This window comes from uncultured Oceanisphaera sp. (genome assembly GCF_947495715.1).
GTDB lineage: Bacteria > Pseudomonadota > Gammaproteobacteria > Enterobacterales > Aeromonadaceae > Oceanimonas > Oceanimonas sediminis.
In genome coordinates this window covers 1-57671 of record NZ_CANLZU010000007.1, presented here as the reverse complement: position 1 = coordinate 57671, position 57671 = coordinate 1, and the positions used below count along the sequence as shown (strand labels likewise).

The 57671-nt window shown below is 57.4% G+C and carries 47 protein-coding genes (1 of these 47 running past the window's edge); 15 read left to right on the top strand and 32 right to left on the bottom strand.

Features of this window, described 5'->3' with window-relative positions; all coding sequences use genetic code 11:
- The 20 genes from Q0753_RS05945 to Q0753_RS05850 form a co-directional block, all read right to left on the bottom strand.
- Nucleotides 1-127: the 5' end (the start) of an iron-containing alcohol dehydrogenase gene (locus Q0753_RS05945; RefSeq protein ID WP_298718486.1), read on the bottom strand. The gene continues 1031 nt to the left of window position 1, outside the view; only the first 127 of its 1158 coding nucleotides appear in the window; the start codon lies at nucleotides 125-127; its stop codon lies beyond the left edge, outside the window.
- A gap of 96 nt (nucleotides 128-223) precedes the next feature.
- Nucleotides 224-808: a TetR/AcrR family transcriptional regulator gene (locus tag Q0753_RS05940; protein ID WP_298718484.1), complete on the bottom strand. Its 585-nt coding sequence runs from the start codon at nucleotides 806-808 to the stop codon at nucleotides 224-226.
- A gap of 327 nt (nucleotides 809-1135) precedes the next feature.
- Complete coding sequence (locus Q0753_RS05935) at nucleotides 1136-2455, bottom strand: type II toxin-antitoxin system HipA family toxin (RefSeq protein WP_298718482.1); 1320 nt, start codon at nucleotides 2453-2455, stop codon at nucleotides 1136-1138.
- A complete protein-coding gene (locus tag Q0753_RS05930; protein ID WP_204795820.1) occupies nucleotides 2455-2721 on the bottom strand; it encodes a helix-turn-helix domain-containing protein in 267 nt (88 codons plus the stop codon). Before Q0753_RS05930 ends, Q0753_RS05935 begins: the two co-directional genes overlap by 1 nt.
- Before the next feature lie 139 nt (nucleotides 2722-2860).
- Nucleotides 2861-4075 carry a DEAD/DEAH box helicase gene (locus tag Q0753_RS05925; protein WP_298718480.1) on the bottom strand — a complete coding sequence of 405 codons (1215 nt, stop codon included), beginning with the start codon at nucleotides 4073-4075 and terminating at the stop codon, nucleotides 2861-2863.
- 109 nt (nucleotides 4076-4184) lie between these two features.
- Nucleotides 4185-4820, bottom strand: coding sequence for a hypothetical protein (locus Q0753_RS05920; RefSeq protein WP_298718478.1), 636 nt, complete (start codon nucleotides 4818-4820; stop codon nucleotides 4185-4187).
- A gap of 285 nt (nucleotides 4821-5105) precedes the next feature.
- Nucleotides 5106-6230 (bottom strand): Fic family protein, encoded by a 1125-nt coding sequence (locus Q0753_RS05915; protein ID WP_298718476.1) that lies wholly within the window; start codon nucleotides 6228-6230, stop codon nucleotides 5106-5108.
- Nucleotides 6231-6624: 394 nt separating this feature from the next.
- Nucleotides 6625-7701, bottom strand: coding sequence for a macro domain-containing protein (locus Q0753_RS05910; RefSeq protein WP_298718474.1), 1077 nt, complete (start codon nucleotides 7699-7701; stop codon nucleotides 6625-6627).
- Nucleotides 7702-7727: 26 nt separating this feature from the next.
- Entirely contained in the window at nucleotides 7728-8372 is a 645-nt protein-coding gene (locus tag Q0753_RS05905; RefSeq protein WP_298718473.1) for a DUF4433 domain-containing protein, read from the bottom strand.
- Nucleotides 8373-8383: 11 nt separating this feature from the next.
- Nucleotides 8384-9745, bottom strand: a complete 1362-nt coding sequence (mnmE, locus tag Q0753_RS05900; protein WP_298718471.1) for a tRNA uridine-5-carboxymethylaminomethyl(34) synthesis GTPase MnmE — start codon at nucleotides 9743-9745, stop codon at nucleotides 8384-8386.
- 256 nt (nucleotides 9746-10001) lie between these two features.
- Entirely contained in the window at nucleotides 10002-11663 is a 1662-nt protein-coding gene (gene yidC, locus Q0753_RS05895) for a membrane protein insertase YidC (protein WP_298718469.1), read from the bottom strand.
- 3 nt (nucleotides 11664-11666) lie between these two features.
- Nucleotides 11667-11912, bottom strand: coding sequence for a membrane protein insertion efficiency factor YidD (yidD, locus tag Q0753_RS05890; RefSeq protein ID WP_181068175.1), 246 nt, complete (start codon nucleotides 11910-11912; stop codon nucleotides 11667-11669).
- Entirely contained in the window at nucleotides 11873-12235 is a 363-nt protein-coding gene (gene rnpA, locus Q0753_RS05885; protein ID WP_298718464.1) for a ribonuclease P protein component, read from the bottom strand. The genes yidD and rnpA overlap by 40 nt, the downstream gene beginning before the upstream one ends.
- Nucleotides 12235-12369, bottom strand: coding sequence for a 50S ribosomal protein L34 (gene rpmH, locus Q0753_RS05880; RefSeq protein WP_188630650.1), 135 nt, complete (start codon nucleotides 12367-12369; stop codon nucleotides 12235-12237). Before rpmH ends, rnpA begins: the two co-directional genes overlap by 1 nt.
- Before the next feature lie 276 nt (nucleotides 12370-12645).
- Complete coding sequence (locus tag Q0753_RS05875) at nucleotides 12646-13398, bottom strand: amino acid ABC transporter ATP-binding protein (protein WP_298718459.1); 753 nt, start codon at nucleotides 13396-13398, stop codon at nucleotides 12646-12648.
- A 7-nt stretch (nucleotides 13399-13405) separates the two neighbouring features.
- Complete coding sequence (locus Q0753_RS05870) at nucleotides 13406-14071, bottom strand: amino acid ABC transporter permease (protein ID WP_298718457.1); 666 nt, start codon at nucleotides 14069-14071, stop codon at nucleotides 13406-13408.
- Nucleotides 14072-14074: 3 nt separating this feature from the next.
- Nucleotides 14075-14833, bottom strand: a complete 759-nt coding sequence (locus Q0753_RS05865) for an amino acid ABC transporter substrate-binding protein (RefSeq protein ID WP_298718455.1) — start codon at nucleotides 14831-14833, stop codon at nucleotides 14075-14077.
- A gap of 191 nt (nucleotides 14834-15024) precedes the next feature.
- Nucleotides 15025-15945 carry a LysR substrate-binding domain-containing protein gene (locus Q0753_RS05860; RefSeq protein ID WP_298718453.1) on the bottom strand — a complete coding sequence of 307 codons (921 nt, stop codon included), beginning with the start codon at nucleotides 15943-15945 and terminating at the stop codon, nucleotides 15025-15027.
- A gap of 63 nt (nucleotides 15946-16008) precedes the next feature.
- Nucleotides 16009-18018, bottom strand: coding sequence for a CocE/NonD family hydrolase (locus Q0753_RS05855; RefSeq protein ID WP_298718451.1), 2010 nt, complete (start codon nucleotides 18016-18018; stop codon nucleotides 16009-16011).
- Nucleotides 18002-19603 carry a BCCT family transporter gene (locus Q0753_RS05850; protein WP_298718449.1) on the bottom strand — a complete coding sequence of 534 codons (1602 nt, stop codon included), beginning with the start codon at nucleotides 19601-19603 and terminating at the stop codon, nucleotides 18002-18004. Before Q0753_RS05850 ends, Q0753_RS05855 begins: the two co-directional genes overlap by 17 nt.
- A 654-nt stretch (nucleotides 19604-20257) precedes the next feature.
- On the opposite strand from Q0753_RS05850, the gene dnaA reads away from it, so the two are divergent.
- From dnaA to gyrB, 4 genes are read left to right on the top strand one after another with little or no spacing between them, the layout of a single operon-like run.
- The gene (gene dnaA, locus Q0753_RS05845; RefSeq protein ID WP_298718447.1) at nucleotides 20258-21652 is read left to right on the top strand and encodes a chromosomal replication initiator protein DnaA; all 1395 of its coding nucleotides are present in this window, start codon (nucleotides 20258-20260) and stop codon (nucleotides 21650-21652) included.
- Nucleotides 21653-21665: 13 nt separating this feature from the next.
- The gene (dnaN, locus tag Q0753_RS05840) at nucleotides 21666-22769 is read left to right on the top strand and encodes a DNA polymerase III subunit beta (protein WP_298718444.1); all 1104 of its coding nucleotides are present in this window, start codon (nucleotides 21666-21668) and stop codon (nucleotides 22767-22769) included.
- A 2-nt stretch (nucleotides 22770-22771) separates the two neighbouring features.
- Complete coding sequence (gene recF / locus Q0753_RS05835; RefSeq protein ID WP_298718442.1) at nucleotides 22772-23863, top strand: DNA replication/repair protein RecF; 1092 nt, start codon at nucleotides 22772-22774, stop codon at nucleotides 23861-23863.
- Between the two features lie 4 nt (nucleotides 23864-23867).
- On the top strand, nucleotides 23868-26285 hold the full coding sequence (gyrB, locus tag Q0753_RS05830) for a DNA topoisomerase (ATP-hydrolyzing) subunit B (protein ID WP_298718440.1): 2418 nt from the start codon (nucleotides 23868-23870) through the stop codon (nucleotides 26283-26285).
- A 173-nt stretch (nucleotides 26286-26458) separates the two neighbouring features.
- Here gyrB and Q0753_RS05825 read toward each other — a convergent pair whose 3' ends face one another.
- The 5 genes from Q0753_RS05825 to Q0753_RS05805 all read right to left on the bottom strand — a co-directional run bounded on the left by Q0753_RS05825 (nucleotide 26459) and on the right by Q0753_RS05805 (nucleotide 34676).
- Nucleotides 26459-27880: an aldehyde dehydrogenase family protein gene (locus Q0753_RS05825; protein ID WP_298718438.1), complete on the bottom strand. Its 1422-nt coding sequence runs from the start codon at nucleotides 27878-27880 to the stop codon at nucleotides 26459-26461.
- A 47-nt stretch (nucleotides 27881-27927) separates the two neighbouring features.
- Nucleotides 27928-29574 carry a BCCT family transporter gene (locus Q0753_RS05820; RefSeq protein WP_298718436.1) on the bottom strand — a complete coding sequence of 549 codons (1647 nt, stop codon included), beginning with the start codon at nucleotides 29572-29574 and terminating at the stop codon, nucleotides 27928-27930.
- Nucleotides 29575-29693: 119 nt separating this feature from the next.
- Complete coding sequence (locus tag Q0753_RS05815; protein ID WP_298718434.1) at nucleotides 29694-30659, bottom strand: NAD(P)-dependent oxidoreductase; 966 nt, start codon at nucleotides 30657-30659, stop codon at nucleotides 29694-29696.
- Between the two features lie 373 nt (nucleotides 30660-31032).
- A complete protein-coding gene (locus tag Q0753_RS05810) occupies nucleotides 31033-31950 on the bottom strand; it encodes a LysR substrate-binding domain-containing protein (RefSeq protein WP_298718432.1) in 918 nt (305 codons plus the stop codon).
- A 212-nt stretch (nucleotides 31951-32162) separates the two neighbouring features.
- Nucleotides 32163-34676, bottom strand: a complete 2514-nt coding sequence (locus Q0753_RS05805) for a CoA transferase (protein WP_298718430.1) — start codon at nucleotides 34674-34676, stop codon at nucleotides 32163-32165.
- Nucleotides 34677-35394: 718 nt separating this feature from the next.
- On the opposite strand from Q0753_RS05805, the gene Q0753_RS05800 reads away from it, so the two are divergent.
- The 6 genes from Q0753_RS05800 (at nucleotide 35395) to Q0753_RS05775 (ending at nucleotide 43741) form a co-directional block, all read left to right on the top strand.
- Entirely contained in the window at nucleotides 35395-36990 is a 1596-nt protein-coding gene (locus tag Q0753_RS05800) for a BCCT family transporter (RefSeq protein ID WP_298718428.1), read from the top strand.
- 86 nt (nucleotides 36991-37076) lie between these two features.
- The gene (locus Q0753_RS05795; protein ID WP_298718426.1) at nucleotides 37077-38234 is read left to right on the top strand and encodes an iron-containing alcohol dehydrogenase; all 1158 of its coding nucleotides are present in this window, start codon (nucleotides 37077-37079) and stop codon (nucleotides 38232-38234) included.
- Between the two features lie 67 nt (nucleotides 38235-38301).
- Nucleotides 38302-39798: a CoA-acylating methylmalonate-semialdehyde dehydrogenase gene (locus Q0753_RS05790; RefSeq protein ID WP_298718424.1), complete on the top strand. Its 1497-nt coding sequence runs from the start codon at nucleotides 38302-38304 to the stop codon at nucleotides 39796-39798.
- A 200-nt stretch (nucleotides 39799-39998) separates the two neighbouring features.
- The gene (gcvA, locus tag Q0753_RS05785) at nucleotides 39999-40901 is read left to right on the top strand and encodes a transcriptional regulator GcvA (protein ID WP_298718422.1); all 903 of its coding nucleotides are present in this window, start codon (nucleotides 39999-40001) and stop codon (nucleotides 40899-40901) included.
- An 83-nt stretch (nucleotides 40902-40984) separates the two neighbouring features.
- Complete coding sequence (gene ilvD / locus Q0753_RS05780) at nucleotides 40985-42673, top strand: dihydroxy-acid dehydratase (RefSeq protein ID WP_298718420.1); 1689 nt, start codon at nucleotides 40985-40987, stop codon at nucleotides 42671-42673.
- A gap of 642 nt (nucleotides 42674-43315) precedes the next feature.
- Complete coding sequence (locus Q0753_RS05775) at nucleotides 43316-43741, top strand: Hsp20 family protein (RefSeq protein ID WP_298718418.1); 426 nt, start codon at nucleotides 43316-43318, stop codon at nucleotides 43739-43741.
- An 88-nt stretch (nucleotides 43742-43829) separates the two neighbouring features.
- Here Q0753_RS05775 and Q0753_RS05770 read toward each other — a convergent pair whose 3' ends face one another.
- The 4 genes from Q0753_RS05770 to glyQ form a co-directional block, all read right to left on the bottom strand.
- Complete coding sequence (locus Q0753_RS05770; protein ID WP_298718416.1) at nucleotides 43830-45095, bottom strand: valine--pyruvate transaminase; 1266 nt, start codon at nucleotides 45093-45095, stop codon at nucleotides 43830-43832.
- A 161-nt stretch (nucleotides 45096-45256) separates the two neighbouring features.
- Entirely contained in the window at nucleotides 45257-45598 is a 342-nt protein-coding gene (locus Q0753_RS05765; RefSeq protein ID WP_298718414.1) for an antibiotic biosynthesis monooxygenase, read from the bottom strand.
- Between the two features lie 356 nt (nucleotides 45599-45954).
- The gene (gene glyS, locus Q0753_RS05760) at nucleotides 45955-48024 is read right to left on the bottom strand and encodes a glycine--tRNA ligase subunit beta (protein WP_298718412.1); all 2070 of its coding nucleotides are present in this window, start codon (nucleotides 48022-48024) and stop codon (nucleotides 45955-45957) included.
- A gap of 9 nt (nucleotides 48025-48033) precedes the next feature.
- Nucleotides 48034-48945: a glycine--tRNA ligase subunit alpha gene (gene glyQ / locus Q0753_RS05755; RefSeq protein ID WP_298718410.1), complete on the bottom strand. Its 912-nt coding sequence runs from the start codon at nucleotides 48943-48945 to the stop codon at nucleotides 48034-48036.
- Between the two features lie 133 nt (nucleotides 48946-49078).
- Here glyQ and Q0753_RS05750 point away from each other — a divergent pair, with 133 nt between their 5' ends.
- A complete protein-coding gene (locus tag Q0753_RS05750) occupies nucleotides 49079-49648 on the top strand; it encodes a DNA-3-methyladenine glycosylase I (protein WP_298718408.1) in 570 nt (189 codons plus the stop codon).
- Nucleotides 49649-49736: 88 nt separating this feature from the next.
- Complete coding sequence (locus Q0753_RS05745) at nucleotides 49737-50387, top strand: OmpA family lipoprotein (protein ID WP_298718407.1); 651 nt, start codon at nucleotides 49737-49739, stop codon at nucleotides 50385-50387.
- Nucleotides 50388-50524: 137 nt separating this feature from the next.
- Here Q0753_RS05745 and tusA read toward each other — a convergent pair whose 3' ends face one another.
- From tusA to fadB, 3 genes are all read right to left on the bottom strand, one after another.
- Nucleotides 50525-50770 carry a sulfurtransferase TusA gene (tusA, locus tag Q0753_RS05740; RefSeq protein ID WP_298718405.1) on the bottom strand — a complete coding sequence of 82 codons (246 nt, stop codon included), beginning with the start codon at nucleotides 50768-50770 and terminating at the stop codon, nucleotides 50525-50527.
- A gap of 152 nt (nucleotides 50771-50922) precedes the next feature.
- Nucleotides 50923-52098: an acetyl-CoA C-acyltransferase FadA gene (fadA, locus tag Q0753_RS05735; RefSeq protein WP_298718403.1), complete on the bottom strand. Its 1176-nt coding sequence runs from the start codon at nucleotides 52096-52098 to the stop codon at nucleotides 50923-50925.
- 287 nt (nucleotides 52099-52385) lie between these two features.
- Entirely contained in the window at nucleotides 52386-54530 is a 2145-nt protein-coding gene (gene fadB / locus Q0753_RS05730; protein ID WP_298718401.1) for a fatty acid oxidation complex subunit alpha FadB, read from the bottom strand.
- A 275-nt stretch (nucleotides 54531-54805) separates the two neighbouring features.
- Between fadB and Q0753_RS05725 the strand changes: the two genes are divergently transcribed.
- The 3 genes from Q0753_RS05725 to hemG all read left to right on the top strand — a co-directional run bounded on the left by Q0753_RS05725 (nucleotide 54806) and on the right by hemG (nucleotide 57519).
- Nucleotides 54806-55435, top strand: coding sequence for a YigZ family protein (locus tag Q0753_RS05725; protein WP_367179491.1), 630 nt, complete (start codon nucleotides 54806-54808; stop codon nucleotides 55433-55435).
- 92 nt (nucleotides 55436-55527) lie between these two features.
- A complete protein-coding gene (locus Q0753_RS05720) occupies nucleotides 55528-56985 on the top strand; it encodes a TrkH family potassium uptake protein (RefSeq protein WP_298718399.1) in 1458 nt (485 codons plus the stop codon).
- A 9-nt stretch (nucleotides 56986-56994) separates the two neighbouring features.
- Nucleotides 56995-57519: a menaquinone-dependent protoporphyrinogen IX dehydrogenase gene (gene hemG / locus Q0753_RS05715; protein WP_298718397.1), complete on the top strand. Its 525-nt coding sequence runs from the start codon at nucleotides 56995-56997 to the stop codon at nucleotides 57517-57519.
- The last annotated feature ends 152 nt before the right edge of the window (nucleotides 57520-57671 follow it).

Sequence of the window (57671 nt, the reverse complement as noted above, 5' to 3'; positions counted from 1 at the left end):
GACGGGCACTTTCGCCCCCAAACAGTACCAGTACGCGGGCGTTGGCCGGTACCAGCTGCGCCAGACTGGCGACTTTTCCGGCGCCAAATTCGATACGGGTCGGGTTGTAAAAGCTGAAGTCCTGCATGAGTTACCTTCGTTTTGTTTTGATGATAAGAATTAAATTAGACCGGTCGTCTAGTGTTCTGTGCTGAAAAAGCCCGTCACAATACGGGCCAGATCGTCAGTTTACCAGCAGCCGCCGGGTCATGCTCATCGCCATATCCAGATGTCGTTCATCACGATGCAGCTTGGTCAGCAGGCTGGCACCCAGCCACAGTTGATAGAGACTGGTGGCCAGCAGGGCCGGTGGTTGTGCCGGCAGGGAGCCATCGATGACGCCGGCGTCGATGCAGTCCTGAATGCGACCAATCACTCGATCGGTGCCGGTTTTCAGGGTCAGGCGCATCGGCTCCGACAGGTCGGCCACTTCTGCGCTGAGCTTGACCACCAGACAATCACTGCGGCCTTGCGGGCTGCAATAGCGACGCTGCCATTCACTCCAGTAGCCCATCAGTCGTTCCCGACTGTTCTGTCTCGGCTGGCTGAACAGGGCATCCAGTTCGGTCAGGTACTGGCTGAAGTAATTCTCCAGCAAAGCCTGGCCATACTGCTCCTTGGACTTGAAGTAGTGATAGAAGGAGCCCTTGGGCACGCCCGCTTGCTGTAACAGGGCGCTGAGTCCGACCGAGCTGAAGCCCCGGGCGGCGAGAATATCGCGACCGGTGTCGAGCAGATGCTGGCGGGTGTCTTGATGTTTAGTGTTCATGGACGGCATGCTACAGGTAATTAGACCGGTCGTCTAGTATGGTTTTCATCTTTCAGAGTATTCGTCTTGGTAGCCAATCGGCTCATAAATGGAGCCGATTAGGTGTGTTATTCGGCTCATGCCGTTTAAGCACCGTAGCGAATCTATGCCGGTATTACTTCCCGATACAAAAAGTGAAGTTTTCTTTAATATCATATGGATACTGACTTTTCGGGGGCCTCTCGGGGGAAAGTGATTTAAATCAGCGATTTGGGGGATAGATCACAGATGTGCATGGTGTGATTCCGGCTCCGTCCACTATCGCTTCCCGCCGATATTCTCGGTTTTTCAACTTCTACCGGTCGTCAGTCGGGAGGACCTGGCTTTTACTCCTCCCAGTATTGAGTCACGGATGTGATTGGGGAAGTCGTTTGGCAACTGCTTGCTGACGTTGTCGATAGCAGTGTCAACCGAGCCTGCCAGTTCAGCCAGAATGCGCGCCATTGCCTCCTGATCAAACCCTACCGTTTTGGCTGTTTGGAAGAAGTGTCTTGGAAAGATTTGCTCAATGCCGTACTTCCTGCCTTTTGTCCCTTTGAGGCCCATGGCCAGCTTGGCATCACGTGGATGAAGACCTCTGCCACCAAAAACCGGGTACATGGAAAGGATGTCGTAGAAGGGGGTCAGACGAAAGCGGCCATCGGGCTCAATGAACACGGAGAAGTTCTTGGCATGTCCATCTGTCGCGGCCAGCAGCCAAAACAATACCTGTGCTTTAATGAACAGATAGCGATCCTGTTCGGTATTTGCCGAGCCCAGCAGGTAGGACATGATCTCTGCAATGCCAGGCCCACCATGATTCTCATATTTCTGTGCCGATGGTACATTCAGCACCTGGCAAAAATCCTCCTGTGGCAAGCGCATGAGCCAGTTGCCGTCAGATGAATATTTACGGTCAAAACGCTCTACGGCCAAGGCCTTGATGCTGCCCACCTGCATCATGAAACAGTTGGGCACCGGCAAGCCGAACTCCCGTGCCAGCAGGGTGCAGAGATATTCATTTTCGACACTGTCGGACAGGTCAATGGCGTATGAGTGGCTTTCTATCTTGCCGATAGGCAGCTTGATGATATGGGTCGTTGGTGTGGCATTACGGGGTTGGCACCACCTATCGTCTATGAGCAGCAGTGCTGTTTTCTCCTGGGCGCCGGCGATGGAAATCCGAAAATCTTCCACTTCCTCGATCATCCCCAGAGGTGCACCCGCCTGATAGCCGGTCAGCACCTTCTCCAGCTCTCTTTCGGATAACACCCGGTATTCCATTTTTCGAATATCGCCGGGGGGAGTGCCATGTGGCAACAGTTGCAGGGCACCCACAGTGTCGGCCCCGACCTTGGACAGCAAATCGAAAGGCTGAGTCGAGTTTGCGTGGTATCTGGCAAGGATCCGGTTCCTGACTTCAGGGGTATCAGGTAACAGGTTGTCAAAGAAGTTGTATGCTTCATTTCCTTGATACGTCTGATGACGCAGTGGCATGGAAAGTGATATTGGACGGCTTCCAGGCAAGCGTAGCCAGGCCTCGTCGTATTTGAAATGATGGGCACCTGAACCGGTTCGGGTGAAAACGCCAACCCGGTAACCGTTCATATAGACATCCAGCTCTGCCATTACCACTCCTCCTTCCAGCCTGCTGATGCACCGCTATCTGAGTCTGTGCCAGAGGTATTTCGTGGCTGAACCGTCAGTTCCAGCTCCAATGCCGACAGGATCTTGAAGAAGGTCTCCAGCTTGGTGGTGTCCGGGTGCAGTTCAAAGTTGGAAACCGTGTCCTGCCGGATCCCCACTTTGTCAGCTATTTTACCTTGGGAAAGTTTCTGGGTGAGTCTGACATCTTTCATGTAAGCGCTGAGCTGATGGGCATTGGTGACTTTCATGGCTGGGTTACCTGATAGAATTGATATTTCTAAATTACACGCTGTAGAGGGTATATCAAGTTTTACACTTTATAGCAGGTAAAATCAGCCTTACACGCCAAAGCCGTTAACACCCCCAGTATCTGTTCTAGCGGGTGCGCTACAGCAGTGCTATCTGTTTCGACGTGACAAACCGGTAACCCATGGCCAGGTAGCCTTTCTCCCGCTTATGGAACATTCTGAGCAACATGGGCAGGCTTGTGTCGACATAGTCGTAGACAGTCACTTCCTGCTTGCCTGTGGCCTCTCGGTGAAGCCGCCCCGCATATTGGGCCAGGGTGCCTTTCCAGGCGATGGGTAGGACCAGAAACAGCGTATCCAGCCGGGGCAGATCAAACCCCTCGCCGATGTACTTGCCAGTGGCAACCACCACCTGGGCATCGGGCAGCATGGTCTCCACTTTCCTGCGCTCTTTCACGCCCATACCACCCCTGAGTACCACGGTGCTGAAGGCAGCATCGGACAGCATGCCGGCCAGCGTTTCGGCATGTTCGCGGCGCTCGGTTAGTAGCAGGCAGTTTCCGCCCTGTTTAACGCTCGCTATTACATCCTCAATGATTTCCTTATTGCGTGCCGGGTTCTCGGCTAGCCAGCGGTACACAGTGGCGATATGGGGGCGCTCTTCGGGTTGGCAGAGTTCGGCTGGTGGAGCTTCCTGCCGTTTTCGCACTATCACGCGCTGGTCAAAGCCTGACTGCTGATCGGATTGAGCCCGGTGACGCACAGGACCGGCGGTCATAAACATGATTTTCTGGTGTCCGTCCTGACGGTTTGGGGTGGCCGTGAGGCCAAGTACATATCTGGCGCTGATTTCATTCAGCAGCATCTCGTAGCGTGGTGCCGAAATGTGATGACACTCGTCGATAATAATCTGGCCATAATCGCGGACGAACTCGGCAATGGAGTTATCCTTTTTGTTAATCAGGCTTTGATAGGTCGCCACATCAATCTGGCCGGACGCTTTCTTCTTGCCGCCGCCAAATACACCTATGGTGGCGCCGTCCAGAAAGGACTCCAGCCTTTCCTTCCATTGATCTAGCAGCTGCCGGCTGTGGGTCAGGATCAGGGTATTTACCTGTCGGCTGGCAATTACGCTAATGGCGGTGACTGTTTTGCCAAAGGCCGTTGGCGCATGCAGTATGCCGGTGTCGTGCTGAGTAAGGGCATCGACGGCGGCTTGCTGATTGTCTCTTAGCTGCAGCCTGAGTGTCAGTTGCGGTAAGGACGAGCCTGTAATCCGGCGGTCTTCCATGTCCACCTGTATGCTTTGTGCGCTTAACAGTTCAATCACCTCGTCCAGGCAGCCCCGTGGCACGGACAGATAGCCCTGCTCGATACGGGCGCAGGAGATGTAGCGGGGGATACCATGGGTGGAAAAGCGCAGCGCTATCGTCCGTGGCTGCTGGCTCAGGCGCTTCTCCGACCTAGTCCCGCAGTCGGGCGGGGCTGATCCGCTTTAACTCGCTCAAAAATGCCCACTGATCCTGGTGAGGTTGCAGCTCTTCATCCACGAATACGCTGCAGCCTCGTGAGCGGGCCTCGTATTGCAGGGGCAGGGCGATCAGGTTGCCAAAGCCACCCTGAGGTATCATGTCCTGATTGGGGAACAGACGATCGTAGGAGTCAAAGGATAAACCGGGGTGCAGCTCCATGGCCTTGTCGAGCAGCCTGAAGCCCAGTGCACGGGCCAACCAGGCTGGCACCGGTGCCGAAAAAAATATCCACAAATGAGCTCCGGCCCCGGAGCGGGATATCTCCAGTGCAAAAGGGATTTTCTCCCGACGGCAGACTTGGGCCAGGGCTTTTACATCCGATTGCCAGTCCGCCTTGTCAAAATCCATCGCCAGCAGGTGACAGTGATGATCCGGCTGTAGAGGGTAGAGGCCGGCCACCAGTTTTCCCGACAGGTGGGCGAACAGTACCTTGCTGTCGAGCGGGGTAAACCGGCGGTGAGGGCAGTCGCCGCACTTGATTTTTGGCTTCTGGCAGATGCCCTGAACCCATTCATTGCTGCAGGCCACGGCATAACCGGCGCGGCCATTGGCTTTCTCCCAACGCACGGCATGCACATCGGCACGACCGCGAAATAATCCCTGAAACAGCTTAACCTTTTGTTGCGGTGTCAGCTGCTCGGTAACAGGCTCAGTCCGCAGCAGCTCCTGCCTGCGGGCAAGCAGGGCCGCTTTTTCTCGTTCCAGCTCCGCCAGTCGGGTGTCAATTGTGCTGAGTTCGTCACTCGTTTGGATATATGTATCCTCCAGAGGTATTGGCGGTTGAACTACTCTTCAGCCGCTCTGATTCCGCACTAATCTGCTCTATGATAAGCAACCGCCGTACCGGTATTATTACTGCTTAATCTGGTATCGGGTGCTGCGGCCGCCGCCCGGCAATTTATCGATGCATCCTTTTTGTAGCAGATCTGCCAGGTGCCGTGTGGCAGTTGCCTTACTGACTTTGGCTACTTTTTGATACTGAGAGGCACTGATCCCTTCCTCAAAGCCTCGTTCACCGCCGTCCAGCAGTCGGTTAAGCACCTTGGTTTGTTCAGGGCTCAACCCTGCACCCTGATGTTCACGCCAGAAGCGCGTCTTTTGCGGAGTACCGTCGATAGCGGCGATGGCTTGGTCAAGCGTTTGATCAAAGATATCGATAAACCATACTACCCAGGCCGTGACATCAAGCTCACCCCGTTGGGTTTGTTCCAGAATTCGATAGTAGTCATTGCGGCGCTCCAGAATGGTGACGGACATGGCGTACAATCTAATACTCTGGTTGTCGGCCTGTGCCAATGCCATATCGGTGAGGGCTCGCGCAATACGACCATTACCATCTTCAAATGGGTGCAAGGTAACAAACCACAAATGACAGAGTGCTGCCCGCAAAATGGGGTCCAGAGTCTGTTCGTTACGGCTGTGATTAAACCAGCCGATAAACTGATTAAACTCGGCTGCTAACGTATCTCGGGGAGGTGACTCAAAGTGGACTTTCGGTTTATCCAGGCGACCAGAGACGACTTGCATGGGTTCATCGCCACGCAGTTGCCCAACCTTCAGCGAGTGGCCGGCCAGCATGCCAGCCTCGCCAGGAAATAACCAAGCATGCCATTGCAAGAGTCGCTCTAGCGTCAGAGGTTGCTGATAATCCTGGATCGCATCCATTATCATGACTGCCAGCCCTTCGGATCGCTCAGAAACCGGATAAGGATGTTCCTCCGTCACCTTCAACCGCCGAGCCAGAGAAGAGCGTACCGACTGCACATTCAGGGTTTCGTTTTCGATGGCAGAAGAAGCAACAATACCCTGTAACAGGGTATCTAATGCTTGTTGAACATCTTGGAGTTGGCTAACGCTGGCTTTGCCGATCAGTACGCCCGACTTGAGGCGAACGTCCCGCAAGCGTGGTGCAACAATGGCTTCATTCCAGGAGAACAAAGGCCAGCTTGGCTGCTGCCATATCCAAGTTGATGACATAAGCGCTCGCTTTTAACGCAAAGGATGAGCCGAATATATCGTTTAATCGGCTCATTAATCAAGCCGATTAGGTGTGTTGTTCGGCTCACGGCGGTGAGCGGCGAGCAGCCGTGTCGATCTTATTTCCCGCTGACCTCCTCGGTTACATGAGCAAGGATCCCACGCATCTACTGGCCTCAGTATCCTGCGCTCTGGAGTCTTTGTTTCCGGGGCACCATTACCACTTCTCCTTCCTGTACTTGGCAGCACCGAGGCATATATTTTAAATATCCAGCGATGCTTCCGCTTGCGCAGCTTATCCACAAGAACGGTTTTCTAGCTCAATCCCTTCAGCTGCACAAAGGCTGCTCAATTTTCGTGTACTCACCCATTATTGTTATTCCAGTGAATTCTTTTAAACGGCCGCCTGAAAAGGCTCTTGTTGCAGACGGTTCAGAGCCAGTTCCAGCTTGGGCAGGTCAAATAACCTGAGCTTGCGACGAGCCCAGCTTTTACCCGCCGGCCAGTGACCCATGCCCTCAAGCAGTGCCTCGGGCTCGGGCGCTATACGCTCTTTGGCCAGCAGCCAGTCTACGGTGGACAACAGTTCCAGTCCGAACGGGGACTCAAAGCCGTCAATCAGCCGAGTTACCTTTTCCAGAGCCGGCAAATAGGCCTTGGCCTCCGTCTTCAGATACAGGTCTATCTTGTCGCGCTTGGCATCGTTGAACCAGATGGTATCCAGCGGATCGCAGTCATTAATGCGCTTTTCGCTTTTCAGATAGCTAGCATCCAGTGCATTCAGCAGGTGGCGCAAGCGGTCGGCATAGGGACCATAGTTGTTGGCCTTAAAGCGCAAGTCGAGAGGTTCAAGCCCTTCGGTCTCAATGGCCCGCTCCAAAAACCAGGCCAGTTTCTGGATTTCCAGCAGGCTGCATTCCATGCCCAGAACCCAGTAGCGGCGCACAAGCTCGGCGATCAGGGCGCGGGCGGGGGTCAGTTTTTCCACGCCTTTGGGCTTGGCGACATTTTGATATTGGGCGGTGGGCTCATAGATAACTATCTCCACCCCATCCAGATCACCCAGAGTTTGCTCTATATGGGGTTTCACATCCGCCCACTTGAGGCCGCCATTGCCTGCGCCCAGGGGAGGGATGGCAATGGAGCGCACCTGATGCGTTTTAATAAAGCGGCGCAGATCAGCCAGACCGTCGATAACCCACTGCATCTGCGACTTGGCACGCCAGTGCTGCTTGGTGGGGAAGTTGACGATCCACTGCGGGCCCATCAGCTCGCCGGTTTCGGTAACGAACATGCGACCGGTTTTTACCTCGCCGGCCTTGCAGGCTTTTGCGTAGGCGGCCATATTGGCCGGAAAGCGCTCTCTGAACATCAATGCAATGCCCTTGCCCATCACGCCAACCGTATTCACGGTGTTCACCAGCGCCTCTACATTGGCGTCGAGCAGGTTGCCGGTGGTGTAGCTGATCATTGAGCTCTCCTTCAAACGACCCGGCCTCAAAAGTACCACTGAGGCATACAGTGAATATCCAGTTGGACACCCATTCTGGCCGCCTGTTCTTGTAATTCTGCCTTAATATCGGCGGTATAACACACCGCCCCCAGCAGCGCCTGAACGGGCACTTGCCCATAAACCAGCACCTCGGCCTGATAGCGCTCGACCTTTTCGGGGTCGTTCGGGTCGCGCTGAAAGTTGCGCTGCTGCAGCAGCGGCCAGTCGATGGCGTTCAGCCGGGTGAGGTCATTGTAGTAATTTGCGGTCATGGTGTAAGCATGACGGTCGGTAAACACATAGGGTAGTCCCAGCTCCGCTACCCGGTGCAGGCTGGACACCAATATCACGATATCGGCGTTGGCAACATGGGCAACACCGCCCCGCCCGGTATAGATGTTGTACAACATGGGCGAAAAGGGCGTGAAGTAAAAAGGCACATAGTCGTTCAGCATGCCCCCCGATGGCTGCGGCACAGGCCGGTGTGCCCGGCGATCGATCAGCTCCCTGTTGCCGATGGTCACCCAATCTGGCGAGCAGGCGAGGCTGTTACCCGCATGCAGGCCATTGGCCAGAATCCACGGCAGGTTGCGGCGGTGAGTAATCCGCCAGATCAGGGCCTTGCCGGGATTCAGGTTCGTGTATGCCATGCCTCGGTTCACTACTTCCCGATACAGAACGAGCTGAAAATCTTGCCTAACAGGTCGTCGGAGCTGAATTCGCCGGTGATCTGGCTCAGCTGCTCCTGAGCCAGGCGCAGTTCTTCTGCCACCAGCTCGCCGGCCATGTACACCTCCAGCTGCTCCTTGGCCATGATCAGGTGCTGATCGGCGTGGTGCAGGGCGTCCAGGTGGCGGCGGCGGGCGCTGAAGCCGCCTTCGGTGCCGCCCTGAAAGCCCATGCAGGCTTTCAGGTGTTCCTTGAGCGCGTCCACCCCTTCGCCGGTCTTGGCGGAAATAGGGTATACAGGGTGTTCGCCATCGCTGACCACCGTCATCGGTTCACCACTCAGATCCGCCTTGTTACGCACCACCGTCAGCCCGATGTGGGCCGGCAGCCGGTCGACAAAGTCGGGCCAGATGTCCTTGGGGTGCAGGGCGTCGGTGGTGGTGCCGTCCACCATAAACAGGATGCGATCGGCCTGTTCGATTTCGCTCCAGGCCCGCTCTATGCCGATACGCTCCACCGCGTCGGTGGCTTCGCGCAGGCCGGCGGTATCGATCACGTGCAGCGGCATGCCGTCCAGATGGATGTATTCGCGCAGCACGTCGCGGGTGGTGCCGGCGATATCGGTGACGATAGCCGACTCCTTGCCGGCCAGGGCGTTGAGCAGGCTGGACTTGCCGGCGTTGGGACGGCCGGCGATCACCACCTTCATGCCTTCGCGCATGATGGAGCCCTGGCGAGCCTGGCGCTGCACTTCGGTCAGCCGGTCCATGATGCCGTACAGATCGCCGGCGATTTTGCCGTCCGAGAGAAAATCGACTTCTTCTTCGGGAAAGTCGATGGCCGCTTCCACATAGATACGCAGGTGAGTGAGGGCTTCCACCAGGCTGTGAACGTGATTGGAAAACTCGCCCTGCAGCGATTGCAGCGCCGAGCGGGCCGCCTGTTCGCTGGAGGCTTCGATCAGATCGGCGATGGCCTCGGCCTGGGCCAGATCCAGCTTGTCGTTGAGGAAGGCCCGCTCGCTGAACTCGCCGGCCCGTGCCGGACGCAGGCCGGGCAAGGCCAGGATGCGCCGCACCAGCATGTCCAGTACCACGGGGCCGCCGTGGCCCTGCAGCTCGAGCACGTCTTCGCCGGTAAAGCTGTTGGGGCCCTTGAACAGCAGGGCGATGCCCTGATCCAGCACCAGATCCTGTTCGTCCTTGAACGGCAGATAGTCGGCATAGCGCACCCTGGGCACCTTGCCGAGCACGGCCTGAGCCACGGCTTCGGTATGAGGGCCGGAAACCCGGATGATGCCCACACCGCCCCGACCGGGGGCGGTGGCCTGAGCCACTATGGTATCGTTCGACATCTGTTCTGTTACTCCACAAATAAGTCTGGCGATGAATGCGGCGGCATTCTTCCGGCAGACGGCACAACTGACTGGCGAGGGTAAAGGGATGAGCTTGGCCGACCTTCCGTTTCAGGGATGAAACGGAGAGCGTACATGGAGGTATTCACAGCGTGTCGGCGTAGCTTATTCCTTTGCCCTTGCGGGCAATTAAAAAGGCGACCCTGGGGTCGCCTTCAGTGTATTGATTTCCGGCACTGGCGGCCAGCAAACAGCCTTAAGAAGTGACTTTGCTGTGCAGGCCTTTCTTCTCCAGCTGGCGGAAGATATACCACTGCTGGGTGATGGTGACCACGTTGCTCACCAGCCAGTACAGGGTCAGACCGGCAGGGAACCACAGGAAGAAGAAGGTAAAGATGATGGGCATGAACTGCATCACCTTCTGCTGCATCGGATCGGTTACCGTGGTCGGGCTCATCTTCTGGATCATGAACATACTGACACCCATCAGGATAGGCAGCACGAAGTAGGGGTCGCGCACCGACAGGTCGTCAATCCACAGGAAGAAAGGCGCGTGGCGCAGTTCTACCGACTCCATCAGCACCCAGTACAGGGAGATGAAGATAGGCATCTGTACCAGAATCGGCAGACAGCCACCCAGCGGGTTGACCTTCTCCTTCTTGTACAGCTCCATCATGCCCTGGGACATTTTCTGGCGATCGTCGCCATAGCGTTCTTTCAGGGCCGCCAGCTTGGGCTGCAGCATGCGCATCTTGGCCATGGAGGTGTACTGGGCCTTGGTCAGCGGATACATGATGCCACGCACCACGAAGGTGGTCAGCACGATGGCCAGACCCCAGTTGACCACGAAGCTCTGCAGGAAGTGCAGCAGCTTGAACAGCGGCTGGGCGATAAACCACAACCAGCCGTAATCCACGGTCAGATCCAGATTTTCGGCGGCGGCGGCCATTTTGTTCTGCAGCTTGGGGCCGAGCCACAAGTCGGCAGACACGGTTTGCTCGCTACCCGGCGCTACGGTCACCAATGGTGCCTTGAAGCCGATGATGGCCTGGCCCTGATTGTTCAGTGAACGGCTGTACAGCTGGTTCTGTTCCTGCTTCGGTGCAATCCAGGCTGAGACAAAGTAGTGCTGCAGCATGCTGACCCAGCCGCCGGCGGTGGTCTGATTCAGGTTGGCTTCACGTACCGATTTGAAATCGTACTTGGTGTAGCGGGTTTCGCTGCTGGAGTAGGCCGGGCCGCGATAGGCGGAGGCCATCAGCATGTTGCCGCCTTCTTCGTTCGGATTGACTTCGCTCTGCTTCAGCTGACCGTAAAGCTGGGCCTGTACCGGCTCGGCGCTCTGGTTGTCGATCACATAGCCGACATTCACCACGTAGTTGTCACGGGTGAGGGTGAAGGTTTTGGTGAACGCCACGCCCTGCTCGTTGGTAAAGGTCATGGGCACGGTCAGGCTGTCCTGACCGTCGGCTAGCTGGTAGCTGGTCTGTTCGGTACCATAAACGGGGCGACCGTTGGCGCTGCCATCCGGGCCGTCGCGACCGATAAGGCCGCTCTGGGCCACGTTGACGAAGTTGGAACCGTTGCTGAGCAACACGAACTTGTCGTCGGAATTCAGTTCGTCGTCGTGTTCCAGCAGCTCGGCGCGCACCACGTCACCACCCCGGGTGTCGATGGTCAGCTTGAGGCTGTCGGTGGTGATGGTTACCAGGCGGCGATTGGCAGCCGGGGCCACATCGGTGGGCACTTCGCCATCGGCCTGATCCGCTTCGGGAACAAAACTGGCGTCGTCGGTGCTGGTCTGGGAGCTTTGCTGGGCCACTTCTGGCTGCGGCGCCTTATCTGTCTGCCACTGTTGCCAGATGAGGAAACTCACCAGCAGCAGAGCGATAACCAATATATTGCGTTGAGATTCCATAGTTTATTTTCTTCGCTGTGTCGGGACCGGGTCGTGGCCGCTTGGACCTAAAGGATGGCATTTTAATAGACGTTTGACGGTTAACCAACCGCCTTTTAAAAAACCGTGGAGCCGGATGGCTTCAATAGCGTATTGCGAACAGGTGGGAGTAAAGCGACACCTGGGCCCGAGCAGAGGACTGATAACCAGCTGGTAAAGGCGAATAAGGCCTACGCTGAGTCGTTGCAGCGGCGAGAAAGCGTGCGCCATAGCCTATCCAGCAGCTCGAACAGCTCGTCGTTGGGCACATCCCCGATACCTTTCTTGGCGATCACCACAATATCAACGTTGGGCAGCTTATGTTGCTTCAGGCGAAAGGCTTCGCGGGCAACACGTTTGACCCGATTGCGCCAAACGGCACGTTTAAGTGCTTTTTTGGGTACGGCTAGTCCCAACCGGGGGTGACCCAGTTCGTTTGGTTTGGCAAGAAGTGTGAGATGTGGGGAAGCGGCTCTGACGGGGTTGTCGAAGACGTTTTTGAAATGGGCGGGAGTTAACAAACGTAACTCCCGTGTAAAGGCATGCCGGGCCATTAGGCGCTCAGACGGGCACGACCTTTGGCGCGACGAGCGGCCAGTACTTTGCGACCACCTACAGTGGCCTTGCGAGCACGGAAACCGTGGCTGCGTTTGCGCTTCAGATTTGAAGGTTGAAAAGTGCGTTTCATAGTAGTTATTACCGCTGTGTCAGTTTGCTATACAGTTTGACCATGTACTCGACAGACGCATAAACATCACCGAGACGGTCCCACCAAAGAGGCCGAATTCTAAACAGTTCTGTATATCACGTCAATCTACATGGTGTTGATTGACGACCCCACAGGCAAAGTATTTTACCGGACGGGATCGATCCCGGGATCCTTGAAGATCGCGGGGCTGGGATTATACAGCCCCCGCGGGCCGGCGCAACTAAAAGCGCGGGGATCCCGTGGCGGCGAGATCCGTCAGCCGTTTTCGTTTCGATCCGGCAACACCTTGCGCAAAAAGGCCCGGGTGCGGGGATCGGTCGGCTTGGTCAGCAGCTCGGACGGCGGGCCCTGCTCCACGATGTGACCACCGTCCATGAAGATCACCCGGTCGGCCACATCGCGGGCGAAACCGATCTCGTGGGTGACCACCACCATGGTCTGGTGCGCCAGCGCCAGCTTCTTCATCAGTCCCAGCACCTCGTCCACCCATTCCGGATCCAGCGCCGAAGTCGGCTCGTCGAACAACATCACCTTGGCATGGCTGGCCATGGCGCGGCCGATACCCACCCGTTGCTGCTGGCCACCGGACAGGGATGACGGATAGGCGTCTGCCTTATCTTCCAGCCCGATATCGCCCAGAATGCGCAGCGCCTCGGCGTTGGCCTCGGCCCTGGGCTTGTTCCACACGGTGATCAGCCCTTCGGCGATGTTGTCGCGGGCGGTCTTGTTGGCGAACAGCGCATAGTTCTGGAACACGAAGGAGGTGCGCTTGCGCAGCTCGATGGCCTGTTTGCCACCATGCTTTGCCAGATCGATGGCAAAGCCGTCGATATCCAGGGTGCCGGCCTCCGGCGTTTCCAGCAGGTTCAGACAGCGCAGCAGGGTGGATTTACCGGTGCCCGAGGGCCCCAGTATCACCACGATTTCGCCTTTCTTGATATCCAGACTGATGTCGTTGAGCACCGTCTGGCCGTTATAGATCTTGGTCAGGTTACGCAGTGTAATCATGGTGCTCCTAATAAGCGGCGTTCAGCCGTCGCTCCAGCCGGGTCTGCAAATAGGTGAAGAACACCACCACAGCCCAGTAGATCAGGGCGACCGCAATAAAGGCCTCGAAAAACTTGAAGCTGCTGGACGCCTCTTTCTGGGCCGAGGCCATGATTTCGGCCACCCCCAGGGTGAAGGCCAGCGAGGTGCTCTTGATCATGTCGATGAAGTAGTTCATCAGCGAGGGTGTGGCGATGCGCGCCGCCTGAGGCAGTATGATGCGTTTCATGGCCTGAGTGCGGGTCATGCCGATGCTCATGGCCGCTTCCATCTGACTCTTGTGCACACTCAGGATGGCGGCGCGAATCGATTCCGCCATGTAGGCGGCAAAATGCAGCGTCAGGCCGATGACGGCGGCGCTGAAGGCATCGAGACCGATAAATATCGGCATGATCTGCGGCAGGCCGTAATACAGCAGAAACAGCTGAACCAGCAACGGGGTGCCGCGAAAGAAGGAGATGAACAGCTTGGCCAGGGCGTTGAGCACCGGCAGTTCGAAGGTTCTGATCACCGCCAGCCCACCGGCAATAATCAGGGCGAATACAAAGCCCAGCAGCGCCATTTCCATGGTCGTGCCCAGATATCCGAACAGGATCGGAAACAGCGCCAGGGTATAGTCGAGATCAAATTGCATGGTTTATTTGCTGGTGATGTCTGCGCCCAGCCATTTCTCCGAAATCTGTGTCAGGGTGCCGTCGGCACGCATATCGGCCAGGGCTCGGTTCACCTCGGCCAGCAGTGCCTGCTGCTCGGGGGTTTTCACGAAGGGGAAGGCATTTTCCAGGGTCTCGAACGGCTTGCCGGCCAGCTGCAGCGGCAGTCCGGCTTCCTTGATCAGCTGGGCGGAGCCGACGCGGTCCATGACGAAGGCATCGGTACGACCCAGCGCCACGTCCTGCTCCAGGTTGGTCTCGTAGGTGATGATGTTGATTTCGTTATTGGTGTCGTGCTTGCGCATCAGCTGTTCGAAGTTGGAGCCCAGGTTGACGGCGACCTTCTTGCCTTTCAGATCGTCCAGCCCCTGAATGCTGTCGTTGCCCTTGCGTACCACTATCTGGGCGCCGTCGTAGACATAGGGGTCGGCGAAATCATATTTTTCCAGCCGTTCCGGGGTAATGGTGATCTGGTTGGAAATGGTGTCGATACGACCGGTTTCCAGCATGCCGAACAGGCCGGAGAAGTTGGTGGTTACAAACTCTACCTCGCGGTCGAGACGCTCACCGATGGCGTTCCAGACATCGACTTCAAAGCCCTGCAGCTCATCCTGTTTGACGAAGGTGAACGGATAGTAGCGACCGGACATGCCGACCTTGACCGCATCGGCCGCCATGGCCGGCGCGATCAGGGAAGTGGACAGGGCCAGGGTAGCAGCCAACAGCTTGATGGATTTGAACATGAATAACTCTCCTGATGATCGACGGCATGACCGCAACCGGTGCAGTCATCATCGCTACAGCATAAATGATGAAGGTCTTTTTATACCAGCCAAAGGCAGCATGCCAGTTTTTTACAAACTAATAACCTGACCTGGAAGGAAGAGGGTAAGAAATATTCGCAAATTGGTGGTCTCGTCGCCGGTCGGCAGGTTCAACCGTCCTGGTGTGGCAACAGCCATTGGGTGAACAGTCGAGTGGCGACCGAGGGGTGGCGGTGACTGGGCTCCAGCAGGCACAGATATCCCTTGCTGGGCATGCTGTGGGGCAGCGGCTGCACCAGGGTGCCTTCCTGCAGATAAGGTTGCAGCAGCCGGGCCCAGCCGAGGGCGATGCCCTGGCCGGCCAGGGCCGCCTGCATCAGCAGCTGATAGCTGTTGGTCTTGAGGGTATGGGCGGGGGCCTGGTAAGGCTCTGTCAGGGCTTCGAACCAGTCTTCCCAGGTCAGCCAGTCATGAAAGTAGTCTTCCAGTTCCAGCAAGGTATGTTCGCGCAGCATCTGCTGCGGGCTGGTGACAGGCCCGGCTTGCTGCAGATAACCGGCGTTACATACGGCGATGACGTCTTCCTGTTCCATGATGCGAGTGATCTGTACGCCGGGCGGCTCCTTTTCTCCGGGCACCAGATAATAGAGGGCAAGATCGAACTCGCTCAGATCCAGTTGCCGGGGGTCGGCCATGGTCAGGATGCGGATCTCGAGCTGTGGATGCAGCTGCTGTAGTGCGGGCAGTTTGCGGGTCAGCCACATGGAGGCGACGGTGGGGCTGGATGCCAGGGTCAGCTGCAGGCTGCCCTGACGCCGGGTCAGGGCGGCGGTGCCGCTGGCCAGTTCGCGCAGCAATCGCTGCACCAGCTGAAAATAACGCTCGCCCGCCGGGGTCAGGAGCACACCCTGAGCATCGCGATGAAACAGGGGCCGACCCAGACACTCCTCCAGCCGCTTGATTTGCCGGCTGATGGCGCTCTGGGTCAGGCTGAGTTCGGTCGCCGCCTGGGTGAAGCTCTGGCTGCGGGCCGCCGCTTCAAAAGCCTGCAGACAATTAAGGGGAGGTAGGGGCTTGATCCGTTGGAACATATCAGCTTCCTGGGCGTCCTGTACTGAATAAGCCCCTACCTTACTCCCGGCCTGCCGCCAAGGCTACTGGGCAAGCCGTGGAATACGGTATTCCCAGCTCTTGTCGTTGAACAAGTCACCATCCAGCCAGGCCTGCTGGCGGGCGCTCAGGTAGAAATGCTGCTCGTCACAGGCCAGGTGCAACTCGCTTTCTACCCGTACCTCCCAGTCATCCCGGCCGGCCCGGTACAACCAGTGAATGTCGGCCTGGGTGGCGTCGGGATCCTCGGGGCGGGTGCGATATTCCTCGGTGGCTTTCTGCTCGACCCAAAGACCGTGATCGAGGAAGCGATAGGTGCCCATGTCGTCGTCCACCCGCACGCAGACTTCGCCACTGGCCACGTCTTCGGTGATGGTACGTTTTGGGCTGGACTCGCGCAGCTGTTCCATGTTGACCGGCTGGGCGGACTCCGGCGGCTGGAAGGGGTTGTCGATGGACTCGCCCCGGTATACCGGTAGGGTCAGATGCTGCTGGCCGGGCACCAGGCTCAGGGTGGTCAGCTTGGGACTGGGCCACAGCAGCGGAAAATGGGCGGTGGCGATGGCGACACGCAGTCGGTGACCGGCGGGTACCTTATAGCCGATGTTGTCCAGCTGCACCTCGAAGTCCATCTCTTCGCCCGGCACCGGCGGCTCCAGCACCGCAGGGTCATTACGCAGGGCCAGGTTCAGGGTGCCGTAGCTTATCAGGGTGGCGCAGCCGTCCGGTGCCACATCGCTGAGGCGCACCGTGACCTGGCCGCAGTCCTGATCCACCGAGCCTCTGAGCGCTATGCGGGGGTTGCCCAGCAGCGGCAGCGGTTCGTTCAGGGGTGTGCTGTCGAAACACAGGGACAGGGCGTCGTCCCGGCGTTGATCGGTCGGGAAGTCGGGGCCGAACCAGATGGCGCAGTACTCGCCGCCGTGCACCCCTGTGGTGAGCGGAGAACAGATACTGGAAGGGTAATTCAGTGCATGTTCACCTTGCTGCAAGCCGTTGTCGGTCAGGCTGAACGACAGTGGCTCTACCTGGCTGGCGGGCCAGCCATCGGTCTGCACCCAGTCGCCGGAGCGATAAGCGGTCATGGCGGAAGGCGGCTGGGCCTCCTGCAGGTAGAAGGTGCACTCGGGCTCGTCCATGATGCCGGTGTCGATGCCCTTCAGCCAGTGATCCCACCAGCGCAACGCTTCCTGCAGGAAGCCGATGGCCGGATCCGGAATGGCGAAGTGGGGATACTTGTGGATCCAGGGGCCGATCAACGCCTTCTTCGGGCACTTGAGGTGCTCCATCATCCGTACCGGGGTGTTGCGATAGGCATCGCCCCAGCCGCCGACGCAGTACACGGCAGCCTCTATATCCTCATAATTTTCGCAGATGGAACCGTGCTGCCAGTAGGCGTCCCGGGTGCTGTGCTCGATCCAGGGCTTGGCCAGCAGCGGCATGTTTTCCAGCCGGTGCTTCCACATGGCCTGCCAGTCGTCGCCCACCAGGCGGGGATCCGGCACGGCGGCGGAAAAGCTCAGCATGGTGGCGGCCCAGCCCAGGTTTTCCAGCAGCAGGTTGCCGCCCTTGAAGTGCACGTCGTCGGCGTAGCGGTCGTCGGTGGAGCAGATGGTGATGATGGCCTTCAGCGGCTTGGGCCGGCGCGCCGCCAGCTGCAGGCTGTTGAAGCCCCCCCAGGAGATACCCATCATGCCCAGGTTGCCGTCGCACCAGGGCTGGCGGCTGATCCAGTCGATGACCTCGAGCGCGTCGTCCTGCTCCTGCTGCAGATATTCATCCAGCATCAGACCGTCGGACTCGCCGTTGCCGCGAATATCCACCCGCACACAGGCATAGCCATGGCCCGCCAGGTAGGGGTGGGTCAGGGCATCGCGTACCGCGGTACCGTCTACCTTGCGGTAGGGCAGATATTCCAGGATGGCAGGCACCGAATGCTGCTCCGCGTCGGCGGGCAGCCAGACTCGGGCGGCCAGCATGGTGCCGTCCTTGAGCGGGATCTGCAGGTGCTCTATTTCACGCACCTGACGGGGAAACTCATGCTTGATTTGCATTGGTCGGTATTCCTTCAAATGATGAGGTGTTGGTGTCGCTGGCCGGGGTTGGGGCCGGGCTGGGTGACAGGATCACCAGGGCCGGATTGGACAGCCAGTACCACAGGGAGCCGCTGGCCAGCAGGATAATGAACATGGCGGGCAGGCCGCCGAGATTGGACAGCATCTTGACGCCGTCGAGGCCGACGAAGGACACCATGACCCAGGACACGGTGCCGATCACCGAGCCCCACAGCACCTTGATGCCCAGGCCGCCGTCCATGTCGCTGTCGGCGGTCAGACCGCGGGTGCAGAGACCGCCGATGGCATCGGTATTGGAGTCGGCGGCGGTGACATAGGAGATAAAGGCGATAAACAGCAGCAGTACTATCATGATGTTGCTGCCCGGCAGCTGTTCGAAGATGCGGTACAGCACATGTTCTACGCCTTCGTTGTTGAGTACCTCGTTCAGGCCGGCCGCCTGCTGCATGTCCAGATAGATGGCCGTGCCGGAGAAGATGCAGATCCAGACGATGGCGAACAGGGACGGAAACAGCAGGTTGATACGGATGAATTCACGCACCGTGTAGCCGCGGGCGATTTTGCCGAGGAACAGGGCGGTCACCGGGGCCCAGGCAAACCACACCGCCCAGTAGAAAATGCTCCACCACTGGGGCCAGGGATCGCTGGCGGCGGCGCCGGTGAACAGGCTGCGGGTAAAGAAGGTATCCAGATACAGGCCGAGCGATTCGGTGCCCAGGGCGATCATGAAGATGCTGGGGCCGAAGCAGAACATGAACACGCCGAGAAACAGCAGCAGCCAGGCGTTCAGCGCCGACATGCGCGCTATGCCTTTTTTCAGGCCGCTGGCGGCGGAAAGCACAAAGGTGGCCACGATCACCGCTATGATGATGCCGAGGCGCAGCGGCGTGGTTTCACCGCCCAGATACTGACCGGCGCCACCGGCCAGGGTCAGGGCGCCGGTACCCAGCGAAGAAGCCATGCCGGCCACCAGGGCATAGAGCGCTACCGCATCGATGACAGTACCGAAGCGGCGGGTGATGCGGGCGCCCAGCACCGGCTCCAGCATGCTGCCGATGGAAAAGCGCTTGCGCTGGTTATAGAAGGCGAGGGCAAACACCAATGAGGGAATGGTGTAGATGGCGTAGGGGGTAAAGGACCAGTGCAAAAACATGGTGGCCATGGCGAAGCGGGCGGCATCCGGTGAGCCCGCTGCCAGACCGGTACTTTCGGGCGGCCCGAACAGATGATAGAGCGGCTCGGCGGTGGTCCAGAACAGCACACCTACCGCCAGGGTGGTGCACAGGGTGATGGAAAACCAGCGCCAGCGGCTAAGCAGTGGCTCGGCGCTATCGCCACCGATGCGGACTTTTCCGAGCGGCGAAAAGTAGACCACCACCGCCAGTACCAGCAGATACAGGCTGCCGAGGCTGAACAACCAGGAAAAGTTGTCCAGTATGGCGCTGTTCAGGGTTTTGGTGGTGGCGAGAAAGGTGTCCAGATCCAGATAGCTGGCGAGCAGGGCTGCCATGAGCAGCAGGAAGGTGGGCCAGAACACCAGAGGCCTGAGGTTGTTCGATGACATATGATCAATCACTCCGTGATGGGTACAACATATCCTTTTTGTTCTTTTCAGGAGGCAGGATAAAACACCCCCGGTTTTGCAACCTTAAACCAGGGTCTGTTGACCTTTCGAGATGATTTTTGCAGCAGTTTGTGGGGGCTTGATACAAGGCAGAGCTTATGCCGTGTAGTCACTCTACATAAATAAGCGATAACGCAGTAGCAAGCCCCCACAAGCGCTGCCCTGCGGGTTCGGCTAAACGCGTTTTTCTCTTTGTTGAGAGGGCTTTGCTTAGAATGACTAGGCTACACCCCTCTCGCCGCGATAAAAACGCGTTTAACTCGAACAAAACTTCACCGCGAAAGGTCAACAGACCCTGACATGGTTTTTCAGTCTGCCTAGGGGTTGGGGATCGCTCAATCAACATCTGGGCATGGGGTCATGATCATTGATCATTGGGCAGTGTGTGCCGCGACTTCGATTAGGCGGATCGGGCGATCCGCAATGGTGTGGGTAGCTTGTTTATAAATAGAAGGATCCTGTGCATGAAGTTGCAGTTATTCACAGATGTCAAGGATCATATTTTACAGGATCGAGACGATCCGGCTAGAGATCCGGACCCTTGATAAGTAGAATATCGGCCCCTTGATTGATCCCTTTGTTCCAGGAGTTCTGATGAGCGCTATGCTTTGGCAGCAGTGTCTTAACCGGCTACAAGATGAATTGCCTTCGGCAGAATTCAGTATGTGGATCCGGCCGCTGCAGGCGGAGCTGGGCGATAATACCCTGACCCTGTTTGCCCCCAATCGTTTCGTACTCGACTGGGTGCGGGACAAGTATCTGCTGCGGATCAACGGCCTGTTGAGCGAATTTTGTGGCAGCAACTGCCCGCAGATGAAGTTCGAGGTGGGCAAAAAGCGTACGCCAGTCAACCTGATGACCAGCAGCAGTAACAGCGGCAGCAGTGCCAACAGTGGCAAGGCGCAGAATCGGGTGCAGAACACCCCCTCCTGGATCGAGCAGGCCGACGATCGGCCGCAGATCACCTACAAGAGCAACATGAATCCCAACTATACCTTCGACAACTTCGTCGAGGGTAAGTCGAACCAGCTGGCCCGGGCCGCAGCCCGTCAGGTTGCCGACAATCCGGGCGGTGCCTACAACCCGCTGTTTCTGTATGGCGGCACCGGCCTGGGTAAGACTCACCTGCTGCATGCGGTGGGTAACGGCATTCGCGCCCGCAAGGCCGATGCCAAGGTCATCTACATGCATTCCGAGCGCTTCGTGCAGGACATGGTCAAGGCGTTGCAGAATAACGCCATCGAAGAATTCAAACGCTATTACCGCAGCGTGGATGCGCTGCTGATCGATGACATTCAGTTCTTCGCCAACAAGGAGCGCTCGCAGGAAGAATTCTTCCACACCTTCAATGCGCTGCTCGAAGGCAATCAGCAGATCATCCTCACCTCGGATCGTTATCCCAAAGAGATCAACGGCGTCGAAGACCGGCTCAAGTCCCGCTTCGGCTGGGGCCTGACGGTGGCGATCGAGCCACCGGAGCTGGAAACCCGGGTCGCGATCCTGATGCGCAAGGCCGACGAGAACAAGATGCGCCTGCCCGACGAGGTGGCCTTCTTTATCGCCAAGCGACTGAGATCCAACGTGCGTGAGTTGGAAGGGGCCCTGAACCGGGTCATGGCCAACGCCAACTTTACCGGCCGGGCCATCAATATCGACTTCGTGCGCGAGGCGCTGCGAGACCTGCTGGCGCTGCAGGAAAAGCTGGTGACCATCGACAACATTCAGAAGACGGTCGCCGAATACTACAAGATAAAGCTGGCCGACCTGCTGTCCAAGCGCCGCTCCCGCTCGGTGGCGCGCCCGCGTCAGCTGGCCATGGCGCTGGCCAAGGAACTGACCAATCATTCTTTGCCCGAAATCGGCGATGCCTTCGGAGGCCGCGATCACACTACCGTGCTGCACGCCTGCCGAAAAATCGGCCAGCTCCGGGAAGAGAGTCATGATATAAAGGAAGATTATTCCAATCTTATCCGCACCCTGTCTTCCTGAATCGGAGAACCCCATGCAGTTTACCATCAGCCGCGAAGCGATACTGCGACCCCTGCAATTGGTATCCAGTGCCCTGGGGGGCCGCCCCAATCTGCCGATCCTCAACAATATTCTGCTCAGCGTCGAGAACGACGCCCTGTCGATGACCGGTACCGACACCGAAGTCGAAATGGTGGCACGGGTCGAGCTGCAGGGCTCGGTAACTGCGGGTCGCACCACGGTGCCGGCGCGCAAGATGCTGGATATCTGCCGGGGTCTGCCCGATGGCGCCGAGCTGAAATTTACCCTGGAAGGCGAGCGGCTGATCCTGCGTTCCGGGCGCAGCCGTTTCAACCTGTCCACCCTGGCGGCGGAAGACTTTCCCAATATCGAAGAATGGAGCTCCGAGCTGGAATTCGATATCAACCAGCTGGCACTGAAGAAGCTGATTGAATCGACCCAGTTCTCGATGGCCATTCAGGACGTGCGCTATTACCTCAACGGCATGCTGTTTGAAACCGACGGCCAGTGGCTGCGCACCGTGGCCACCGACGGCCACCGTCTGGCCACCTGTCAGCGTCAGTTGCTGGCCGACGAGTTGCCGGCCCAGCAGGTGATAGTGCCGCGCAAGGGGGTGCTGGAGCTGGTCAAGCTGCTCGAGCACGAAGATCAGGATGTACGGCTGCAAATCGGCAAAAGCAACATTCGCGCGGTGACCTCCGGTTTTATCTTCACCTCCAAGCTGGTAGACGGTCGTTTCCCGGATTATCGCCGGGTGCTGCCGCGCGAGTGCGACAAGACCCTGATCTGCGGCCGTGAAGAACTGCGCCAGGCCTTTTCCCGGGCGGCGATTCTGTCGAACGAGAAATTCCGTGGCGTGCGGCTGAACATGAAGGATCAGGTGCTGAAAATCACCGCCAACAACCCGGAGCAGGAAGAAGCGGAAGAGGTGCTGGATGTGGATTACCAGGGCACGGATCTGGAAATCGGCTTCAACGTCTCCTATGTGCTGGACGTGCTCGGTACCCTCAAGTCCGACAAGGTCAAGGTCAGCCTCAAGGATGCCAGCAGCAGTGGTCTGGTCGAGGCGGAAGACAGCGGGGACGCCCTGTACGTGGTGATGCCGATGCGATTGTAAGCATGGCGCTGCTCAATCTACAGCTGAAGGACTTTCGCAATATCCCTCATGGCCGCCTGGTGCCGGCCGCCGGTATCAACCTGCTGGTGGGCGCCAATGGCAGCGGCAAGACCAGTATTCTGGAAGCCATTCATTATCTGGGCTTTGGCCGTTCCTTTCGCACTCACCTGACCGGGCGGGTCATTCGGCAGGGTGAACCGGCGTTCACGCTCTTTGCCCGAGTGCAGCAGCATGAAGACAGCCTGCCGGTGGGCCTGAGTAAAACCCGCGGTGGTGACACCCGTCTCAAGGTCGGTGGCCGTAGTGCCGAGCGATTAGCCGACCTGGCACACATTCTACCCATTCAGTTGATCCACCCGGAAGGGTATAATCTACTGACCGGTGGCCCCAAGTTGCGGCGGGCCTACCTGGATTGGGGGCTGTTTTATTCCAATGCCCGCTTTTTTACCGTCTGGGGACAGTACCGTCGGTTACTCAAGCAGCGCAATGCGCTGTTAAGACAGCAAAGACCCTATCGGGAACTGAGTTACTGGGATCGGCAACTGGTCGGCGTGGGTGAAGAGCTGAGTCTATTCAGGCAGCAATATGCCGAGGCTATCGAGCCGGTCATCCGTTTGATAGCGGCAGATTTTCTGCCTGAATACGATTTTTCGTTCGACTTTTTTCGTGGCTGGGACCGGCAGACAACGCTGGCCCAGGTACTGGAGCAGGGCCTTGAGCGGGATCTGGGGCTGGGCTATACCCAGTCCGGACCGCACAAGGCAGAGATCAGGATAAAGGCCCGGGGCATGCCGGTGCAGGATTTGCTGTCGCGCGGCCAGCTCAAGTTGCTGGTGTGCGCCATGCGGCTGGCCCAGGGCCTTTATCTGAAAACCCGGTCCGGACAGGACTGCATTTTTTTGATCGACGACTTTGCGTCTGAGCTGGATGAACACAAGCGTGCTTTACTGGCACACCGGTTAAGTGAACTGGGTGCCCAGGTATTTGTTTCCGCTATCGATGTGGCCCAGCTTAGTCAGATGATCACACGGGATAACAGCAAGCTGTTTCACGTGACACAGGGTGAAATCACCGAAACCCAGGAGTGCGAGTAAGCCAATGAGTGAACACACTTACGACTCTTCGAGTATTAAGGTATTAAAAGGTCTGGATGCGGTCCGGAAACGTCCGGGCATGTATATCGGCGACACAGACGATGGCACTGGCCTGCACCACATGGTGTTTGAGGTGGTGGATAACTCGATAGATGAGGCCCTGGCCGGGCACTGTAAAGACATTATCGTGACCATTCACGTGGATGGCTCTGTTTCCGTGTCCGATGATGGCCGGGGTATTCCGGTCGATATGCACGAAGAAGAAGGCCGCTCCGCCGCCGAGGTTATCCTTACTGTGCTGCACGCCGGCGGCAAGTTCGACGACAACTCCTACAAGGTGTCCGGCGGCCTGCACGGCGTGGGTGTGTCTGTGGTTAACGCCCTGTCCGAGACGCTGCAGCTGACCGTGTGGCGCAGCGGCAAGGTGCACGAACAGACCTACCGGCACGGTGAGCCCCAGGCGCCGCTGGTGGCGGTGGGTGATACCACCAAGTCGGGTACCCTGATCCGCTTCTGGCCCAGCCATGAGACCTTTACCAATACCGAATTTCATTTCGATATCCTGGCCAAGCGTCTGCGTGAGCTGTCGTTCCTGAACTCGGGCGTGTCCATTCGCCTGCTCGACGAGCGGGAGAACAAGGAAGTGCACTTCGAGTATGAAGGCGGCATTCAGGCCTTTGTCGAGTACCTCAACCGCAACAAGACGCCGATCCATCCCAAGGCGTTTCATTTCGTCTCAGATCGGGAAGACGGTATCTCGGTTGAAGTGTCGATGCAGTGGAACGACTCCTATCAGGAAAATATTTTCTGCTTTACCAACAATATCCCCCAGCGGGATGGCGGTACCCACCTGGCCGGTTTCCGGGCGGCGCTGACCCGTACCCTGAACAGCTTCATGGACAAGGAAGGCTACAGCAAGAAGGCCAAGACCTCGGCCTCCGGTGACGATGCCCGTGAAGGCCTGACGGCGGTGATTTCGGTCAAGGTACCGGATCCCAAGTTCTCGTCCCAGACCAAAGACAAGCTGGTGTCGTCCGAGGTGAAAACCGCGGTCGAGCAGGCCATGGGCGAGCGCCTGAGCGAGTTTCTGCTGGAAAACCCGGGTGACGCCAAGATAGTGGTCAACAAGATCATCGATGCGGCCCGGGCCCGGGAAGCGGCGCGCAAGGCACGCGACATGACCCGCCGCAAGGGCGCGCTGGATCTGGCCGGCCTGCCCGGCAAACTGGCTGACTGTCAGGAAAAAGACCCGGCGCTGTCCGAACTCTACATAGTGGAGGGTGACTCTGCGGGGGGCTCGGCCAAACAGGGCCGTAACCGCAAGAATCAGGCGATTCTGCCGCTCAAGGGTAAAATCCTGAACGTGGAAAAGGCACGTTTCGACAAGATGCTGTCTTCCCAGGAAGTCGCCACCCTGATCACCGCCCTGGGCTGTGGCATCGGCCGGGACGAATACAACCCCGACAAGATGCGTTACCACTACATCATCATCATGACCGATGCGGACGTGGATGGTGCGCACATCCGTACCCTGCTGCTGACCTTCTTCTACCGGCAGATGCCGGAAATTGTCGAGCGCGGCTACATCTATATCGCCCAGCCGCCGCTGTACAAGGTGAAGAAGGGCAAGCAGGAGCAGTACCTGAAAGACGAAGATGCCATGCTGCAGTACCAGACCAGTCTGGCACTGGACGGCGCCAGCCTGCATGTGAACGAGTCGGCTCCGGCCATCGGCGGCGAGCATCTCGAGAAGCTGGTCAACGACTACCGCAAGGTACAGATGCTGATCACCCGGTTGTCACGTCGGGCGCCCGAGCTGGTGCTCAACGAGCTGATTTATCAGCCCGAGCTGAGCCTGGAAGCCCTGACCGATGAGGAGCAGGTCAAGCGCTGGATCGCGGCCATCAACCAGTCGCTGGCAGACAGCAACACCAACGGTGCCGAGTATCTGCTGGACTATGACTTCTTCGAAGAGCGCAGCTGTTATCTGCCCAAGGTAAAAGTGCGTCAGCACGGCATAGAGCGGGCATTCCCGATCAGCTATGACTTCTTCGCCTCCGGCGAGTATCGCAGCATAGTGGCGCTGGGCAAGGGTATCGCCAACCTGATGGAAGAGGGCGGTTACGTCAAGCGGGGCGAGAAGACTAAGGCGGTGTCCAGCTTCGCCGAAGGCCTGGAATGGCTGATGCACGAGAGCAAGCGTGGCCTCTATGTTCAGCGTTACAAGGGGCTGGGCGAGATGAACCCGGATCAGCTGTGGGAAACCACCATGGATCCCGGCTCCCGTCGCATGCTGCAGGTGACCATCGAAGATGCCGTGGCCGCCGATCAGCTGTTCTCCACCCTGATGGGTGACCATGTAGAGCCGCGTCGCGAATTCATCGAGACCAACGCGCTCAAGGTCGCCAACCTGGATATCTGATCCGGTTCAATCTTTAGGGACTGTTCTTTCAGACAGGAAAATAAAAAAGCAGCTCTCGGAGCTGCTTTTTTTTCGTCGTTTTCAGATTTAAGGTGCGGCCACTGTTGCAAGGTAAAGGACACCTGTCCCATAGGTAGCTTATTGTGGGCTAAAACGAATACGGCAGTGCCATTCTATCCACAGATAATGGCTTTGGTTTCGACATATTCATGTAGCGCTTCTTTGCCCCATTCCCGGCCATTGCCTGACTGTTTGTAGCCGCCGAAGGGAGCATTCATATTGAAGTAGCTGCCCTGGATATAGCATTGGCCAGCCTGTAGCCGCCTCGCTATTTTCAGAGCGCTGACCTTGTCTTTGGCATAGACGCCGGACGAGAGGCCATACACGGAGTCATTTGCCATCTCGATCGCCTGTTCAATGTTGTCATAGGCCAACATACAGAGCACGGGGCCAAAAATTTCCTCACGGGCTATGCTCATCTCCTGGGTGACGTCGGCAAAGATGCTCGGCCTGACATAGGCGCCTTTCTCCAACCCTGTCGGCATGTCAGCCCCCCCTGCGATCAGTCGGGCTCCTTCATCAACGCCCTGACGGATAAACTGTAGTACCGTTTCCTGCTGGCGTTTGGACGCCAGTGGCCCCATGGTGACGGTTTCGTTTTGCGGGTCGCCAACTTTCTGTTCCTGAACAATATCCTGTGCCAGGCTGACCGCTTCCTGATAGCGACTGGCGGGCAGGTACATGCGAGTCAGGGCATTGCAGGTCTGGCCGCTATTGGTCATTACATCTTCGACGCCGTAGCGTATCGCTGCTGCCAGATCCGCATCTTCGGTGATAATCAGGGCCGATTTTCCACCCAGTTCCTGGCAGACCCGCTTGACTGTCGGCGCGGCAGCGGTGGCTACCTGAATGCCTGCCGCAGTGGAGCCGGTAAACGACACCATATCGACCTGTGGATGGTTGGACATCAAGGGGCCGATTTCACGACCGGAACCAAACACCAGATTGAATACACCGGCTGGCAAACCCACCTTGTGGAATATTTCCGCCATGATGAGATCCTGCAGCGGTGTCTGTTCGGCCGGTTTGGCGATGATGGTACAGCCGGCGGCCAGGGCGGGGGCAACCTTGCCGATTAATTGATGCAGGGGATAGTTCCAGGGATTGATAAAGGCGCAGACTCCGACGGCTTCCTTCAGAATAAGCACTTCACCGCGTTCTTCCACCTGATCCATGATATGGGCCTGACTGGCGTAATAGCGCATCCCTTCAATGGCTGCATCTACATGGAGATCCCCGGCGAGATGGCGTGGGCAGCCCATGGTTTCCATGTGGGCATCGATCAGATCCTGATAACGATTTTCCATTTCGCAGGCAACTGCCAACATCAACTCTGCGCGGTGCTGAGCCGTAGTCGCCGACCAGCCGGGCAGTGCATGACGGGCGGCTGAGACGGCGGCATTGACATCAACTTTGTCTCCCTTTGGTATGGAGACACAGGTCTGTTCGGTGGCCGGGTTGGTTACCAGGACTGTGTCGTTGCCGTGCGCTTTCTGCCATTGCCCATTGATATAGAGTGAATCAATTACTTTCATGAGATGACTCCTGAAGTCTTAATTGGTTTTCTCGAGTGTATTCATGCTCAGCGTTCAATTGTTGCCGAGGGCTGCAGTTGCATATTGGTCGTCGGTGCCTTGTTAAACAGGGAATTGTCAGGTTCATCATTGCTGCTCATGCATACCTGTAAATCCTGTGTGGTCGGGCGTGTGGCCTGTGTACATCTGGCTATCATCAGCCACAGGGTAAACATGGAACCGAGCACAATCAGCAGACTGGGCAGCATACCGAGGTTGGCGAGGATCTTGACTCCCGTGATACCGGCGAACGAGGTCATCGACCAGGCGACGAAGCCGATGGTGCCAGCGATCATGACTTTCAGCCAGAAACTGGTCTTGGAAGTGGACGCCATGGTTTCATTTTCTTCACTGTCACTTTTCAGACAGAGTGCTGCGATGGCCTCGGTGCTGGAGTCGGCAGCGGTAACGAAGGAGACAAAGGTGATGATCAGGAAGGCAAAGGTGATGATGCCACTGAAGGGCAACTGGTCGAATATGTAATAGATGATACCTTCTACCCCGTTTTCATCCAGTATCTGCTTGACTGCGCCGCCGGACATTTCATCGAAGTACATGGACATGCCCCCGAAGATGGTCATCCAGGAAATGGAAAACAGGGCGGGGAATACCATGACGGTGAGGATAAACTGGCGCACCGTATAGCCGCGCGCTATGTGGCCGAGAAACAGGGCACTGACCGGCGCCCAGGTGAGCCACTGGGCCCAGTAGAAATTGGTCCACCATTTTGGCCACTCGTCATCACCCAACTCACCGGTAAAGAAGCTTTTCTGGAAAAAGTTGGTGGTGTAGTCACCGAAACCATCTACACCGGCCGACAATGAGTATCCGGTAGGGCCGACGACGATGACGAAGACAGCCAGCCCGATGAAAAACTTCACGTTGAGATCAGACAGGATACGAATGCCTTTCATCAGGCCGCTGACGGCAGAAACCACCACGGTGGCGATGATCAGGGCTGCAATAATAGCGAGTACCAGAGGAGAAGTGCCGACCCCGACAAATCTATTGAGGCCACCGGCCAGCGTCAGCAACCCCTGGCCCAGGCCGGAAGCGATACCGGTGATAACGGCAAAGAGTGCAATTGCATCGATCAGCTGGCCCCAGATACCCTGGGTAAAGCGGCCAAAAAGGGGTGACAGGAAGCCACCGATGGACTTTTCTTTTTTCAGGTTATAGAAGGACAGGGCAAATACCAGAGCCGGTATGGTATAGATGGCATAGGGGGTAAATGACCAGTGCAGAAACATGGTTGAGAAGGCAAACTTTCTTGCCTCGTCCGTATTCGGTGTAATACCCAATGACTCGGGCGGGCTGTAGACATGGTAAATCGGTTCGGCGGTAGACCAGAACAGTAAGCCGACGGCGATGGTCGTGCAGAGGGTGATGGAGAACCAGTTCAATTTGGAGAGTAATGGGGTGGCATTTTCTCCACCGATACGCACATGGCCGAGGGGCGAGAAGTAGGCGACGGCACAGGTTAAGACGAACAGGACGGAGCTGATACTGAGCAACCAGCCAAACTCGCCGACAACCCAGTTATTCATTTTCATGATAACGGCCTGGGAGGCTTCTTCATTGACGAGATTGGCGATAATACCGGTAAACAGGATGCCGAATGGCAGTATGAATGGAACTTTCCTTATTCTTTTCATGACTCTTCCCTATTTTTATTATGTTGCACATTACATCTAACAGGGTGTTACCGCTATTTTCAGCGTGTTTTCGGGGCGGAGACGACCGCCCCGGTTAGCACTAAAGGGGTTAACGGTGTTCAGCCGTGATGGCGGCCCGCAACGATGATCTCATAGCCCGCTTCTTCTGGTTCATCATCGACCATTTCAGCCGGGAAGCCGTGTCCCAGCACCTGGAGATCGCAGGCCTGTTCCAGGCGTTTGATGATATTGGGAGAAAACTCTCGCGGCCCGAAGCGGTTCTGACCATCTTTGAAGATATTCAGCAGTACCGGGGATATTTCCAGTGGCACCTCATTGCGTTTGCCCAGTTCATTGAACAGACCTACATCCTTGACCACCAAATCCATGGTGAAGCTGATATCACGGCTGCCATTGAGGATGACCTGGGATTCGGTTTCGTGTACGAAGGAGTTTCCGGAAGAAGCCTTGATGGCTTCGTAGGTGACGTTCATATCCATACCCAGTTTCTTGGCGACCACGAAGGCTTCTGCCAATGCTCCCAGATGGACGGTGCAGAGATAGTTGGTCACTACCTTGAGGGTCGAAGCGGAACCCAGAGGGCCCGTATGCAGGATACGGCGGCCCATGGTAGTCAGTACCGGCAGTACTTTTTCGAAAGTGGCGCGTTCACAGCCAGCGAAAATAGAGATGTTGCCGGTGGCTGCTCTATGGCAGCCACCCGAAACCGGGCAGTCTACCGGCATGGCGCCTTTTGCTTCCACCAGCGCCCCTATACGCTTGATTTCGGATTCGTCGGTAGTACTCATTTCCAGCCAGATCTTGCCTTCGCTCAAGCCGGCCAGAATGCCGTCTTCCGCTTCCATCACCTGGGAGCAGGCCTCGGGCGAGGGAAGGCAGGTGACAATAATATCTACCTTTTTTGCCAGCTCTTTGGGTGAGCCGGCACTGGAGGCGCCCCGATCGATGAACTGACTCACCAAACCCGGATCCAGATCCCGCACGGTCACATCATAACCATTACGCAGCAAGCTGCCGGCCAGTTTGCCACCGACATTCCCCAAACCGATAAATCCAATCTTCATAATCGATCCTTATATATCCAATTAAATGTTGTAAAAAAGTCCGTGATTTATCTACCCACAACCGTGCTGGAGCCCTGCTGGTTGATGGATGAATGTTAAAATTCAAACAAATAATTAACAATTGAATTAAATCTAACCGGTTATTAACTTTTCCTTAAATGACGGCTGATCTGGCAAGGCGGTTTTTATAAGGTTTTGATTTTTATGAGTTGTATGGGGTTGGGTGGCAAGAATTGTATGAGGAAAGGAGGAGCCGGCTGCATCCGGCCATTGAGCAGGGAAATTCCATCAACACAAGGGGGAAGGCCGGCGAGCTCGATGCAGATCGGAGCGGCATCCTACATCACATGGTCGCCATGTTTTGGCTGGTGCGTTAGCAATCGGTTTGTAAATGGCGTGTTTCTTCTGTTAGCCAGTCTAAAAAAGCATTGATGTGTTGCAATCTTGGGGTATCTCTACGGTAGATTACCCCCCAGTGCCCCAGGAGCAGTTTATGTCCGAATGGCTGTACCAGGCTGCCCTGTTGCAGCTCCCTCTGTGCAAAAGGTCCATTGGTCAGTACCACGCCTTCATGATTCAGAGCCATCTCCAGGGCACTTGCCAGTGTATCCACGGTCAATGGTCGATTCAGCTTGTCGAAACCGATACCGGCGGAACCCAGCCACATTTCCCAGTACTGCTCTTCGGTATGAACCGATATCAGTGGCAGTTCCATGATGCTTTTGGCACTAGCCGGGCTATTCAGCCTGTTCAGTAACTCAGGAGTGCAGGTAGGAATTAACTGGTAGGGAAACAGTGGGTGCCAGCAAAACTCCTCTTCCGGTGGTCTCTCGAGAAAGATGATTCCCACATCTTCATGTTCATCGTCGAATTGCCAGCTGGCGCTGCCGTCCAGCTTGATCTGAATATCGGGATGACGCTGCTGAAAGCGGGAAATTCTGGGAGCCAGCCAGCGAATGGCTGCGGTGACATAGGTCTGTATACGCAGGGGCATGGGCTCGTTTATGTTATTGCTGAGGGCTTCCACCCCTTTTCTCACCTCACTGAGTGCTTGCAGAGCGTAGGGATAGAGTGTCTTTCCTGCATCTGTCAGGATCAGTTTTCTGCCTACCCGTAAAAACAGATCAACTCCCAGACTCTGCTCCAGAGACTGTATTTGATGGGTAATGGCCGGCGGTGTGATATGCAATTCTTCGGCAGCCCTGGAGGCACTGTTCAAACGCGCGGTAGACTCGAAGCCCTTGAGGGAATTCAGGGGTGGGAGACGACGGAAGTGAAGGTGTTTCGACATATGCTAATCCTGAGCCTGCTGTCCATGGGCCAATAAGATAACCCGAATGGACTGACCGAATCTGCAGCAGGGTTCTCAATAGGAAGCTGCCGAGGGAGACTCGGTTTCCGATTCCGTTACCCATATTAAAAATCCTGCCAATCGAGGGCTAGCCCGATTGGCAGGATGTGGGGAAGCTAATCCGGCGGATCAGCTTCTAGAGTGGGTGAAAATCAGCCGGGCAGATAGTCACGTCCCCAGGCTTCACCGGCGATTCGGGTGGCCAGCATGGTGTCGATTTCCTCTTCGCTGTAACCAACCTCGGCCAGAATGACGCGGGTAGAATGGCCAAACTGCTCGGTCGGGGTCAGGGCGACGACCGATGCTTCGGCAGGACGAATCGAGTAATGATCGATTTGGGTCACTCGATGGCCACTGGGGTGGTTGTCGTAGACAGAGAAAGCGTAGCTGCCCTTGTCTGCCCCCACTTTCCCGTCGGCTTCGCGGGTGTATGATTCCCGCAGCTCTTCGATACTGAGCGGCCTGGCGGCAGCAATATCGGCGGCGTGCAGCACATTCACCCAATAGTCGGAAGTTGCCGTCTTGAAGGTTGCCGTCAGGAATTCAGCCGTATTTTCCGCGTCCTTGATGCCTGCCAGACCTTCCACTCCGGCCAACTTATCAAGCTCGGACGGGTTGGCATCCAGGAAGACCCAGCCATCACCGGTTTGATAGAAATGCGACAAGGCATGGTTGCCCAGCACTTCCCGGCCCGAAGGCTCGTTGAAGGGGCCACGGCCCTGATAATCGAAGGCAAAGGAAACCTGTGCCAGATTGGTGATGGCCGACAGCGAGGTTCGGGCCCGGGAAACGGCACCTGTTTTCAGCTGGTGATAGAGCGACACTGCCATGCCGAGGCCGCCGGCAAAGCCGCAGTTTACATCCAGAGTGCCCAGGTGAGCGTGTTCTTCCGGGGTTTCCGGGCCACCGAAACGGCTCATGATACCGCTGTTGGCCTGAATGATATCGTCGTAGCCGATGTAGTCTGTCTTGGGGCCGCGACGGGGTCCACCCAGACAGTCCAGGCGACAGAACAACACGCCAGGATTGATGGCTTGCAGGCTGTCGTGATCGAGCCCCAGCGGTTTCATCTGGCGTTCGGGAGCGTTGATCACCACCATATCGACAGAGCATACCAGCCGGTGGAAAGCCTCCTTGCCTTCCGGCGAGGTGATGTCCACCAGGGCACTCTTCTTGCCCATGCCGGTCTGGAAGCTGAACAGGGTACCGATCAGCGGGTCATAAAAGGGAGTGACCGGGTCCAGTTTGATGACATCGGCACCGAAGCGGCCCAGAAAAGCGGTGGAATGAGGCCCGGCGATGACGTTGGTCAGATCCAGTACTTTCAGGCCGTCCAGCCAGCCTTTCTGGCTTGCTGACTTGATGTCTTTGCCCCGGGGGCGGGTAACGACTTCCTGCTTTGCCACCGCAGACAGTTCGGCCAGGGCCTGCTCGAAGCTGACCTTTTTTCTCGGACGAGGAGACAGCATCTGCTCCGCTGACTCTTCCAGCCAGGTGACGGGACCGGGCTGCTTCATCAATCCGAACTCGGGATCTTCCACTTCCACAATCAGGCCGGAGGCATTGGTGTGCTCGTCGTTAACCCACTCTTGAGTGGTTCTGTGAGGCGCACCGGGGATCTGACCTTCACCGAACACCCGGCCCCATTCGGTCGAGGTTTTGGTCAGGAAGACTTCTTTCATCCGGACGGAGATAATATCGGCCCACTTCTTCGGCAGAGGGTAGACGCCGATGGAGGTTTCGCCCTTCCACTCGGCGATTGGCAGGTACAAATCTTCCACGTCTGGCAGACCATCAGCGACCAGCTGATCATACAGGCCTAGCGCCTGCAGGCAGCGTTTGGCATGGTTGCGGTGCGACGGACACACCACATAGAACATGCGGCCGTCGGCACATTCATAGGTACGGTAGAAGGGATCGAGATATTCCTGCAGATCCTCGTAGCTGACATCCATCGGCTGATTGGCCGCCTTTCTGCGTTCGATTTCTTCTTCACGCATGGTCTTGTAGCGATCCGGCATACCCTCTATGACGATAGAGTTGTAGGACAGGCCTTCCATCAGTGCGGCGGCGATGGGCACTTCTATGGTATCGCCTCGGCCGGTCTTTTCCCGGGCCAGTAGCGCCATGACTACCGAGCTGGCTGCCAGAGTTGTGGCATAGGCCGAGCCCAAAGGCAGCGGAGAGAAGCTGGGGTTAAGGCCCATCAGCACCCGGTTGAAGCCCATGTCGGTAAAGGCGCCCGAGGTCGCTGCCACCACCGCTTCGGTGGCTTTCCATTCGCGACGCAGCTGGTCATTGCTGGCAAATCCGGGGAGAGACAGAGTCACCAGTTCCGGGCGTGCCGTGCGCAGTTGTTCGAAGTCTATTCCCAGCTTTTTCATTACCCCCGGCCGGAAGTTTTCGATCACCACATCGGCCTGATCTATCAGGGAAAACGCCTGTTCCAGCCCGGAAGCGGTTTTGAGATCCAGACGCAGGCAGCTCTTGTTCCGGTTGAGAACGGCATTGGCCGGATGATCCCATTGCGGGCCTGTAGGGGGATCGACATGAACAACGGTAGCGCCGAGATCGGCAAGTATCATGGCAACAGCCGGACCGGCAATCTGCTGACCAAAGTCAACAACGCGGACACCTGACAAGGGCAATTGATTTTCCTGTTTCATGCTTATCTATCCTTTTTAATTCAGCTTGTCTTAAACCCTGCCGCTCATTGGACCTGCCAATGCACCGGAGTCGGCACTGGTGGATGTATGTTTCTTAATGCCTGCTTGGCAGGGGTGATACTAGGGTTGAAAAAAACCGGAAACCAGCAATAAAAAATAACCCTGAGCCATCATTTTATTTATTGGTCAGCAATTCTTCTTTTACTCGTTGATTTTTATTTTTTTAAGTAAAGGGAGTGAATGTATTTTTGTATGCGGGATAAAGAAAAAAAAGAAAGGTAATCGTTGCCGAGGCCGTCGGTTCTTTGTGTGGCTGTGCAGATCCAGTCACTTTACACTCTTTCATGCTCCATGCTTGGGGGTTCGTTAACTTGGGAATTCAAACAGGGATTATGGTGATGGCGTTGTCTTCGCTCCCGAGAGACAGATCCGTGAACCATGGGGTGAGTATCGTTATCAATCCGGATGTTACGGGCCGCCAGACCTGTTTACACCAGTAGCCAGCCGGCCAGGCCATAAATATTCTATGACCTGAGGCCGTTTTTTTATTGCTTCTCACCCCTTCACATTTCGATAACAATCGGTGCGGCATCAGGGCTTCTCCGCTGAGTCAGGGCAAACTGGTAGATGACGGCGAGGCTGATAGCGACAGAGTCCATCATAACGGCACCTGGGGTGACCGGTGATGGCCAGGGTGAATAAATGAGAGGACTTCATTTTGGAAAAAGATAAAGGACTATTATCACGGGGCCATCCGGTCATGGTATTTGGTTCGGCAATACTGGTGATCGCGTTTGTATTGTTTACGGTAATCAATCCAGAATATGCCAATGCTATTTACACGTCGGCCAAGGATTTCATTGCCAGAGAGTTGGCCTGGTATTATATCGGATTGGTCAGTTTTACATTATTTTTCGCTATTTGGCTTATTTTCAGCCGTTACGGCAGCATACGGCTGGGAAAGGATGATGAAAAGCCCGAGTTCAGTAATTTTTCCTGGTTTTCCATGTTGTTCGGTGCCGGAATCGGAATAGGAATTCTGTTCTGGAGCATTGCCGAACCCATATATCATTTTCAAAGCAACCCGCTGATTGCCGAAGGTGAACAGATGACGGTGGAGGCGGCTCAGGTTGCCATGCGTATCTCCATTTTTCACTGGGGGCTGCATGGTTGGGGTCTGTTTGCGGTAATGGGGCTGGTATTGGCCTATTTTTCCTATCGCAAGGGACTACCGCTGTCGATTCGTTCCAGTCTCTATCCGATTTTCGGTGAGCGTATCTATGGTCCCATCGGCCATGCGGCCGATCTGCTGGCCGTGTTCGGCACGGTTTTCGGCATCGCGACCTCTCTGGGATTGGGGGCGCAGCAAATCAACGCCGGGTTGCAGTATCTCACCGGCATCGAGGTATCGAGTGGCAACCAGGCCATTCTGATCGCCGTCATTTCCATTATTGCCACCATTTCGGCGCTGACCGGCGTCAACAAGGGGATTCGAATCCTCAGCGAGCTGAACATGCACCTGACGGTGCTGATTCTGGCCCTGTTTATTGTCTTCGGCCCGACCGCCTATCTGCTGGGATCCTTTTTTACCAATATGGGTGACTACCTGTTTCATGCGGTGGAGCTGGGCTTCTGGGTCAATCCGGATCCTGAAAGTCCCTGGCAGGGATGGTGGACTCTCTTTTACTGGGGCTGGTGGATTGCCTGGTCACCCTTCGTCGGTATCTTTATCGCCCGGATCTCACGGGGGCGCACGATTCGGGAGTTCGTGCTGGGGGTGCTGATTGCTCCTACCGTGCTCGGTGCCTTCTGGATCACCATCTTTGGCAATACCGCCCTGTTCATGGAGCTGTTCGGCAATGGCGGTGTAACGGCGGCGGTCAATGAAGACATCACCATGGCCTTGTTCAAGACCATCGAGTTTCTCGATCTGGGCCAGGCGCTGACCATGCTGTTTGCCATCGTCTGCACCATCATGCTGGTGACCTATTTCGTAACCTCGGCCGACTCCGCCACCCTGGTTATCTGTACCCTGATTTCGATGGGGCACGAGCATCCACCGGCCCGCTACCGGGTGTTCTGGGGCATCGCGATTGGCGGGGTGTCGGCCGTGTTGCTGTTCGCCGGTGGGCTGAAGGCCCTGCAAACGGCCTCCATTGTTGCGGCACTGCCCTTCTCGGTGGTGGTGATCATGGCCATTTACGGCCTGTGCAAGGCGCTCAAGCAGGACCTGGAGCAGGAAACCGGGCCGGCACAGGAGTGGGTAAGTGAGCAGGCTCAAGAGGCTACCGAGAAAGCAGCCAGCGGTGTTTGAGATTCACCGGGTATATACCGGACCGGGTGAGGGCTGAAAGCCATCGCTCATCGTTTAATTATTGTTCAGCAGGATTGGAGTCTTTTATGTCAAATCAGATCATTCTTCCACGCATCATGCAGGTTGGTGCAGGCGCCAGCAACGAAGTGCCCACTGTGCTGGCCAGCCTGGGCTGTAAACGGCCCTTGATCATCACCGACAAGATGATGGTGGAGTTGGGTTATGCCGGTCGTATACAGGAATGTCTGTCTCGCCACCAGATAGCCTCGGATGTTTTCGCCGATACGGTACCCGAGCCCACCGTCAGCTCGATACAGGCCGGGGTCGACAGGGTCCGTGATGGCGACTACGACAGCATCATCGCCCTGGGCGGCGGCAGTCCCATCGACAGTGCCAAGGCCATCGCCATCCTTGGCAAGCACGGCGGCGCCATGCGGGACTACAAATTCCCGCGCATGGTTATCGAAGCCGGGCTGCCGATCATCGCGGTGCCGACTACCGCAGGCACCGGCTCCGAGGTCACCCGGGTCACCATTATTACCGATGAGACGACCGACGAAAAAATGCTCTGCATGGGCATCGGTTTCATGCCGATCGCGGCTTTGGTGGATTACAACCTGACCTTGAGCCTGCCGTCGCGGATCACCGCCGACACGGGCATCGATGCCCTGACTCACGCCATCGAAGCCTATGTCAGCAAGAAGGCCAATCTCTATAGCGACAGTCAGGCGCTGTCGGCGATGCGACTGCTGGCTCCCAATCTGCGGCGTGCCTATCACAACGGGGCAGACAAGGAAGCCCGCGAGGCGATGATGCTGGGGTCGACCCTGGCCGGCGTTGCTTTCTCCAACGCCTCGGTCGCGCTGGTCCACGGCATGAGTCGACCCATTGGTGCCGCCTTCCATGTGCCTCACGGCTTGTCCAATGCCATGTTGCTGCCGAGCGTTACCCAGTACTCCCTGCCTGCGGCGCCGGAACGTTATGCGGATTGTGCTCGTGCCATGGGGGTGGCCGATGGACAAGACAGTGTCGAGGTGGCCAACGACAAGTTGCTGAAAGAATTGCATGCGCTCAACGATGAACTACAGGTTCCTACGCCGGCACAGTTCGGTATAGATCGACGGACGTTTTTCGATCTGATGCCGACCATGGCCGAACAGGCGCTGGCCTCCGGCTCACCCAATAACAACCCCAGAGTGCCGAGCATCGACGACATGATCGCTATCTATCGCCAGCTCTGGTAAGCAAAATTCATTACCCACAACTCAACGGCAGCCGTGTGCTGCCATGTATGGACATGAGGAAAATAATATGACGACTGTAGGACACCTGATCAACGGCCAGCTGGTTACCGAAGGCACCCGGAGCCAGGATGTATTCAACCCCGCCACCGGCGAAATAAGCAAGCAGCTTGACCTGGCCTCGACAAAAACCGTCGAGCAGGCGATTGCCGCCGCTCAGGCTGCCTATCCCGCATGGCGCAATACGCCGCCGCTCAAGAGGGCACGCGTCATGTTTCGCTTCAAGGAGTTGCTGGAACAGAATGCGGACCGGATTTGTCAGTTGGTCGGTGAAGAGCACGGCAAGATCTCCCATGATGCCATGGGCGAGTTGCAGCGTGGTATCGAAAACGTGGAATACGCCTGCGGTGCCCCCGAGTTGCTCAAGGGCGAGCATAGCAAGAACGTGGGTCCCAATATCGACTCCTGGAGCGAATTCCAGCCGCTGGGTGTAGTGGCGGGGATTACTCCGTTCAACTTCCCGGTGATGGTGCCGCTGTGGATGTTTCCCATGGCGATTGTGTGCGGCAATAGCTTCATACTCAAGCCTTCCGAGCGGGACCCCTCATCCACCCTTTATATTGCCCAGTTGCTGCAGGAGGCCGGGTTGCCCGATGGCGTGATGAATGTGGTCAATGGCGACAAGGAGGCGGTCGATGCCCTGTTGCACGATGAGCGCGTTAAGGCGGTGAGCTTTGTCGGCTCTACTCCTATTGCCGAATACATCTACAGCACCGCCACCGCCAATGGCAAGCGCTGTCAGGCGCTGGGTGGCGCCAAGAATCACGCCATCGTCATGCCTGATGCGGATATCGACAATGCGGTCAACCAGCTGCTCGGGGCCGCCTTTGGTTCTTCCGGTGAGCGTTGCATGGCGTTGTCGGTCGCCGTTGCCGTTGGCGATGCCGCCGGTGATGCCCTGGTAGCCACCATGAAGGAAGCGATGCAAAAGCTGAAAGTGGGCCCTGGTACCGATAGCAGCAATGACTTTGGCCCGGTGATCACCCGTCAGCATCAGGAAAAGGTGGTGGGTTATATTAATAGTGCCGAACAGCAGGGTGCCACCATAGTAGTAGACGGGCGCAACCCCGAGGTTGCCGGTCATGAAAACGGCTACTTCGTCGGCGGGACCCTGATCGACAATGTCACGCCCGAGATGACCAGTTATCAGGAAGAAATTTTCGGACCCGTGCTGCAGGTGATACGAGTCAATACTATGCAGCAGGCCATGGATCTGATTGACGCTCACGAATATGGCAACGGTACCTGCATCTTTACCCGCGATGGCGAAGCGGCGCGTTATTTTTCCGACAATATCCAGGTAGGCATGGTCGGCATTAATGTGCCCTTGCCGGTGCCGGTTGCTTATCACAGCTTTGGTGGCTGGAAGCGTTCCCTGTTCGGTGATCTGCATGCCTATGGTCCGGATGCGGTTCGTTTCTATACCAAGCGCAAGACGGTCACCCAGCGCTGGCCTTCGGCCGGGATCCGTGAGGGTGCCGAGTTTTCGATGCCAACCATGAAATAAAAGATTTCGGCGGCCATCCGTCGTACTTTTCTCGCTAGTTTGAGCCGCATCTCCTTTGGGGGATGCGGCTCTTTATTTTGATGGCCATAACGTCGAAGATGAGCACAGATGTAGAATTATCAGCCTAATCTCCGGAAGGAACAGGAATGTCTGTATCGGGATCATTCATCCAGGCCGACAATATTTCAAAGAAGGACACCATGAAAAAAAGGCTCCCCCCTCTGAATTGGCTGCGCTCATTCGAAGCCGCCGCACGTCATCTGAGTTTTACCCATGCGGCCGGCGAACTGAGCCTGACCCAGGCGGCGATCAGCCAGCAGGTGAAGGGGTTAGAATCTCAGTTGGGGGCCGCGTTGTTCAAGCGCCTGCCCCGAGGTCTGGAGCTGACCGATGCCGGGTTGGCCTATCTGCCCGCTATCCATGAAGCCATCCAGCGATTGTCGGTGGCCACCGATGAAGTTTTTGGTCAGGGACGTATCCACCAGCTAACGCTTAGGGTAAACCTGGTGTTTCTGACCACCTGGCTGGCTCCTCGCCTCGGTCGTTTCAGGGCCAGGTACCCGGATATCGGCTTGCGCTTCACCAGCAATATCTGGTGCGGCGAGAGTGACAAGGAAGCTGACGTGGAGATTCGCTACGGAAAAGGCACTTGGCCGGGGCTGAAGTCCGATCGGTTGACCTGGGATGAACTGTTTCCGGTGTGCAGCCCAGCACTGCTCGATAATTCGTCATCATTTGAATCTCTTGATGCGCTGGGGCTGCATCCTCTGCTGCATGTGATCGGTTATGAAGAGGGCTGGGGCTACTGGCTTAACAAGACGGGTTATAGTCATCTCGATACACCTCGCGGGCTGCAATTCGATACGCTGATTTCGGCGCTGGAGATGGCGGCACAAGGCCAGGGCTTTGCGCTGGGCAGAAGCTCACTGGTTGAAGGCATGATTGCCGATGGTCGGCTGATTGCGCCCTTCAGCCAGAAGGTGGCTACTTCGGAAGCCTTTCATCTGGTGTATCCCGCCCATCAATACATACATCCTCATGCGGAAATCTTTCGCTCCTGGATTGTGGAGGAGGCCACCGCCGGCCGGGAGCGGCTGGAGTAGGCCATCGTAACGGGCGGCGCAATGCACCGTATCTGACCAGCTACACTAGCTAGACCGTTTAGCCAAGATAGCAGGACAGTCTCATGACCCAGGACAAATCCCGAAAATACTCCAGCCAGGTGGTGGACGGGCCCACCAAGGCGCCGGCCCGCGCCATGCTGCGCGCGGTCGGCTTCGAAGACGCCGACTTCAACAAGCCGCAGGTGGGTATCGCCTCCACCTGGAGCAATCTCACTCCCTGCAACATGCATATCGACGGCCTGGCCGTAGAGGCGGGCTGCGGTGCCGATGCGGCCGGCGGTAAGAGCATCATCTTCAACACCATCACCATCTCCGACGGCATTGCCAACGGCACCATCGGCATGAAATATTCACTGGTGTCCCGGGAGGTGATTGCCGACTCCATTGAAACCGTAGCGGGCTGCGAAGGCTTCGACGGTCTGGTGGCCATCGGCGGTTGTGACAAGAACATGCCCGGCTGCCTGATTGGCCTGGCCCGGCTCAATCGGCCATCGGTGTTTGTCTATGGCGGTACCATAGCGCCGGGTGCCAATCACACCGATATCATCTCGGTGTTCGAGGCGGTGGGGGCCCACGCCAAGGGCGACAAGTCGCTTATTGAAGTGAAACAGATAGAAGACACCGCCATTCCGGGCCCCGGAGCCTGTGGCGGCATGTACACCGCCAACACCATGGCCTCGGCCATCGAGGCCATGGGCATGAGCCTGCCGGGCAGCTCGGCGCAGAATGCGACCTCCGACGGCAAGCTGCAGGACTGCCATGAGGCGGGCGCCGCCGTGCTGAACCTGCTGGCGCGGGATATCAAGCCTTCCGACATCATGACCAAACCGGCGTTCGAGAATGCCATTACGGTGGTGATTGCCCTGGGCGGCTCGACCAATGCGGTGCTGCACCTGCTGGCCATGGCCCACGCCATCGACGTCGAGCTGAGCCTGGACGACTTCGTGCGTATCGGCAAGCGGGTACCGGTGCTGGCCGACTTGCGGCCCAGCGGTCACTACATGATGTCGGAACTGGTGGCCATCGGCGGCATACTGCCGCTGATGAAAACTCTGCTCGAGGCCGGTCTGCTGCACGGCGACTGCCTGACCGTGACCGGCAGGACCCTGGCGGAAAATCTGGCTACGGTGTCGCCCTATCCGGCGGGGCAACAGATCATCCGGCCGCTGGATAATCCGATCAAGGCCGACAGCCACCTGCGGGTATTGCATGGCAACCTGGCACCCGAGGGCTCGGTGGCCAAGATCACAGGCAAGGAGGGGCTGACCTTCAGTGGCCCGGCCCGGGTATTCGGCTCCGAAGAAGAAACCCTGGAACGGATCCTGGATGGCACCGTGAAAGCGGGGGATGTGCTGGTGATCCGTTACGAAGGCCCGAAAGGCGGGCCCGGCATGCGCGAGATGCTCAGTCCGACCTCCGCCATCATGGGCAAGGGGCTGGGGCAGGATGTCGCGCTGATCACCGACGGCCGCTTCTCCGGTGGCAGCCACGGTTTCGTGGTCGGCCATATCACGCCGGAAGCCCAGCAGGGCGGGCCGCTGGCTATCGTCGAAGACGGCGACATCATCACCATCGATGCCAAGCTGAACAAGCTGGAAGTGCAATTGTCCGATACGGACATCGCCACCCGATTGGCCCGGTGGCAGGCACCGCCACCGCGGTATCGTCGTGGTGTGCTGGCCAAGTACGCCCATACGGTCAACTCGGCATCAAAGGGTGCCGTGACCGATGCGCTGGATGATGACGACTGATACCCATCGGATTAAACGATCGATACTTTTTGACTGTTATCTCAATCCCGGACAAAGGGCCCGCTTCTCCGACCCGCTCAAGCACCTCCTTGTGGCGCTCAGCACATGACATCCCTGTCATGTGATGGTCGGTGAAGCAGATCCCTTTGTCCTCCTTGATAATCCGGCGTGGCCTGTTGGCACAGTCTGCGGACCACTCGGTGCTAAAGAAGAGGCAACAGAGAACGACTCCTACGACCGTGAAATGCCAAGGCCGGAAAATGCTCCTGCCGTTCCGGCATTCCCGCCCTCCCTGGCGGTCAGATGGCATTTCCGAGCCCCCATGGGGCAGCTTTCTGCCGTGTATCTTTGCTGGGTAATGGACCGAATATCCAGTGAATATTCGCAGCCGTTACCCAGAAAAGATGGCTAGCCCCATGGCGTGTCGTGGGAGACGGCTGTGTTGCCTCTGGTCTGAGGCCTCAATATGAATTGGTATGATATCGGCTGAAAAATCCGCAAACAGGCTCTTGAAAGTGATATTCGAGGGCCTTATATCTTTATTGAGGCAAGGGAATCGCTCAACCGAGGATTCCATGATTGCGCGCCTCGCCCGTCCATGATGGAGGGCACCTTTAACATCGCTCACAAGAGGATATTATTATGTCACGCTTCGATCTCACTCCCCTGTATCGTTCCGCCATCGGCTTCGACCGCCTGGCATCCCTGATGGAAAACGCCGCCAGCGGCAGCAGCAACACCGGCTATCCGCCGTATAACATAGAGCTGCTCAGCGAAAACCACTACCGCATTTCCATGGCGGTGGCCGGCTTTGCCCGCGAAGATCTGGACATCACCAGCCACGAAAACACCCTGATGGTGAAGGGTCATAAAGAGCAGGAAGAGTCCCAGAAGAATTATCTGTATCAGGGCATCGCCGAGCGCGGTTTCGAGCGCCGTTTCCAGCTGGCCGATCACGTCAAGGTGACGGGCGCCGACATGGAAAACGGTCTGCTGCACATCGACCTGGTACGCGAGGTACCGGAAGCGGCCAAGCCGAGAACCATCGCCATCGGCAAGGCCGAATAACCGCCGTCAGGCAGCCATAAACAACAACGCCGGCAACTTTGCCGGCGTTGTTGTTTATGGCTGCTGTGAGGCCCTCACCCCTCACTTTTTACGGCTTGGTCACTGGTGCCTGGTAGAGCGCCAGTACTTCTTCGGCCAGTATCTTGATGCCGGCCTGCACATCGGCTTCCGACTGGGCGTAGTTGAGGCGAATACATTGCTTGCTGTGCGCCCAGTCGCCGTCTTCGATACCCGGGAAGAAATAATGGCCGGGCACCACCAGCAGGCCTTTCTGCTTCAGGCGCTCATACAGCTCCTGACTGTGAACGGGCAGATCTTCGAACCACAGCCACAGAAATAAGGCGCCTTCCGGCTTGTGAATATGAAACTGGGGCAGGGGAATCGCCTGCTGCAGCCAGGTCACCGCCTGCTGCGCCTTGGCCTGGTAGAAGGGGCGAATCACCTCGTTGCTGAGGGTGATCACGTCGCCGTTTTCCATCATCGGCAGGGTCAGGGCCGGGCCCATGCTGCCGGGGGCCAGGTTGATGATGCCGCTGATGTTGGTCATGGCCTGGATGATTGCCGGTGGCGCCACCACTATGCCGCAACGCACGCCGGGCAGCCCCAGCTTGGACAGGCTCATGCACAGTATGGTGTTGTCGTTCCAGAACGGCTTGGCATCGGTGAAGATGATGTTGGGGAAGGGCATGCCGTAGGCGTTGTCGATCAACAGCGGTATGCCTTTCTCGCGGGCGATTTCGTCCAGACGCATGATTTCTTCGTCGGTCAGCACGTTGCCGGTGGGGTTGGTCGGGCGCGACACACAGATCAGGCCGATGTCGTCACCCACTTCCAGCCGATCGAAGTCGACGTGATACTTGAACAGGCCGTTTTCCAGTCGGGTGATGGTGGGTTTGCAGGCTTTGAAGTGATCTTCGCTCAGGGCGCCATCGCCATAGCCGATGTATTCCGGTGCCAGTGGAAACAGCACCTTTTTCTTGCGGCCGTCGCCAAAGTCGCCGGCCAGCAGATTGAACAGATAGAAGAAGGCGGTCTGGCTGCCGTTGGTCAGGGCAATATGCTCGGGGCCGACCGGCCAGCCCAGCTCCTTGGACAGCAGCTTGGCCAGCGCGCAAATATAGGCATCCTTGCCCTGGGGGCCGTCGTAGTTGGCCATGGCTTTCAGCAGATCGCCGTTTTTCACCAGTTGCTGGGACTGCTGATCCAGATAGGCGAGCACTTCCGGAATGGCGGCCGGGTTGCCGCCGCCGAGCATGATGGTGTTGGGGGTGGTCAGGCCCTGGTTGAGATCGTCCATCAGCTGGGTAATGCCGGCGTGGCGGGTAAACTTCTGACCGAATGCTGAAAATTCCATGAGATAACTACCAAAGAGAAAGCGGTTGCCGAAAGCGTCACGTTATCCGATATCGTCTTCGGTGTCGACCGAGGCGGGAAGCGACGACATCGCCCTGATGCTGAGCACGGTATTCAACACCAGGGCGATGCGTCCGGGGGGCTTATGGGGGCTAGTGAGGGCTAGTAAGAATAGGTCTGGGTCGGTCGGGCGTATTTGGCCGGTTGGGCTTCGTAGCTGACCTTGAGCGCCAGTACGGTGCATTTTTCATCGCTTTCCATGAAGGGGCTGAGTTCGTTGAGCATGTGCAGCCGGGCGGAAGAGTTCTGCCAGCGTTCCCAGCATTCGATATTTTCCCAGTTGGAAATCACATAAAAATGATTGGGGTGATGGGCGTCACGGTAGGCGTCTCCTTTCAGAAAGCCGGGCCTGTCGGTGATTTGCAGCATCAGGCTGCGCACTTTCTCCAGGTAAGCGTCTTCCAGCCCTTCGGCGATATGGCGTTCGATAATGACCTTGATCATCGGCACTCTCCTTGTCGTCTTTTGATGTTATTAATATGTAACACAAATTCCGGGTCATTTGGTAATACCAGCCGGATTAAATATCCGGCCAGATCGCTCATAACGCTGGTGTGGAGCCCGGTGTCGCCTGTTGTGTATTGCTAACTGTCAACTCCGGTATTCAAAAGAGGTTACAGGGAATGACTCCCGTGACCGTGACATGCCAGGGATGTCATGTCCGAGCTTACACGGATGTACTTGTAGCGTGTCATGGGAGTCAGCCCTGTGGCCTCATGACGTAATCTAGCGGACATAAGGCCAGCCAAATAAAAAGCCCCGCATCGGCGGGGCTTTTGAGATTCAAAAGGCGAGGGCTGTTATTGCAGCAATGATATATCGGCTATCTGCAGGAACAGGTTGCGCAGCTGGTTGAGCAGCGCCAGACGATTGAGGCGCAGGGCCTCGTTTTCTGCCATCACCATGACCTGATCGAAGAAGCTGTCCACCCCTTCACGCAGGGCGGCCAGTTCGCTCAGGGCGCTGTCGTAATCGGCGGCGGCGAACAGCGGCGTCAGACGCTCGGTCAGCTCGGCCAGCTGGCTGGCCAGGATCTTCTCTGCTTCGTCCTGCAGCAGGGCCGGGTTGACCTCGCTCGGGATCTCGCCCTCGAACTTGGCCAGAATGTTACCCACTCGTTTGTTGGCGGCGGCCAGGGCGGCGGCGGCGTCCAGCTTGCGGAACTGGCTGACGGCCTTGACCCGGGCATCGAAGTCGGCCGGACGGGTCGGGCGGCGTGCCAGCACCGCCTGAATGACATCCACGCCGTAACCCAGGTCCTGATACCAGGCGCGGAAGCGGCCCAGCATGAAGTCCAGAATTTCGTCGGCGGCCTTGGTATTGCTCAGCTTGTCGCCGTACAGCGCCTTGGCCTGCTCGATAAGAATCGGCAAGTCCAGATCGTAGTTTTTTTCGACGATGATGCGCAGGGCACCCAGGGCGGCGCGCCGCAGGGCGAAGGGGTCCTTGTCGCCTTTGGGAATCTGACCGATGCCGAAGATACCGACCAGGGTGTCCAGCTTGTCGGCCAGCGCCACGGCGGCGGAGATGTCCTGGCTGGGCAGATCGTCTCCGGCAAAGCGGGGCTGATATTGCTCTTTCAGGGCTAGGGCCACGGCTTCGTCTTCACCGTCGTGGCGGGCATAGTGCATGCCCATCACCCCCTGAGTGTCGGTGAACTCGAACACCATGTTGGTGACCAGGTCGCATTTGGACAGCAGGCCGGCTCGCTCGGCCCGGGCCTTGTCGGCACCGATGGCGGCGGCGATAAAACCGGACAGCGCACCGATGCGCTCGGATTTCTCGCGTACCGACCCCAACTGCTTCTGGAACAGCACGCTGTCCAGTTGCTCCAGTCGTGAGGCCAGGGTGGTCTTGCGGTCGGTATCGAAGAAGAATTGCGCATCGGCCAGGCGAGGGCGTACCACTTTTTCGTTACCGCCGATGATCTGACTCGGGTCCTTGGACTCGATATTGGTGACGAAGATGAAGGTTGGCAGCAGCTTGCCGGCCGCATCGTAGACCGGGAAGTATTTCTGGTCACCCTTCATGGTGTAAACCAGTGCTTCGGCGGGGACTTCGAGAAACTCATTCTCGAAGTTGGCGGTCAGTACCACCGGCCATTCCACCAGCGAGGCCACTTCTTCCAGCAGATCGTCGTCGAGATCGGCGATGCCATTCACGGCGGCGGCGGCCTGCTCGACGCCGGTCTTGATGATGGCCTTGCGACGTTCGAAGTCGGCCAGCACCTTGCCGGTGTGCTCCAGCGCCTGCAGATAGTCGTCTGCATGGGAGAGTTCAAACTCCTGCTCACCCATGAAGCGGTGACCGCGCAGGGTGCGGGCCGAATCGACCCCCAGAATGGTAGCCGGCAGCAGCTGGTCGCCCAGCAGCAGGGTCAGGGTATGCACCGGGCGGATAAACTGGATGCTCTTGTCACCCCAGCGCATAGCCTTGGGGATCGGCAACCGGCTCAGGGCCTGCTCGACCATGGCGGGCAGCAGCTCGGTGGCGGCCTTGCCCTTGATGTCGGCGATGTGCACCAGCCATTCGCCTTTGTCGGTTTTCAGGCGTCCGGCCTGGCCGACCTCGATGCCGTTGCCCCGGGCCCAGCCCATGGCGGCCTTGGTCGGGTTACCCTCGGCGTCGAAGGCGGCCTGTACCGCCGGGCCGCGTTTTTCCAGCTGCTTGTCGGGCTGGGCGGCGGCCAGGGCGGTAACATACACCGCCAGACGACGGGGGGCGGCATACCAGTGCACCTCGGCAAAGGGCAGGTCGGCGTTGGTCAGTTCTTGCTTGAGGTTGTCGGCAAAGGCTTCGCCCAGGCTGCGCAACGCCTTCGGCGGCAGCTCTTCGGTACCGAGTTCAACCAGAAAATTCTGTTCAGCCATGCTGGTCCCTTATCCTTCTTTTTTACACATGGGGAAGCCCAGGGCTTCGCGGGAGGCGTAGTAAGCTTCGGCGACGGCCTTGGTCAGGGTGCGGATACGCAGGATATAACGCTGACGTTCGGTGACCGAAATGGCCTTGCGGGCATCCAGCAGATTGAAGGCGTGGCCCGCTTTCAGAATGCGCTCGTAGGCGGGCAGCGGCAGCGGCGTTTCCAGCGCCAGCAGGTGCTGACATTCTTTCTCGCACTGCTCGAAGAAGCCGAACAGGAAGTCCACGTCCGCGTGTTCGAAGTTGTAGGTGGACTGTTCCACTTCGTTCTGATGATAGATGTCACCGTAGGTGGTTTTGCCCAGCGGGCCGTCGCACCACACCAGATCGTAGACCGAGTCCACGCCCTGAATGTACATGGCCAGACGCTCCAGACCGTAGGTGATTTCACCGGTGACCGGCTTGCACTCCAGGCCGCCCACCTGCTGGAAGTAGGTGAACTGAGTCACTTCCATGCCGTTGAGCCAGACTTCCCAGCCCAGGCCCCAGGCACCCAGGGTCGGGTTTTCCCAGTTGTCTTCCACAAAGCGGATATCATGCACCAGCGGGTCCAGGCCCAGTGCCTGCAAAGAGCCCAGGTACAGTTCCTGCAGATTGTCCGGCGAGGGTTTGATCATCACCTGAAACTGGTAGTAATGCTGCAACCGGTTGGGGTTTTCGCCATAGCGGCCGTCTGTAGGGCGGCGGGAAGGCTGCACATAGGCGGTGGCCATCGGCTCCGGACCGATGGCGCGCAGGCAGGTCATGGGATGAGAGGTGCCGGCACCTACTTCCATATCCAGCGGCTGTACTATGGTGCAGCCTTGCTGGGCCCAATAATCCTGCAATGTCAGGATCAGACCCTGAAAGGTATTGATATCGAATTTTTGCATGATGTTCGCGCCTTGATATAGGTGCATTCGCAGTGTGAAACTAGGCGGATGAGTATACCTTCTGACCCGATGCGAATATAGGCTTAGGGTGTGCCCCGTTCGCATTACAGCATACAAATGGCAAGGAGAAAGCATGCTGGCACGCTGTGGCTGGGTCAATGACGACCCCGGATATCAGGCTTATCACGACCGGGAGTGGGGTGTTCCCGAATACGATAGCCGAGCCCTGTTCGAGAAGCTGTGCCTGGACGGCCAGCAGGCGGGATTGAGCTGGTTTACCATTCTCTGCAAGATACCGGCGTACAGATCCGCCTTTGCCGATTTCGACCCGCAGATCATCGCCACCTTTACCGATCAGGATGTAGAGCGACTGATGCAGGACAAAGGCATAGTACGTAACAGGCTCAAGATCCGCTCGGTGATCGCCAATGCTCGGGCCTACCTCTCGATGCAGGAGCAGGGCATCGATTTCAGTCGCTGGCTGTGGGACTTCGTCGGTGGCGAGCCGGTGATCAATCGCTGGCCGACCCAGGATGAGGTGCCGACCAGCACGAATGAGTCGGAGGCCATGGCCCGGGCACTGAAACAACACGGCTTTTCTTTTGTCGGTGGCACCATCTGCTATGCCTTCATGCAGGCCACCGGCATGGTCAACGATCACCTGTTGAGCTGCCATCGGCATCCGGATCACGACAACCGCTGACATCCAGAGTGAAATGAGGCTTGGTAGAAGCCTGTGAGCAGGGCTATATTGTGGGGTACTTGTGCTTGCTACATATGGAACCTACTTTATGAAAAAAATCTGTCTGGCGGTTGCTGCGACCCTGGCTCTTTCCGCCTGTACTACCAACCCCTACACCGGTGAGCGGGAAGCGTCCAAAGCCGCTATCGGTAGTGGCCTGGGTGCCCTGGCCGGCGCGGTAATTGGCGGTGTTTCTTCTGGTGACAGTGACCGGAGCAAAGGCGTTCTGATCGGTGCCGCCAGTGGCGCGGCCCTGGGCGGCGGCGTGGGTTACTACATGGACGTACAGGAAGCCAAGCTGCGTGATCAGATGCGCGGTACCGGCGTCAGCGTGACCCGTAACGGCGACAACATCATCCTGAACATGCCGAGCTCCATCACCTTCGCGGTAGACAGTGCCGATCTGTCACCCAGCTTCTATAACACCCTGAGCGGTGTGGCCATGGTGCTGAAAGAGTACGAGAAGACCTATGTCAACGTGGTTGGCCATACCGACAACACCGGCTCCGCCAGTCATAACCAGGCGCTGTCCGAGCGTCGTGCCGCTTCCGTCGGCCAGTTCCTGATCAGCCAGGGTGCCGCCGCCAACCGTTTCAACATCCGTGGCGTTGGTTTCAACCAGCCGGTGGCCAGCAATAATACCGCCGACGGCCGTGCCCAGAACCGTCGGGTAGAGATCACCCTGAGCCCTATGTCCTAAGCGATAAACGCTGTACCTTGATGAAAAATGCCCGCACATGCGGGCATTTTTATTGGTGAGGAGTGAGGGGGGAGGAGTGAGGGAGAAAAACGAGGCAGTACTTCTCCTCACGCCTCACCTCTGACTCCTCACCGTCTTCAATTTCCTTTCTGGATCAGAAACTGATACGGCAGCTGCTCTATCTGGCTGGACAGCAGGGCGTGATCCATGAACTGGCAGAAGCTGGGAATATCCCGAGTGGTAGAAGGATCGTCGGCAGTCACCAGCAGGGTTTCACCGGCGGTCATGGTGCGCACCTGTTTGCGGACCATCATCACCGGCTCGGGGCAGCGCAGGCCGGTGGCATCGAGGTGATGCTGGGCATCGGAAAGGGACATCGTCATATCTTCGCTATCTTGCAATAAACCCGACTATTTTAATGCTGTTTAAATTGTGGTCAACCTTAAATCAGTGAGGGGGAAAGCGTGAGGGGTAAGACTTCACCCCTTACTCCTCACCCCTCACTCTTTACGTCTCACCCCTCACTCTTTACGTCTCACACTCGTTCAAATACGGTGGCGATGCCCTGGCCCAGGCCGATACACATGGTGGCCACGCCGAAGGTGGCGTCTTTGTGTTCCATCAGGTTCAGCAGCGTGGTCGAGATGCGGGCGCCGGAACAGCCCAGCGGATGCCCCAGGGCGATGGCGCCGCCGTTGAGGTTGACCTTGTCGTCCATTACTTCCAGCAGCCCCAGCTCTTTCAAGACCGGCAGCGACTGGGCGGCGAAGGCCTCGTTCAGCTCGAACAGGTCGATATCATTGATCGACAAGCCGGCGCGCCTCAGCGCCTTGTGTACCGCCGGCACCGGGCCGTAGCCCATGATGGCGGGGTCGCAGCCGGCCACGGCCATGGCCTTGATACGGGCGCGGGGTTTCAACCCCAGGGCGGCGGCCTTGGCGGCAGACATCACCAGTATGGCAGCGGCCCCGTCGGACAAGGCCGAGGAGGTGCCGGCGGTGACGGTGCCGTTGGCCGGATCGAACACCGGCCGCAATTGCGCCAGCGACTCCAGGCTGGTGTCCGGGCGAATCACTTCATCGTGCTCGAACAGGGTTAGGCTGCCGTCGGCGCCGTGGCCGTTGGTGGCCAGGATCTCGCTGGCAAAGCGGCCGTCCAGGGTTGCCTGATGAGCCCGCTGGTGGGAGCGTACCGCAAAGGCATCCTGCTGTTCTCGGCTGATGTGGTGCAGCCGGCCCAGCATTTCTGCGGTCAGACCCATCATGCCCGAGGCCTTGGCCACGTTCAGGGCCAGCCCCGGATGAAAGTCGACGCCGTGATCCATCGGCACATGGCCCATGTGCTCGACGCCGCCGACGATAAACACATCGCCGTCGCCGACCATGATGGCGCGGCTGGCATCGTGCAACGCCTGCATCGACGAGCCGCACAGCCGGTTGACGGTAACGGCGGCTACTTGCTTGGGCAGGCCGGCCAGCAGGGCGGCGTTGCGGGCGATGTTGAAGCCTTGCTCCAGGGTCTGCTGCACGCATCCCCAGTACACGTCTTCGATATCGGAAGCGGCCAGCGCCGGATTGCGAGCCAGCAGACCGCGCATCAGGTGGGCGGATAAGTCCTCGGCCCTGACGTTGCGAAAAGCGCCGCCTCTGGAGCGACCCATGGGAGTGCGAATGCAGTCGACAATGACGACCTCGTTGAGTGCCTTGTTCATGCTGTGGTCTCCTTGCGCCAATTAGGGTCTGTTGACCTTTCGAGATGATTTTTGCAGCAGTTTGTGGGGGATTGATACAAGGCAGAGCTTATGCCGTGTAGTCACTCTACATAAATAAGCGATAACGCAGTAGCAAGCCCCCACAAGCGCTGCCCTGCGGGTTCGGCTAAACGCGTTTTTCTCTTTGTTGAGAGGGCTTTGCTTAGAATGACTAGGCTACACCCCTCTCGTCGCGATAAAAACGCGTTTAACTCGAACAAAATTTAACCGCGAAAGGTCAACAGACCCTAGTAAAACGCCTTGTTGTCGGTGGCCATCCGGCGCAGACCGGAGCTGACGTGATAGAGGGGCCCCAGATGGGCGAACTTGTCGGCCAGCGCCACATAGGCGGCGAGCCCCATGTTGTCCAGGTAGCGGAACACGCCTCCATGAAACGGCGGGAAGCCGATGCCGTACACCAGTGCCATGTCTGCCTCGGCGGGGGAGCCGATGATGCCTTCTTCCAGGCAGAGCACCACCTCGTTGATCATGGGAATCATCATGCGGGCGATGATGTCGTCCGGCTCGAAGTCGGTGCGCTCGGCTGCCACCTCGGCCAGCAGTTGGTAACTCTCGGCGTCCGCTTCTTTTCTGGGTTTGCCTTTCTTGTCCTGGCTGTGGGCATAGAAGCCCTTGCCGTTCTTTCGGCCGAAGCGTTGCTGTTCATACATCACATCGATGGCATCCTTGCCGGTCTTGCCCATACGGTCGGGAAAGCCGTCGGCCATCACCGCCGCCGCGTGGTGGCCGGTGTCTATACCCACCACGTCCAGCAGCCAGGCCGGGCCCATGGGCCAGCCGAACTGTTTTTCCATCACTCGGTCGATCTGCACGAAGTCGGCGCCATCGGCTACCAGTTGATTGAAGCCGAAGAAGTAGGGGAACAGCACCCGGTTGACGAAGAAGCCCGGGCAGTCGTTGACCACTATCGGTGACTTGCCCATGGCGGCAGCATAGGCGACGACTTTATTGATGGTGTCGTCGCTGGTCTGCTCGCCGCGGATGATTTCCACCAGCGGCATTCGATGCACCGGATTGAAGAAGTGCATGCCGCAGAAGCGATCCGGCCGTTTGAGGCTTTTGGCCAGGGTCGAGATGGGAATGGTCGAGGTATTGGATGCAATCACAGTATCGTCTGCCACATGGGCTTCCACCTCGGCCAGCACCTGTGCCTTGATTTTGGGGTTTTCGACCACGGCTTCCACCACGGTGTCTACGCCCTGCAGGCCGTCATAGCTGAGGGTGGGGGTGATGTTGGTCAGTACTTTGGCCAGCCGGGAGCCATCAATTTTGCCGCGCTCCAGCTGTTTATTGAGCAGTTTTCCTGCTTCGTTCATGCCGAGGGTCAGCGCCTGATCCTTGATGTCTTTCATTACCGCCGGAATGCCTTTCACCGCCGATTGATAGGCGATGCCGCCGCCCATGATGCCGGCGCCCAGCACCGCCGCCTTGCGGGCAGGCTCGGCAGCTTTGGCCGCCTGCTTGGTCTTGCCCTTGATAACCTGGTCATTGAGGAAAATGCCGACCAGCGCCCGGGCCACCGAGGTCTGGGTCAGGGTAATGAAGTTGCTCTGCTCGATGCGCAGCGCCTGATCCCGGCCCAGTCCGGCGGCGGCTTCGATGGTGGTGACCGCCATCATGGGGGCCGGGTAGTGGGGCCCGGCCTTGGCGGCCACCATGCCCTTGGCGGTGCTGAAGCTCATGGCGGCTTCCAGCTTGTCCAGCGTCAGGGGAGCTGTCTTTTGCGCCCTTCTGGCTTGCCAGTTCTGCTTACCGAGGGCGGCGTCTTTCAACAGTTGTATGGCCGAGGCCTGCAGCTGGTCGGTGTCGACCACCGCATCCAGCACGCCCAGCTTGAGACAGGCATCTGCCTTGTTATCCTGACCGGTGGTAATCCATTCCATGGCGTTGTCGGCGCCAATCAGCCGGGGCAGCCGTACCGTGCCGCCAAAGCCGGGCATCAGGCCGAGTTTGGTTTCCGGCAGACCGATGCGGGCGCTGGCATCACCGATGCGAAAGTCGGTCGCCAGAATGCACTCGCAGCCGCCCCCCAGGGCATAGCCGCGCACCACGCTAACGGTGGGGAAGGGCAGGTCTTCGATACGATTGAAAATGCGGTTGGCCTGCGACAGCCATTCGTCGAGTCTGGCCCGGGGCAGATCGAACATGTCCAGAAACTCGGTGATATCGGCACCGACAATAAAGGCGTCTTTGGCACTGGTGAACATCAGGCCTTGCAGGCCGGGGGCTTGCTCCAGCGCGGCAATGGCCTGCTCCAGTGACAGCAGGGTGGCACGGTCCAGCTTGTTGATGCTGCCTTTGCCGTTAAAACTGAGTTCAGCAATACCGTCTTGCAGTATTTGTACAGAGAGGACTTCGCCTTGGTAGATCATGCTCATGTCTCCTTAGATTCCCTTGGGCTGCTCCGACACTCCCGGGCAGGAATGAAATCACTATGAACAGAAAATCAGCAGAGTTCAATGACTGATTAAAACAATTGTTTTAATTTAATTCGGTTATTTTCAGAGGGTTCAAACGCGGTGAGCCATGAGCAATAGATGACTTCCCCGGCCGATTCGGCAACAATGTCGCGCTATTTTTCGCCGGCGCATCTATGCAGCCGGATAACCAATATTAGGCGGCTTTGTCTCGTCTGGGAGTGAACATCATGAATATGTCTCCCTATCTGATACCGGCCACTGCGGTGGTATGGGAGCAGGAGATCAAAAAAAGCCGTTTTATCGCCTATCTGGCTCATACTCCGGACGCCGAGGCCGCCAAGGCCTTTATCGGGTCGGTGCGCGCTCAAGAGCCCTCGGCGGGGCATCACTGCTGGGCCTTTGTGGCCGGCATGCCGACCGACTCGCGAGTGCTGGGCTTCAGCGACGACGGCGAACCCTCGGGCACGGCGGGTAAACCCATGCTGGCGCAGTTGCAGGGATCTGGGGTGGGCGAGATAACGGCGGTCATCGCCCGTTATTTCGGCGGTATCAAGCTGGGTACCGGGGGGCTGGTACGCGCCTATGGCGGCACTCTGGCGTCGGCACTGACGCAACTGCAAACCGTTGAGCGACGGATCATGGCTCCGTTGAACGTCAGGGTCGATTACGGCGATATGGCGTTGCTGGAATTTTTGCTCGGTGAATATCAGGGGCAATGGCTGCAGGTTGATTACGGTGCCGAGGTAACCGGTGTGCTATCGGTTGAGGCGCGCGCCGTGCCGGAGTTTTGTCGTCAGTTGCTGGACCGTAGCCAGGGACGAGTGGTGGCCAGACCGGTAGAGCCGGAGACTGGCTGAGTTCAGGGTCTGTTGACCTTTCGAGGTGACGTTGCAGCTCGAACAAAACCTAACCGTGAAAGGTCAATAGACCCTTGTATATTGGAAGTACCATGCATATACGCACAATTATCCGCATCGTGGGCATTCTGGTTGCCCTGTTCAGCGTGACCATGTTAGCTCCGGCCCTGGTGGCCTATATCTATCGCGATGGCGCCGGCCTCGATTTTTTCAGTGCCTTCGTTATCTGCCTGATCCTGGGGCTGGCGCTGTGGTTTCCCAATCGTACCCACAATAAAGAACTGAGGGCCAAGGAAGGCTTTCTGATCGTGGTGCTGTTCTGGACGGTGCTCGGCAGCGTGGGGGCCATTCCCTTCATGCTCAGTACCGAACCGGATATGACGGTGGCCGAGGCGTTTTTTGAATCCTTTTCTGGTCTCACCACCACCGGCGCCACCGTGATCAGCGGCCTGGATACGCTGCCCAAGGCGATTCTGTTCTATCGCCAGATGCTGCAGTGGCTGGGCGGCATGGGCATCATAGTACTGGCGGTGGCCATACTGCCCATTCTCGGCATCGGCGGCATGCAGCTGTTTCGTGCCGAAATACCCGGACCGGTCAAAGACAACAAGGTGGCGCCGCGCATTGCCGAAACGGCCAAAACCCTGTGGTACATCTATCTGTTGTTGACCATTTCCTGCGCCCTGCTGCTGTGGCTGGCGGGCATGAACCTGTTTGATGCCATCTGTCATTCCTTTTCTACCGTGGCCATCGGCGGCTTTTCGACTTATGACGCCAGCGTGGGCCATTTCAACAGCCCGATGATCAACCTGATTATCGTGGTGTTCCTGCTGATTGCCGGCGTGAACTTCAGCCTGCACTTTGCCGCCTTTGCCAACCGGGGAGTGCGGCTGTCGGTGTACCGCCTCGACCCGGAAGTAAAAGTGTTTATCGGCATACAGCTGATACTGACACTGATCTGTCTGTCGGCGTTGTGGGCGCACCGGGTATATTCGGATCCCTGGCAGGCGCTGGACCAGTCACTGTTTCAGGCGGTATCCATTTCCACTACCGCCGGCTTCAGTACCACCGGTTTTGCCGAGTGGCCGCTGTTTCTGCCGTTACTGCTGATGTTCTCTTCCTTTATCGGTGGTTGTGCCGGCAGTACCGGCGGCGGTATCAAGGTGGTCCGCATCATGCTGTTAAACATGCAGGGCATGCGCGAGCTGAAACGACTGATCCATCCAAGAGCCGTCTATCGTATTAAACTTGGCAATAAGGCGTTAGCTGATAAAGTGGTGGAGGCGGTGTGGGGTTTTTTTGCCGCTTATGCTCTGGTCTTTGTACTCTGTATGCTGGCGCTGTTGGCGACCGGCATGGAAGAGCTGACCGCCTTTACCGCCGTGGTGGCGACGCTGAATAATCTCGGGCCGGGCCTGGGGGATGTTGCTGCCAACTTCGGTACCACTACCGACGGCGCTAAATGGATAATGATCCTGGCCATGCTATTCGGCCGTCTTGAAATATTTACCTTGCTGGTACTGTTTACGCCTGCCTTCTGGCGTAGCTAAGAGGAGTCTATGGAAAAACTGTTGGTACTTTATTCATCTCGCAATGGTCAGACGAGAAAAATCATCGAAGCGATGCAGGATGAATTTAGCGGTTACGATGTGGAAGTGGCAGACTTGCATGGCCCTATTCGAAAAAACCTCAGCAAATATGACAAGGTGCTGATTGGCGCTTCTGTGCGCTACGGTCATTTTCACCGGGATCTCTACACTTTCATCAATGTCCACAGCGAACAGCTGGCCGCGGCCGATGCGAGTTTCTTTTGTGTCTGCCTCACCGCGCGCAAGCCGGAAAAAGCCGATCCCGGGAACAACGCCTACATCAAAAAGTTTTTGACCAAGTCGCCCTGGCGGCCTCGAACCATCGGCGTATTCGCCGGCGCACTGAAATACAGTGAATACAACTGGTGGCAGACCCGTCTCATTCAGATGATCATGAAGATGACTGGCGGTAGCACCGATACCAGCCGGGATCTCGAGTTTACCGATTGGGATAAAGTCAGGGACTTTGCCCGTCGACTGACGGGTAAAAGATAACGGGCTGTCGAGAAAATATACATAAAAAGCAGTTTCAGAGTGTTTTATGCACAAAGCCGCTTTTTTTAATAAAAATGTCAAAAAAGCCCTTGCGCAAAATCCGCGGTTCCCTATAATGCGCATCCACTGACACGGGGCAACACGCCAACGGT

Bases quoted from the DNA above. Each gene is read 5' to 3' on its own strand.
- Q0753_RS05940 (WP_298718484.1), bottom strand. From the start codon at position 808: ATGAACACTAAACATCAAGACACCCGCCAGCATCTGCTCGACACCGGT.
- Q0753_RS05935 (WP_298718482.1), bottom strand. From the start codon at position 2,455: ATGGCAGAGCTGGATGTCTATATGAACGGTTACCGGGTTGGCGTTTTC.
- Q0753_RS05930 (WP_204795820.1), bottom strand. From the start codon at position 2,721: ATGAAAGTCACCAATGCCCATCAGCTCAGCGCTTACATGAAAGATGTC.
- Q0753_RS05915 (WP_298718476.1), bottom strand. From the start codon at position 6,230: ATGTCATCAACTTGGATATGGCAGCAGCCAAGCTGGCCTTTGTTCTCC.
- Q0753_RS05910 (WP_298718474.1), bottom strand. From the start codon at position 7,701: ATGATCAGCTACACCACCGGCAACCTGCTCGACGCCAATGTAGAGGCG.
- Q0753_RS05905 (WP_298718473.1), bottom strand. From the start codon at position 8,372: ATGGCATACACGAACCTGAATCCCGGCAAGGCCCTGATCTGGCGGATT.
- mnmE (WP_298718471.1), bottom strand. From the start codon at position 9,745: ATGTCGAACGATACCATAGTGGCTCAGGCCACCGCCCCCGGTCGGGGC.
- yidC (WP_298718469.1), bottom strand. From the start codon at position 11,663: ATGGAATCTCAACGCAATATATTGGTTATCGCTCTGCTGCTGGTGAGT.
- yidD (WP_181068175.1), bottom strand. From the start codon at position 11,912: ATGGCGCACGCTTTCTCGCCGCTGCAACGACTCAGCGTAGGCCTTATT.
- rnpA (WP_298718464.1), bottom strand. From the start codon at position 12,235: ATGGCCCGGCATGCCTTTACACGGGAGTTACGTTTGTTAACTCCCGCC.
- rpmH (WP_188630650.1), bottom strand. From the start codon at position 12,369: ATGAAACGCACTTTTCAACCTTCAAATCTGAAGCGCAAACGCAGCCAC.
- Q0753_RS05875 (WP_298718459.1), bottom strand. From the start codon at position 13,398: ATGATTACACTGCGTAACCTGACCAAGATCTATAACGGCCAGACGGTG.
- Q0753_RS05870 (WP_298718457.1), bottom strand. From the start codon at position 14,071: ATGCAATTTGATCTCGACTATACCCTGGCGCTGTTTCCGATCCTGTTC.
- Q0753_RS05865 (WP_298718455.1), bottom strand. From the start codon at position 14,833: ATGTTCAAATCCATCAAGCTGTTGGCTGCTACCCTGGCCCTGTCCACT.
- Q0753_RS05860 (WP_298718453.1), bottom strand. From the start codon at position 15,945: ATGTTCCAACGGATCAAGCCCCTACCTCCCCTTAATTGTCTGCAGGCT.
- Q0753_RS05855 (WP_298718451.1), bottom strand. From the start codon at position 18,018: ATGCAAATCAAGCATGAGTTTCCCCGTCAGGTGCGTGAAATAGAGCAC.
- Q0753_RS05850 (WP_298718449.1), bottom strand. From the start codon at position 19,603: ATGTCATCGAACAACCTCAGGCCTCTGGTGTTCTGGCCCACCTTCCTG.
- dnaA (WP_298718447.1), top strand. From the start codon at position 20,258: ATGAGCGCTATGCTTTGGCAGCAGTGTCTTAACCGGCTACAAGATGAA.
- dnaN (WP_298718444.1), top strand. From the start codon at position 21,666: ATGCAGTTTACCATCAGCCGCGAAGCGATACTGCGACCCCTGCAATTG.
- recF (WP_298718442.1), top strand. From the start codon at position 22,772: ATGGCGCTGCTCAATCTACAGCTGAAGGACTTTCGCAATATCCCTCAT.
- gyrB (WP_298718440.1), top strand. From the start codon at position 23,868: ATGAGTGAACACACTTACGACTCTTCGAGTATTAAGGTATTAAAAGGT.
- Q0753_RS05825 (WP_298718438.1), bottom strand. From the start codon at position 27,880: ATGAAAGTAATTGATTCACTCTATATCAATGGGCAATGGCAGAAAGCG.
- Q0753_RS05820 (WP_298718436.1), bottom strand. From the start codon at position 29,574: ATGAAAAGAATAAGGAAAGTTCCATTCATACTGCCATTCGGCATCCTG.
- Q0753_RS05815 (WP_298718434.1), bottom strand. From the start codon at position 30,659: ATGAAGATTGGATTTATCGGTTTGGGGAATGTCGGTGGCAAACTGGCC.
- Q0753_RS05810 (WP_298718432.1), bottom strand. From the start codon at position 31,950: ATGTCGAAACACCTTCACTTCCGTCGTCTCCCACCCCTGAATTCCCTC.
- Q0753_RS05805 (WP_298718430.1), bottom strand. From the start codon at position 34,676: ATGAAACAGGAAAATCAATTGCCCTTGTCAGGTGTCCGCGTTGTTGAC.
- Q0753_RS05795 (WP_298718426.1), top strand. From the start codon at position 37,077: ATGTCAAATCAGATCATTCTTCCACGCATCATGCAGGTTGGTGCAGGC.
- Q0753_RS05790 (WP_298718424.1), top strand. From the start codon at position 38,302: ATGACGACTGTAGGACACCTGATCAACGGCCAGCTGGTTACCGAAGGC.
- gcvA (WP_298718422.1), top strand. From the start codon at position 39,999: ATGAAAAAAAGGCTCCCCCCTCTGAATTGGCTGCGCTCATTCGAAGCC.
- ilvD (WP_298718420.1), top strand. From the start codon at position 40,985: ATGACCCAGGACAAATCCCGAAAATACTCCAGCCAGGTGGTGGACGGG.
- Q0753_RS05775 (WP_298718418.1), top strand. From the start codon at position 43,316: ATGTCACGCTTCGATCTCACTCCCCTGTATCGTTCCGCCATCGGCTTC.
- Q0753_RS05770 (WP_298718416.1), bottom strand. From the start codon at position 45,095: ATGGAATTTTCAGCATTCGGTCAGAAGTTTACCCGCCACGCCGGCATT.
- Q0753_RS05765 (WP_298718414.1), bottom strand. From the start codon at position 45,598: ATGATCAAGGTCATTATCGAACGCCATATCGCCGAAGGGCTGGAAGAC.
- glyS (WP_298718412.1), bottom strand. From the start codon at position 48,024: ATGGCTGAACAGAATTTTCTGGTTGAACTCGGTACCGAAGAGCTGCCG.
- glyQ (WP_298718410.1), bottom strand. From the start codon at position 48,945: ATGCAAAAATTCGATATCAATACCTTTCAGGGTCTGATCCTGACATTG.
- Q0753_RS05750 (WP_298718408.1), top strand. From the start codon at position 49,079: ATGCTGGCACGCTGTGGCTGGGTCAATGACGACCCCGGATATCAGGCT.
- Q0753_RS05745 (WP_298718407.1), top strand. From the start codon at position 49,737: ATGAAAAAAATCTGTCTGGCGGTTGCTGCGACCCTGGCTCTTTCCGCC.
- tusA (WP_298718405.1), bottom strand. From the start codon at position 50,770: ATGACGATGTCCCTTTCCGATGCCCAGCATCACCTCGATGCCACCGGC.
- fadA (WP_298718403.1), bottom strand. From the start codon at position 52,098: ATGAACAAGGCACTCAACGAGGTCGTCATTGTCGACTGCATTCGCACT.
- fadB (WP_298718401.1), bottom strand. From the start codon at position 54,530: ATGATCTACCAAGGCGAAGTCCTCTCTGTACAAATACTGCAAGACGGT.
- Q0753_RS05725 (WP_367179491.1), top strand. From the start codon at position 54,806: ATGAATATGTCTCCCTATCTGATACCGGCCACTGCGGTGGTATGGGAG.
- Q0753_RS05720 (WP_298718399.1), top strand. From the start codon at position 55,528: ATGCATATACGCACAATTATCCGCATCGTGGGCATTCTGGTTGCCCTG.
- hemG (WP_298718397.1), top strand. From the start codon at position 56,995: ATGGAAAAACTGTTGGTACTTTATTCATCTCGCAATGGTCAGACGAGA.